At 72.2% G+C, this 56878-nt stretch carries 52 protein-coding genes and 1 pseudogene (1 of these 53 cut by a window edge); 33 read left to right on the top strand and 20 right to left on the bottom strand.

Going from position 1 to position 56878, the window contains the following annotated elements:
- Together folP and QIS99_RS22405 are read right to left on the bottom strand one after the other, a co-directional pair.
- Positions 1-284: the 5' portion of a dihydropteroate synthase gene (gene folP, locus QIS99_RS22410; RefSeq protein WP_282515381.1), read on the bottom strand. It extends 580 nt beyond the left edge of the window; only the first 284 of its 864 coding nucleotides appear in the window; its start codon is at positions 282-284; its stop codon lies beyond the left edge, outside the window.
- Between the two features lie 55 nt (positions 285-339).
- Positions 340-2157, bottom strand: coding sequence for a phosphatidylglycerol lysyltransferase domain-containing protein (locus tag QIS99_RS22405; protein WP_282515380.1), 1818 nt, complete (start codon positions 2155-2157; stop codon positions 340-342).
- A 221-nt stretch (positions 2158-2378) separates the two neighbouring features.
- Here QIS99_RS22405 and QIS99_RS22400 point away from each other — a divergent pair.
- Positions 2379-2498 (top strand): annotated as a pseudogene (locus QIS99_RS22400) (esterase); the annotation flags it as partial.
- 36 nt (positions 2499-2534) lie between these two features.
- On the opposite strand, the gene QIS99_RS22395 reads toward QIS99_RS22400, so the two are convergent.
- The gene (locus tag QIS99_RS22395) at positions 2535-3698 is read right to left on the bottom strand and encodes an ABC transporter ATP-binding protein (protein ID WP_282515379.1); all 1164 of its coding nucleotides are present in this window, start codon (positions 3696-3698) and stop codon (positions 2535-2537) included.
- Positions 3699-3896: 198 nt separating this feature from the next.
- Between QIS99_RS22395 and QIS99_RS22390 the strand changes: the two genes are divergently transcribed.
- From QIS99_RS22390 to QIS99_RS22375, 4 genes are all read left to right on the top strand, one after another.
- Positions 3897-4613, top strand: coding sequence for an ABC transporter permease (locus QIS99_RS22390; RefSeq protein WP_282515378.1), 717 nt, complete (start codon positions 3897-3899; stop codon positions 4611-4613).
- Positions 4610-5284, top strand: coding sequence for an ABC transporter permease (locus QIS99_RS22385; RefSeq protein ID WP_282515377.1), 675 nt, complete (start codon positions 4610-4612; stop codon positions 5282-5284). Before QIS99_RS22390 ends, QIS99_RS22385 begins: the two co-directional genes overlap by 4 nt.
- Before the next feature lie 54 nt (positions 5285-5338).
- Complete coding sequence (locus tag QIS99_RS22380; protein ID WP_282515376.1) at positions 5339-6310, top strand: ABC transporter substrate-binding protein; 972 nt, start codon at positions 5339-5341, stop codon at positions 6308-6310.
- A gap of 190 nt (positions 6311-6500) precedes the next feature.
- Positions 6501-7640 (top strand): coiled-coil domain-containing protein, encoded by a 1140-nt coding sequence (locus QIS99_RS22375; protein WP_282515375.1) that lies wholly within the window; start codon positions 6501-6503, stop codon positions 7638-7640.
- Between the two features lie 76 nt (positions 7641-7716).
- On the opposite strand, the gene QIS99_RS22370 is transcribed toward QIS99_RS22375, so the two are convergent.
- Positions 7717-9057, bottom strand: a complete 1341-nt coding sequence (locus QIS99_RS22370; RefSeq protein WP_282515373.1) for a PH domain-containing protein — start codon at positions 9055-9057, stop codon at positions 7717-7719.
- Complete coding sequence (locus QIS99_RS22365; protein ID WP_282515371.1) at positions 9054-9572, bottom strand: PH domain-containing protein; 519 nt, start codon at positions 9570-9572, stop codon at positions 9054-9056. Before QIS99_RS22365 ends, QIS99_RS22370 begins: the two co-directional genes overlap by 4 nt.
- Positions 9573-9758: 186 nt before the next feature.
- Between QIS99_RS22365 and QIS99_RS22360 the strand changes: the two genes are divergently transcribed.
- Positions 9759-10919: an NADH-quinone oxidoreductase subunit D gene (locus QIS99_RS22360; protein WP_282515370.1), complete on the top strand. Its 1161-nt coding sequence runs from the start codon at positions 9759-9761 to the stop codon at positions 10917-10919.
- On the opposite strand, the gene QIS99_RS22355 is transcribed toward QIS99_RS22360, so the two are convergent.
- The gene (locus tag QIS99_RS22355; RefSeq protein WP_282515369.1) at positions 10884-11933 is read right to left on the bottom strand and encodes an SAM-dependent methyltransferase; all 1050 of its coding nucleotides are present in this window, start codon (positions 11931-11933) and stop codon (positions 10884-10886) included. The genes QIS99_RS22360 and QIS99_RS22355 overlap by 36 nt on opposite strands.
- Positions 11934-12069: 136 nt before the next feature.
- Between QIS99_RS22355 and QIS99_RS22350 the strand changes: the two genes are divergently transcribed.
- Together QIS99_RS22350 and QIS99_RS22345 are read left to right on the top strand one after the other, a co-directional pair.
- The gene (locus tag QIS99_RS22350; protein WP_282515368.1) at positions 12070-13272 is read left to right on the top strand and encodes a sensor histidine kinase; all 1203 of its coding nucleotides are present in this window, start codon (positions 12070-12072) and stop codon (positions 13270-13272) included.
- 70 nt (positions 13273-13342) lie between these two features.
- The gene (locus QIS99_RS22345; protein WP_282515367.1) at positions 13343-14008 is read left to right on the top strand and encodes a response regulator transcription factor; all 666 of its coding nucleotides are present in this window, start codon (positions 13343-13345) and stop codon (positions 14006-14008) included.
- A gap of 93 nt (positions 14009-14101) precedes the next feature.
- Here the strand turns inward: QIS99_RS22345 and QIS99_RS22340 are convergent, their stop codons facing one another.
- The gene (locus QIS99_RS22340; RefSeq protein WP_282515366.1) at positions 14102-15208 is read right to left on the bottom strand and encodes a DUF5937 family protein; all 1107 of its coding nucleotides are present in this window, start codon (positions 15206-15208) and stop codon (positions 14102-14104) included.
- Positions 15209-15399: 191 nt separating this feature from the next.
- On the opposite strand from QIS99_RS22340, the gene QIS99_RS22335 reads away from it, so the two are divergent.
- From QIS99_RS22335 to QIS99_RS22285, 11 genes are all read left to right on the top strand, one after another.
- Positions 15400-15612, top strand: a complete 213-nt coding sequence (locus QIS99_RS22335; RefSeq protein ID WP_282515365.1) for a hypothetical protein — start codon at positions 15400-15402, stop codon at positions 15610-15612.
- Positions 15613-16077: 465 nt separating this feature from the next.
- On the top strand, positions 16078-17094 hold the full coding sequence (locus QIS99_RS22330; RefSeq protein WP_282515363.1) for a Rossmann-like and DUF2520 domain-containing protein: 1017 nt from the start codon (positions 16078-16080) through the stop codon (positions 17092-17094).
- Positions 17095-17129: 35 nt separating this feature from the next.
- Complete coding sequence (gene panC, locus QIS99_RS22325) at positions 17130-18287, top strand: pantoate--beta-alanine ligase (protein ID WP_282515362.1); 1158 nt, start codon at positions 17130-17132, stop codon at positions 18285-18287.
- Positions 18284-20035 carry an L-aspartate oxidase gene (locus QIS99_RS22320; protein ID WP_282515361.1) on the top strand — a complete coding sequence of 584 codons (1752 nt, stop codon included), beginning with the start codon at positions 18284-18286 and terminating at the stop codon, positions 20033-20035. Before panC ends, QIS99_RS22320 begins: the two co-directional genes overlap by 4 nt.
- Positions 20036-20040: 5 nt before the next feature.
- The gene (gene nadC / locus QIS99_RS22315; RefSeq protein WP_282515360.1) at positions 20041-21102 is read left to right on the top strand and encodes a carboxylating nicotinate-nucleotide diphosphorylase; all 1062 of its coding nucleotides are present in this window, start codon (positions 20041-20043) and stop codon (positions 21100-21102) included.
- On the top strand, positions 21102-21899 hold the full coding sequence (locus tag QIS99_RS22310) for a type III pantothenate kinase (protein WP_282515359.1): 798 nt from the start codon (positions 21102-21104) through the stop codon (positions 21897-21899). The genes nadC and QIS99_RS22310 overlap by 1 nt, the downstream gene beginning before the upstream one ends.
- Positions 21900-22187: 288 nt before the next feature.
- Positions 22188-22793, top strand: a complete 606-nt coding sequence (locus tag QIS99_RS22305) for a hypothetical protein (protein ID WP_282515358.1) — start codon at positions 22188-22190, stop codon at positions 22791-22793.
- 14 nt (positions 22794-22807) lie between these two features.
- Positions 22808-22999: a hypothetical protein gene (locus QIS99_RS22300; protein ID WP_282515357.1), complete on the top strand. Its 192-nt coding sequence runs from the start codon at positions 22808-22810 to the stop codon at positions 22997-22999.
- Between the two features lie 100 nt (positions 23000-23099).
- On the top strand, positions 23100-23498 hold the full coding sequence (locus tag QIS99_RS22295) for a BlaI/MecI/CopY family transcriptional regulator (RefSeq protein WP_282515356.1): 399 nt from the start codon (positions 23100-23102) through the stop codon (positions 23496-23498).
- A gap of 9 nt (positions 23499-23507) precedes the next feature.
- Positions 23508-24050 (top strand): amino-acid N-acetyltransferase, encoded by a 543-nt coding sequence (locus QIS99_RS22290; protein ID WP_282515355.1) that lies wholly within the window; start codon positions 23508-23510, stop codon positions 24048-24050.
- 233 nt (positions 24051-24283) lie between these two features.
- Entirely contained in the window at positions 24284-24622 is a 339-nt protein-coding gene (locus tag QIS99_RS22285) for a histone-like nucleoid-structuring protein Lsr2 (protein WP_282515354.1), read from the top strand.
- On the opposite strand, the gene QIS99_RS22280 is transcribed toward QIS99_RS22285, so the two are convergent.
- A complete protein-coding gene (locus QIS99_RS22280; RefSeq protein ID WP_282515353.1) occupies positions 24601-25176 on the bottom strand; it encodes an SCO3374 family protein in 576 nt (191 codons plus the stop codon). The two genes, QIS99_RS22285 and QIS99_RS22280, sit on opposite strands and share 22 nt — an antisense overlap.
- 442 nt (positions 25177-25618) lie before the next feature.
- Here QIS99_RS22280 and QIS99_RS22275 point away from each other — a divergent pair, with 442 nt between their 5' ends.
- Positions 25619-28144: an ATP-dependent Clp protease ATP-binding subunit gene (locus QIS99_RS22275; RefSeq protein ID WP_282515352.1), complete on the top strand. Its 2526-nt coding sequence runs from the start codon at positions 25619-25621 to the stop codon at positions 28142-28144.
- Between the two features lie 585 nt (positions 28145-28729).
- On the top strand, positions 28730-29386 hold the full coding sequence (locus QIS99_RS22270; RefSeq protein ID WP_282515351.1) for a M23 family metallopeptidase: 657 nt from the start codon (positions 28730-28732) through the stop codon (positions 29384-29386).
- A gap of 61 nt (positions 29387-29447) precedes the next feature.
- Here QIS99_RS22270 and QIS99_RS22265 read toward each other — a convergent pair whose 3' ends face one another.
- Positions 29448-30044 (bottom strand): TetR/AcrR family transcriptional regulator, encoded by a 597-nt coding sequence (locus tag QIS99_RS22265; RefSeq protein WP_282515350.1) that lies wholly within the window; start codon positions 30042-30044, stop codon positions 29448-29450.
- 157 nt (positions 30045-30201) lie between these two features.
- On the opposite strand from QIS99_RS22265, the gene QIS99_RS22260 reads away from it, so the two are divergent.
- Positions 30202-31767, top strand: coding sequence for an MDR family MFS transporter (locus tag QIS99_RS22260; protein ID WP_282515349.1), 1566 nt, complete (start codon positions 30202-30204; stop codon positions 31765-31767).
- Between the two features lie 99 nt (positions 31768-31866).
- Here QIS99_RS22260 and cseC read toward each other — a convergent pair whose 3' ends face one another.
- From cseC to QIS99_RS22230, 6 genes are all read right to left on the bottom strand, one after another.
- Positions 31867-33291 (bottom strand): two-component system sensor histidine kinase CseC, encoded by a 1425-nt coding sequence (gene cseC / locus QIS99_RS22255; RefSeq protein ID WP_408909606.1) that lies wholly within the window; start codon positions 33289-33291, stop codon positions 31867-31869.
- Between the two features lie 8 nt (positions 33292-33299).
- On the bottom strand, positions 33300-34040 hold the full coding sequence (cseB, locus tag QIS99_RS22250; RefSeq protein WP_282515348.1) for a two-component system response regulator CseB: 741 nt from the start codon (positions 34038-34040) through the stop codon (positions 33300-33302).
- Positions 34041-34050: 10 nt separating this feature from the next.
- Positions 34051-34812, bottom strand: coding sequence for a hypothetical protein (locus tag QIS99_RS22245; protein ID WP_282515347.1), 762 nt, complete (start codon positions 34810-34812; stop codon positions 34051-34053).
- Positions 34800-35348 (bottom strand): SigE family RNA polymerase sigma factor, encoded by a 549-nt coding sequence (locus QIS99_RS22240; RefSeq protein WP_282515346.1) that lies wholly within the window; start codon positions 35346-35348, stop codon positions 34800-34802. Before QIS99_RS22240 ends, QIS99_RS22245 begins: the two co-directional genes overlap by 13 nt.
- Before the next feature lie 344 nt (positions 35349-35692).
- Entirely contained in the window at positions 35693-36613 is a 921-nt protein-coding gene (locus tag QIS99_RS22235; RefSeq protein WP_282515345.1) for an HhH-GPD family protein, read from the bottom strand.
- A gap of 84 nt (positions 36614-36697) precedes the next feature.
- Complete coding sequence (locus QIS99_RS22230; RefSeq protein WP_408909608.1) at positions 36698-37405, bottom strand: phosphatase PAP2 family protein; 708 nt, start codon at positions 37403-37405, stop codon at positions 36698-36700.
- Between the two features lie 184 nt (positions 37406-37589).
- On the opposite strand from QIS99_RS22230, the gene QIS99_RS22225 reads away from it, so the two are divergent.
- Positions 37590-38378: a hypothetical protein gene (locus tag QIS99_RS22225; RefSeq protein WP_282515343.1), complete on the top strand. Its 789-nt coding sequence runs from the start codon at positions 37590-37592 to the stop codon at positions 38376-38378.
- A gap of 139 nt (positions 38379-38517) precedes the next feature.
- On the opposite strand, the gene disA is transcribed toward QIS99_RS22225, so the two are convergent.
- The gene (disA, locus tag QIS99_RS22220; RefSeq protein ID WP_282515342.1) at positions 38518-39648 is read right to left on the bottom strand and encodes a DNA integrity scanning diadenylate cyclase DisA; all 1131 of its coding nucleotides are present in this window, start codon (positions 39646-39648) and stop codon (positions 38518-38520) included.
- Positions 39649-39842: 194 nt separating this feature from the next.
- Entirely contained in the window at positions 39843-41237 is a 1395-nt protein-coding gene (gene radA, locus QIS99_RS22215; protein ID WP_282515341.1) for a DNA repair protein RadA, read from the bottom strand.
- 221 nt (positions 41238-41458) lie between these two features.
- On the opposite strand from radA, the gene QIS99_RS22210 reads away from it, so the two are divergent.
- On the top strand, positions 41459-43192 hold the full coding sequence (locus QIS99_RS22210) for a BACON domain-containing protein (protein WP_282515340.1): 1734 nt from the start codon (positions 41459-41461) through the stop codon (positions 43190-43192).
- A 181-nt stretch (positions 43193-43373) separates the two neighbouring features.
- On the opposite strand, the gene QIS99_RS22205 is transcribed toward QIS99_RS22210, so the two are convergent.
- Complete coding sequence (locus tag QIS99_RS22205) at positions 43374-44258, bottom strand: hypothetical protein (RefSeq protein WP_282515339.1); 885 nt, start codon at positions 44256-44258, stop codon at positions 43374-43376.
- A 71-nt stretch (positions 44259-44329) separates the two neighbouring features.
- On the opposite strand from QIS99_RS22205, the gene QIS99_RS22200 reads away from it, so the two are divergent.
- The 5 genes from QIS99_RS22200 to QIS99_RS22180 all read left to right on the top strand — a co-directional run bounded on the left by QIS99_RS22200 (position 44330) and on the right by QIS99_RS22180 (position 49426).
- A complete protein-coding gene (locus QIS99_RS22200) occupies positions 44330-45298 on the top strand; it encodes a Ppx/GppA phosphatase family protein (RefSeq protein WP_282515338.1) in 969 nt (322 codons plus the stop codon).
- 52 nt (positions 45299-45350) lie between these two features.
- Positions 45351-46319, top strand: a complete 969-nt coding sequence (locus QIS99_RS22195; RefSeq protein WP_282515337.1) for a sugar phosphate isomerase/epimerase family protein — start codon at positions 45351-45353, stop codon at positions 46317-46319.
- A complete protein-coding gene (locus tag QIS99_RS22190) occupies positions 46316-46999 on the top strand; it encodes a TetR/AcrR family transcriptional regulator (RefSeq protein WP_282515336.1) in 684 nt (227 codons plus the stop codon). The genes QIS99_RS22195 and QIS99_RS22190 overlap by 4 nt, the downstream gene beginning before the upstream one ends.
- A 161-nt stretch (positions 47000-47160) precedes the next feature.
- A complete protein-coding gene (ilvD, locus tag QIS99_RS22185; protein WP_282515335.1) occupies positions 47161-49014 on the top strand; it encodes a dihydroxy-acid dehydratase in 1854 nt (617 codons plus the stop codon).
- Positions 49015-49126: 112 nt separating this feature from the next.
- Entirely contained in the window at positions 49127-49426 is a 300-nt protein-coding gene (locus QIS99_RS22180) for an SH3 domain-containing protein (protein WP_408909605.1), read from the top strand.
- A 186-nt stretch (positions 49427-49612) separates the two neighbouring features.
- Here QIS99_RS22180 and QIS99_RS22175 read toward each other — a convergent pair whose 3' ends face one another.
- Positions 49613-52009 carry a protein kinase domain-containing protein gene (locus QIS99_RS22175; RefSeq protein WP_282515334.1) on the bottom strand — a complete coding sequence of 799 codons (2397 nt, stop codon included), beginning with the start codon at positions 52007-52009 and terminating at the stop codon, positions 49613-49615.
- Between the two features lie 158 nt (positions 52010-52167).
- Between QIS99_RS22175 and QIS99_RS22170 the strand changes: the two genes are divergently transcribed.
- The 4 genes from QIS99_RS22170 (at position 52168) to proC (ending at position 55416) form a co-directional block, all read left to right on the top strand.
- Positions 52168-52695: an EamA/RhaT family transporter gene (locus tag QIS99_RS22170; RefSeq protein WP_282515333.1), complete on the top strand. Its 528-nt coding sequence runs from the start codon at positions 52168-52170 to the stop codon at positions 52693-52695.
- Between the two features lie 134 nt (positions 52696-52829).
- Positions 52830-53648, top strand: coding sequence for an ABC transporter ATP-binding protein (locus QIS99_RS22165; RefSeq protein ID WP_282515421.1), 819 nt, complete (start codon positions 52830-52832; stop codon positions 53646-53648).
- Positions 53645-54445, top strand: coding sequence for an ABC transporter permease (locus tag QIS99_RS22160; RefSeq protein ID WP_282515332.1), 801 nt, complete (start codon positions 53645-53647; stop codon positions 54443-54445). The genes QIS99_RS22165 and QIS99_RS22160 overlap by 4 nt, the downstream gene beginning before the upstream one ends.
- A gap of 161 nt (positions 54446-54606) precedes the next feature.
- The gene (gene proC, locus QIS99_RS22155) at positions 54607-55416 is read left to right on the top strand and encodes a pyrroline-5-carboxylate reductase (RefSeq protein WP_282515331.1); all 810 of its coding nucleotides are present in this window, start codon (positions 54607-54609) and stop codon (positions 55414-55416) included.
- Between the two features lie 43 nt (positions 55417-55459).
- Here the strand turns inward: proC and trpS are convergent, their stop codons facing one another.
- On the bottom strand, positions 55460-56467 hold the full coding sequence (gene trpS / locus QIS99_RS22150; protein WP_282515330.1) for a tryptophan--tRNA ligase: 1008 nt from the start codon (positions 56465-56467) through the stop codon (positions 55460-55462).
- Positions 56468-56878 lie beyond the last annotated feature (411 nt).

Below are 56878 nucleotides of genomic sequence, written 5' to 3'. Positions count from 1 at the left end.
GCGACGCCCTCGGAGGCGAGGCCGCGCACCACGGGCACGACCCGGCGCAGCTCCTCGTCCTCGTCGACCCGGGTGGCGCCGGGCCGCGTCGACTCGCCGCCGACGTCGATCAGATCGGCGCCCTGGGCGACCAGGTCGAGGCCGTGCTTGACGGCGGTCGTGGTGTCGAACCAGCGGCCACCGTCGGAGAAGGAGTCGGGCGTCACGTTGACGACTCCCATCACCGCACAGCGGTCCCACTCCGGAAGGCCTTCGACCGTGCCCCGGCCGCGCAACGTACTCATGCCTCCAGCGTAGGCCCGTACGGGGAGTGAGCCGTACGGCAGTGGTCGGGAGGGCTCAGACGACCTGCACGCCGCGCTCCCGCGGCCGGGCCGCGGAGGTGTGCGGGCAGGGGCGCCGCGGGCCGGGGCGGGGGTGCAGGAAGCGGGGCAGGGCGAGGGTGACGAAGCCCTCGGCCTGCATCGCGGCGACGCCGATGCGCGGCAGGTCGCGGTTGTTGCGGAAGACCACGAAGCGGGGCTCCCAGCGGGGGCGGAATTTGGCGTTGAACTTGTACAGCGACTCGATCTGGAACCAGCGCGACAGGAACACGAGCAGCCCGCGCCAGCCGCGCAGCACCGGCCCCGCGCCGAGCCGTTCACCGCGCGCGAGGGCGGAGCGGAACATCGCGAAGTTGAGGGACACACGCGCGATGGCGAGTTTCGGGGCGGCCTGCAGGGCGGCGACGATGAGGAGTTCGTTCATGCCGGGGTCGGCGGCGCGGTCGCGGCGCATCAGGTCGAGCGAGACTCCGTCCGCGCCCCAGGGCACGAAGTGGAGGATCGCCTTCAAGTCGCCGTGGGGGCCGGGTACTTCGTCCCGCCTGTGCGCGGTGGCGATCAGACAGTCGCCGTCGGTGGGGTCGCCGATGCGGCCGAGGGCCATGGAGAAGCCGCGCTCGGTGTCGGTGCCGCGCCAGTCGTCGGCGGCGCGCCGGACCCGCTCCAACTCGGCCGCGCTCAGGTCACGTACGCGCCGTACCCGGGTCTCGTAGCCACTCCGCTCGATGCGTTTGACCATCTGGCGCACGTTGCGCATGGCGCGCCCGGAGAGGGAGAAATCCCCCACGTCCACCACCGCCTCGTCGCCGAGTTCGAGGGCGTCGAGGCCGGTCTCGCGGGTCCAGACCTCGCCGCCGGTCTCCGAGCAGCCCATGACGGCGGGGGTCCAGGAGTGCTTGCGCGCCTCGTCCATGAACCGCTCGATGGCGCCGGGCCAGGCCTCCACGTCGCCGATCGGGTCGCCGCTCGCGAGCATCACGCCGGAGACGACGCGGTAGGTGACGGCCGCCTTGCCGCTGGGCGAGAACACCACGCCCTTGTCGCGGCGGAGCGCGAAGTGGCCGAGGGAGTCGCGGGCGCCGTGCCGGTCGAGCAGGGCGCGCAGGCGGGTCTCGTCGTCCTCGGTGAGCCGGGCGGCCGGGTGTTCGGGGCGCAGGGCCAGGTAGACCGTGGTGAGCGCGGTGAGCATGCCGAGGGCGCCGAGGGAGTAGCCGACGGTCCAGCCGGTGCGCCCGGTGTACGCGAGGGGCCCCTCGGCGCCGAACAGGCCGTACACGACGTGGGTGAGGTAGTCGGCGAGGCTCGGGTCGCCGACGACCTTGCGCGGGTGGGTGGCGACGATCACCGTGCCGAGGGTGAGCGAGAACGAGCCCATCAGGAAGAAGTTGGCCAGCGCCGGCCGGCGGCTGCGCGGGTCGGGCAGCGCGGAGAACTCGCCCCGGTGGCGCAGCAGCAGGGCGAGCAGCAGGCCGGCGATCAGTACGCCGACGAGCGAGTGCCGGTACGCGAACTGGGCCGCGGCGCCCGCCGGGAGCAGAAACACGGCCGCCCGCCAGGCCCTCCGCTTGCGGCGCCTGAGGCCGTGCGCGAGGAGCAGCAGGAGGACGCCGGCGCTGAGGGCGAGCGCGGAGGCGAAGGGGCCGAGTGCGCCGGGCAGGACCTCGGCCAGGGCGTGCAGGCGGCTGTGCCGGAAGCGCGGGAAGACGCCGGCGGCGATGTCAAGGAGGCCCACGAGCGTGCAGGCGGTGGCGACCAGGTACGGCACCTTCTCGGGGCGGGGGCCGCGCAGCATGCGCCGGACCCGGTGAGAAGCCGCCGCAACCCCACCCGACATTTCCCCATCTGTCCTGACTGACATCGCATCCCGTGGTTCTGCGAGAGAGCTGAAGCCCGGCTTCTGCGGTTACGCCGGACAAATTGCGCCCTCTAGGACGGTGCTTGTGGGAGGCGGGTTCACTCTCCGCCCGGAAAACCGGTGCATGAGGATCGGCGTCCGGGCGCGCGTCCGGCGGAAAGCGCAGGCAGGACGCTCTGGTCGAGGCCGGCGGGGCGCACCGGGCGCCCACCCGGATGTTCTCGATCGTCCTCGACAGCGGCGGCCACAACCTCACCACCTGGCGGCGGGAGATCCCGCAGGCCCTGGCGTGGATGAGCGAGCGGCTTTCGGTCAAGTGACGCTTCCCGTAGGGGAGTCGGTTTTCCCGGTACGGCTCAGCGCACCGTGACTGTCTCCAGGTCGACCTCCGCGCGTGTGATGGACCGGGCGTCCGCGGTCGTCGAGCGGCGCAGCGCCTCGTGCAGGGTCGCCGGGGTCAGGACGCCGAGGAAGCGGCCCGTGGAGTCCTCGTCGATCACCGCGATCCAGCCCGCGTCGTGCTGCAGCATCGTGGCGAACGCCTGCTTCAGGGAGGCGCCGACGGGCAGCCAGGCCTCCATCCGGCGGGCCCGGTCGCGCACCGTGCCCTTGCTGCCGGTGTGCTCGGCGGAGATCCAGCCGTGAAGGTTGCCCTCCGCGTCCAGGACGACGGCCCAGGGGGCGCCCTCGGCGCGCAGCTGCCCGGCGGCGCGGTCCAGGGGGTCGTCGAGCCGTACGACCGGGGGCTGTTGCAGGTCGCCCTCCTCGATCGGCGTGACCGAGAGGCGCTTCAACCCCCGGTCGGCGCCCACGAATTCGGCGACGTACGGCGTGGCGGGGGCGCCGAGGACGGTGGCCGGGGCGTCGTACTGCTCGATGCGGCCGGAGCCGTAGACGGCTATGCGGTCGCCGAGGCGTACGGCCTCCTCGATGTCGTGCGTGACGAACAGGACCGTTTTGCGCACGGCCGCCTGGAGCTTCAGGAACTCGTTCTGCAGGTGCTCGCGGACCACCGGGTCGACCGCGCCGAACGGCTCGTCCATGAGGAGCACGGGCGGGTCGGCGGCGAGCGCGCGGGCCACGCCGACGCGCTGGCGCTGGCCGCCGGAGAGCTGCTCCGGGTAGCGGGCGCCGTGCACGGACGGGTCGAGGCCGACGAGTTCGAGGAGTTCGGCGGCGCGGGCGCGGGCCTCGGCGCGCTTGACGCCGAGGAGGTGCGGGACGGTCGCGGTGTTGTCCAGGACCGTCTTGTGCGGGAACAGGCCGACCTGCTGGATCACGTAGCCGATGCGGCGGCGCAGCTCGACCGGGTCGACGCCGGATATGTCCTCGCCGTCGAGCAGGATCCGGCCCGAGGTGGGCTCGATCAGCCGGTTCACCATCTTCATCGTCGTGGTCTTGCCGCAGCCCGACGGGCCTACGAGGGTGACGAGTTCACCGTCGGCGACCTCGAACGACAGGTCGTCGACGGCCGTGGTGCCGTCGTCGTACCGCTTGGTGACGTGCTCGAACCGGATCACGGCTCCCCCTTGTGGTGGGCGTTTCGTGAACCTCATGTTGCGGCAGGACGACGGCTATCGGCGATTGTCAGTGCTGGGGTTTAGGGTCGCCGACAGACAGGTGTTCGGGGGACATGCGCTCGGGGGACGGGGCCCGGGCCTGGGTCCGGGCGTGGTTCCGGGCTGGTTCCGGTGGCGTTGTGGGGGAGGTGGGGCCGGATGGACGGGCGAAACTGCCTGGTCGACAACGACTGGGTGTGCGCGGAATATGTCCGCACGCGCAGCCAGGAGTTGATCGACGCGACGCTTCAGCATGTGGGCATCACGGCCGCCTCGATCCTCATCGGGCTCGCCGTCGCGCTGCCGCTCGCGCTGCTCGCGCGCCGCAGCAAGGTCTTCGCGGCCCCGGTCCTCGGCCTCACCACGGCGCTCTACTCGGTGCCGTCGCTCGCGATGTTCTCGCTGCTGCTCCCGGTGTTCGGCCTCTCGGCGGCCCTGGTCGTGACGGGCCTGGTGCTGTACTCCCTGACGGTCCTCGTGCGGAACATCCTGGCGGGACTCGAAGCCGTCCCGGAGGAGGCCCGCGAGGCCGCACGCGGGATGGGGTACGGGCCGTTCCGGCAGCTGTGGGAGGTCGAACTCCCACTGGCGCTTCCCGCGTTGCTGGCGGGGGTGCGCATAGCCACGGTCGCCACGGTCGCGCTGACGACGGTCGGCGCCCTCGTGGACTACGGCGGTCTGGGCGGCCTGATCATGTCCGGCCTGCGCAGCGACTTCAAGGCGCAGGTGCTCACCGCCTCGGTGCTCTGTGTGCTGCTCGCGGTCGGCGCGGACCTGCTGCTGCTCGCCCTGCAGCGGTGGCTCACGCCCTGGACGCGCATACGGTCGGGGCGCGCCCCCGGCGTCCGTACGGCAAAGGTGGTCGAGCCCGCATGAACGCACTGCAGGATGCCTTCGCCTGGCTCACCTCGGCCGCCAACTGGCACGGCGAGAAGGGGATAGGGCACCGCCTCGGCGAGCATCTGTACTTCAGCGGTACGTGCCTGGCCGTCGCCTGCCTGATCGCGCTGCCCCTCGCCCTGTGGCTCGGTCACATCGGCAAGGGCGGAGCGCTCGCGGTCAACCTCTCCAACGTGGGCCGCGCGGTGCCGACGCTCGCGGTGCTCGTGCTGCTCACGCTCACCCCGCTCGGGCGGTACGGCGACCTGCCGACGCTGATCGCCCTGGTGCTGTTCGCGGTGCCGCCGCTGCTGACCAACGCGTACATCGGGATGCGCGAGGTCGACCGGGCTGTGGTGGAGGCCGCGCGCGGCATGGGGATGAGCGGGCGTCAGCTGTTCCTGCGGGTGGAACTCCCGCTGGCGTTCCCGCTGATCATGACGGGGCTGCGCTCGGCGGCCGTCCAGGTCGTGGCCACGGCGACGCTCGCCGCGATGGCCGGGGAGGGCGGCCTCGGCCGGATCATCACGGCCGGGTTCAACCTCCAGGACACCGCGCAGGTGGTGGCGGGCGCGGTGCTTGTGGCGGCGCTCGCGCTGCTCGTGGAGGGGGTGCTGGTGGCGCTGGGCAAGGTGCTCGACCCGATGCGGGGCAGGGCGCTCCCGTAGGACAACTGCTTCTCGTACGACAACGGCCGTGACGACATTGATTGGTGATACCCCATGAAGCACTTTGGGCAGGGCATCCGCAGGGCGGCCGCGGCGGTGGCCGTCGTCGGCCTGGCCGCCGGCCTCACCGCCTGCGGCGGCAAGAGCCTGGAGGACAAGGGCGCCGGCAGCGAGGGCGGCGCCGGCAAGAAGGGCACGCTGGTGGTGGGTTCGGCCGGATTCACCGAGTCGAAGGTGCTTGCCGAGCTGTACTCCCAGCTTCTGCGGGACGCCGGATACAACACCTCGATCAAGACGGTGGAGAACCGCGAGCTTTACGAACCGTCGCTGGAGAAGGGCGACATCGACGTCGTACCGGAATACGCGGCGACGCTCGCCGAATTCCTGAACATCGACAAGAACGGCCCGAAGGCGAAGCCCGTCGCGTCGAGCGATGTGGAAGACACCGTGGCCGCGCTGAAGAAGCTCGCCGAACCGCGCGGCCTGAAGGTACTCCCGGCCGGAGCGGCCGTCGACCAGAACGCTTTCGCGGTCAGCAAGGAATACGCGCAGAAGAACAACCTCAAGACGCTTTCCGACCTGGGCCGCTCGAAGTTGAAGGTGAAGATCGCCGCCGGTGACGAATGCGAGGTCCGGCCGTTCTGCGCACCGGGGTTGAAGAAGACGTACGGCATCGACGTGACGGGCGTCGACCCCAAGGGCGTCGGCACGCCGCAGGCCAAGCAGGCCGTCAAGGACGGGGAGGACCAGCTGGTCCTGACCACCACCACGGACGCCACCCTGGAGAACTTCGGCCTGGTCCTGCTCAAGGACGACAAGAACCTGCAGAACGCCGACAACATCCTTCCCGTGGTGAACGCCGAGGACGCGGGCGACAAGGCGATAGCCGACGCGCTCGCGAAGCTCACCGAGACGCTGACGACCGAGGACCTCATGGAACTCAACCGCAAGGTCGACGCGGAGCGCGTGAAGGAGGCCGACGCCGCGAAGGAGTACCTGGAGGCGAAGGGGCTGCTCAAGAAATGATCTTGAGTTCGGGTCGGCATTCCCAGGCGTGCCGGGCCGAAGTCCGGGCCGAAGTGCGGACCCAAGTGGCAAGTAACGGGAGGGGGTTACCGTTGGTTGCCGCTTGAACCGGTTCGGCGTACGTAACCACAAGGGAACACTTTCCCGGGCGGGGGTTCGTCCGTCGTGCACGCGCGGTAAGTTTCTGGCCATGCCACGTGGACGTCACCGCCATTCCCCACCCCTGCACAGGCTGCTTCCCCCCTCGACGGTCGCCGGTGTCTCACTGGTCTGCGCCGCCGCAGCTTGGCTGGTCGCGGAACCCGTGGTGCTCCGCGGCCTGGTCGCCGGTGCCGCAGCAGCGGCCGTCGTCGGCTCGGTCGTCATGCGCCGATGGGACCGGGTCGCCGGCAAGCGCGTCGCGGAACTGACCCGGGCCAGAGCGAGCGACGAGTGGAAGCACGAGGAACGCACAGCCGAGCTGGAGTCCGACCTCGAAGAGTCGCGGGAGCTGCGCGCGAAGCTGGAGGCCAAGCTCCGCGCCAAGCGCACCGAACTCGCCGCCCTGCGCTCCGAACACGCGGCGCTGCTGCGCCGGTACGCGACCGCGGAGACCGAGCGGGCCAGCGCGCTCGAAGGCCGCAGACGCCTCGCGATCGAGGCGTCCGCGCCGGCGAAGGCGCTGCCCGCCGGAGGCGGCACCGGTCACGGAGGCAGCGCCGGTCACGGAGGCAGCGCCGGTCACGGAAACGGCACCGGTCACGGAGGCGCCGCCGGTCATGGACACGGCACCGACCGGGTTAACGGCGCCGGCCGCGTCGACGGCGCCGCCCGCAGTGAGCCCGCCACGTCGGCCCGCGTCCCGAGCCCCGCGCTCTACCGCCGGGCCAACGCCGCGCTGGACCAGCTGACGCGCGACGGCGCGAGGCGTGAGGGGGCGGACGCGGCACAGGGGAAGTCCGAGGCGGCCGGCGCACAGTCGCGTACGGCCGCCCTCACCCCGGCCCCGCGGCACTACCCCGTACCGGCCGCGACCGCGGCGTCGGCCGCGCCGTACACCCCGGCCGCCCGGAGGGCGCCCCGCCCCGTCGGCGGCTTCGACTTCTTCGGCGCGATGAGCCCGGAGGCGGAGCAGGCCGAACCAGCTACTGCACAGCCCGGTCAAGCCGAACAAGCCGTACGGGACCAGGTCAGGGCGATCGAGAACAAGGACCTCGCGGACGTGATCGGCGAGGAGGCACTCGGCGAGGCCGACGCGGAGGACCTTGCCGTCGGCGAGGTCATCGACCTCACCGCCCACGACGACACGGAACAGCTCGACCTGGCGGATCTGCGCAGCGCGATCTCGTAGGGCACGGAGCACGTCACCAGGTACCTGCGAGGGGGCCACGGCCGGAAGGCCGTGGCCCCCTCGCGCGCAGCCGGACCTACGTCGCCATCCACCGATCCGGCCGCGCCGTCCTGCGCCCGGTGCGCGAGCGGTCCGCCTGGGCCTGGAGCAGGAGTTCCGCCTCCGCCGCGTCCCGCAGCCGCGCGGCGACGGACGTGTTCGCACCGGTCTCCACGTGGAGGCCGGCCACACCGTTGCGCCGCTCCCAGGGCCCCTGAGTGAGCCGTACGCTCTGCACCTTCGCGTGCGGGACCAGGCTGAGCGTGCGGCAGAGCAGCCCGCGCCGGGCCGTGAACACCGCGTCCGTCACGGCGAGTCCGTGGCCGCGCCACCACACCGGCAGGCACCACCGCGCGCGTGCGGGCGGCCGGGACAGCTCGTCCGGCTCCGGCACCGTGACGCCCGGCAGGATCCGGGCGATCACCGACACGGCCAGCTCGCGCGGCGCGACCGGCACCAGGACGCTGTTCGACGACCCGGCGACGTCCAGCTCCACCCGCACCCAGCCGCGCCGCCGCCACAGCAGCGGCTCCACGATCCGTACGGTCTGGACGCGGCCGGGCGGCACCGTCTCGTGCTCCTTGTCGAGCAGCCCGTGGTCGAGCCGCAGGCCGTCCGGGGACGCGCCGACCCGCCAGTCGTACTGCTTCACGAACTTCCCCACGCTGCTCGCGCCCGCCGCGCCGAGCAGCGGCAGTCCGGTGCCGATCAGCAGGCCGATGCTGTGCGTGGCCAGCCACAGCAGCGGCGGCACGGCCAGCGCGGCGACGAGCAGCACCCAGGTCGTGCCGGTCAGGAGCAGCGAGAGGGCGAGCTGTTTGGGCGGTACGTGGACGAGGTTCGCGACCGGGGCCTCGCCGACGTCCCGGGCCGTCTCGGGGGCGAACCCGGCCGCGCGGGCGAGGAGTTCGGCCCGCAGCGCGGTGGCGTCCCGCTCGCTCAGGTAGGCCAGCTCGTCCTTGGAGTCCGTGCCGATGACGTCCATCTTCAGCTTGGCGACGCCGGCGACGCGGGCGAGCAGCGGCTGGTTGACGTCGACGGCCTGGAGGCGGTCGAGGCGGATGTGGGCGGTGCGACGGAAGAGCAGTCCGGTGCGGATCCGCAGCTCGGTCCCGGTCACCGCGAAGTGCGTGAACCACCAGCTGAGGAAGCCGTAGAGGGCGGCCGCGAGGACGAGTCCGGCGCCGCCCAGCAGCAGCGTCTCCACGGCCAGGTCCGTGACCCGCCGGTACACGCCGTCCGGATCGTGCACCGCCCAGCCGGCCCCGACCGCGAGGGGCGCCCAGGCGCGGCGCAGGGGCGTGACGGGGTGCAGCCGGCGCTCCTGCACGGCGCCCGCGCCGGGAGCCTCCGCCGGTGGTCCGTCCGTGGGGTTCACAGGCCCGCCGATCGTGCCTCGCCCAGCTCGGTGAGCCGGTCCCGCAGGCGTTCGGCCTCGCGCGGGTCGAGCCCCGGCAGCGTCGCGTCCGTCGCCGCGGCCGCGGTGTGCAGCTGCAGGCTCGCGAGCCCGAACTTCCGCTGCAGCGGCCCCGATTCGACCTCGACGAGCTGCATCCGGCCGTACGGGACCACCGTCTCCTCGCGCCACAGCACGCCGCGCTGGATCAGCAGGTCGTCGGCGCGCTCCGCGTACCGCCAGGACCGCCAGTTGCGGCCGAGCAGCGGCCAGCCCCACAGCAGCAGGCCCGCGGGCAGCGCGGCGAAGGCCGCCCATGCCGGGCCCGCGAGGAGCCCGAGGAGCAGCCCGACGGCCACGGCCAGCGGCACCATCCACAGGACGAGGAGCAGCCGGCGCAGCGTGAGCACGGCCCGCGGCAGCCCCCGCCAGGCGGGCTCCGGCTCCACCGCCGTCCCGCCGGGAACCGGCTCTCCGCCCGCGGACGCCGCACTCATCGAAGTCCCCTTCATCCCTGTCTCCGCCTACTCATCCCTGTTCCCGTCTGCTCATGCCTCTCCCGCCTCCCCATCCCTCCCCGTCTGCTCATGCCTCTCCCCGCCCCCATCCCTGTCCCTGTCCCCGTCTCCTCCATCCCTGTCCCCGTCTCGATCGATGTCAGTGCCGTACGACACACTGTGCGTATGAGTACCAAGACGGATCCGAAGATCAGGACCGTAGGCGTCGGCGGAGCCGCGGAGAGCACGGACATGGTGCTCAACATCGGCCCCCAGCACCCGTCCACCCACGGCGTGCTGCGCCTGCGCCTGGTGCTCGACGGCGAGCGCATCCAGCACGTCGAGCCGGTGATCGGCTATATGCACCGCGGCGCGGAGAAGCTCTTCGAGGCGCGGGACTACCGGCAGATCGTGATGCTGGCCAACCGCCACGACTGGCTCTCCGCCTTCTCCAACGAGCTGGGCGTGGTCCTCGCCGTCGAGCGGATGCTCGGCATGGAGGTGCCCGAACGCGCGGTGTGGACGCGCACGCTGCTCGCCGAGCTGAACCGCGTCCTCAACCATCTGATGTTCCTTGGTTCGTACCCGCTCGAACTGGGCGGAATCACCCCCGTCTTCCATGCCTTCCGGGAGCGGGAGGAGCTCCAGAACGTCATGGAGGAGGTCTCCGGCGGCCGCATGCACTACATGTTCAACCGCGTCGGCGGCCTCAAGGAGGACCTTCCGCTCGGTTGGACGTCGCGCGCCCGCCACGGGGTTGCCTCGGTCCGCTCGCGGATGGACGTGTACGACCGCCTGGTCCTCGGCAACGAGATCTTCCGCGGCCGCACACGCGGAGTGGGCGTCCTCACCCCCGAGGCGGTGCACGCGTACGGGGTGAGCGGACCGATCGCCCGTGCCTCCGGCGTCGACTTCGACCTGCGCAGGGACGAGCCGTACCTCGCGTACGGAGAGCTGCAGCAGGAGCTGAAGGTCGTGACGCGGCAGGAGGGCGACTGCCTGGCCCGCTTCGAGTGCCTCCTGGAGCAGACGCACAACGCCCTGGACCTCGCCGACGCCTGCCTGGACCGGATCGCGGAGCTGGAGCCGGGCCCCATCAACCAGCGCCTGCCGAAGGTCCTCAAGGCCCCCGAGGGGCACACGTACGCCTGGACGGAGAACCCCCTCGGCATCAACGGCTACTACCTGGTGTCCAAGGGCGAGAAGACCCCGTACCGCCTCAAGCTGCGCTCCGCCTCGTACAACAACATCCAGGCGCTGACCGAGCTGCTGCCCGGGACGCTGGTCGCCGACATGGTGGCGATTCTGGGGTCACTGTTCTTCGTCGTCGGTGACATCGACAAGTAGCGCCCGCAGGGGTACGTCCACGGGCTGGAGCAGCCAGCCGAAGTCGCCGAGTCCGCCCTGCGCGGTGAGCTCGGCGGCCTCGCCCGCGTGCGTGAGGGCATGGACGTACGCGGTCGGGTCGGTGCTCGCCAGGGCCAGCGGGGGCCGGGCGCCCGAGACGCCGAGTGCGGTGAGCGCGGTGCGCTGGTCGGTCAGCTTCGCGCCGGGCAGTGCGCAGGCGTCGAGCGCCACATGGGCGGTCAGGTCGCAGGAGCCGTCGGGCACGGGCCGGCACTCGTGGCCGTCCCGGAACCCGGTCAGGGTGCCGAATCCGGGTCGTGCCCCGCGCGTGTGGTGGTAGTCCACGGCCACCGCGAGGCCCCGCTCCAGACAGCCGACGGCCGCCGCCCAGGCCGCGTCGCGCGGACCGCCCGGCTCCGCGCGCAGCCCGGGTTCCCACGCCTTGAGCGGCCACCAGCGCTCCAGCCACTCCGCGTCCGCGCCGGACGGCTCGGGCCCGAGGGATTCGGCGCCGCCCCGGTCGACCAGCACCAGGCGCGGCACGCCCTCGCCGTCGACCTCGACCACGTCCACCGGCACGTTGTCCAGCCACTCGTTGGCGAACAGCAACCCGCTCACGCCGTGCGGCACTTGGGCCGTCCACACGATGCCCGGGTCGTCCAGGGCCTCCGGCCGGGGCGCGCGCTCCACCGCGTACGCCCGCACGCGCGCCGCCACCTCGGCGGGCAGCGCGCGCAGCACCCCGGCCGTCAGCTCGCCCCGCCCGGCGCCGACGTCGACGAAGGCCAGCTCCGCCGGGGCGCCGAGCGCGGCGTCGACCCGGCACAGCAGCCCGGCCACGGCCTCGGCGAAGAGCGGCGAGGCGTGCACGGATGTACGGAAGTGGCCCGCGGGGCCCTCGGGCCGCAGATAGAAGCCGTCCGGGCGGCCGTAGAGCGCCTCCTCGGCGGCCTCGCGCCAGCCCCGCGGCCACCCCGCACTCGTACCGGCCGTCTCGGCCGCACCACCCGTCACGCCGCACCTCGCCCTGCTCACGTCTGCCGTCCCACGGGAAAGGCTATGCGCCTCCACCTTGGGGAGTACGAGCTGTCGTACGGGATCGACCCTGCGGCTGACCCTGCACGAGTGGCGCGTACCTACGCTGGGTTATGTGCAGCGCCTCTATGAATTCCTCCGCAGACACCCCACGGGCGTCGACAGCTTCTGGGCTGTCGTGCTGCTCATGGTGTCCGTCGTGGGGCTGGCGTCGCAGGGCAACAGTCAGGGGCGCGAGCCGGGCGTCGCCGAGGTCGTGTTCTCCGTCGTCGCGTGCCTCGCCGTCGCGCTGCGCCGCAAGTGGCCGGAGCAGATGCTCCTGCTGGTGGCCGCGATGGGGGTCGGGCAGCTGATCGCGGATGTGAGCGTGCTGCCCGCGGACTTCGCGATGCTGGTGCTGATCTACACCGTGGCGGCCGAAGGGGCTGACTGGGCACGGCGGTTCGCGCTCGTCGGCGGCCTGTGCGCGGCGCCGATCTCGCAGATCGCCTGGCCGAACGAGCACAGCGGCGTCTGGGGCAACATTCTCATCGCGGGCTTCACGATGGTGCCGTTCGCCCTCGCCTGGGTGCTCGGCGACTCGATCCGCACCCGTCGCGCGTACTTCGCCCAGCTGGAAGAGCGCGCGGCCCGGCTTGAGCAGGAGCGCGAGGCGCAGGCCAAGGTCGCGGTCGCCGCCGAGCGCGCCCGGATCGCCCGCGAGCTGCACGACGTGGTCGCGCACAACGTCTCGGTGATGGTGGTCCAGGCCGACGGCGCCGCGTATGTCATGGACACCGCGCCCGACCAGGCCAGGAAGGCCCTGGAGACGATCTCCGGCACGGGCCGGCAGGCGCTCGCCGAGATGCGCCGGCTGCTCGGCGTGCTGCGCACCGGGGAGCAACAGGAGAGCGGCGAGTACGTGCCGCAGCCGGACGTCCAGCAGATCGACGAGCTGGTCGAGCAGGTCCGCCACTCCGGCCTGACCGTCGACTTCCGCATCGAGGGCACCCCGCGCCCGCTGCCCAGCGGCGTCGAGCTGACCGCGTACCGGATCGTGCAGGAGGCGCTCACCAACACGCGCAAGCACGGCGGCGACAACGCGGGGGCCAGCGTCCGGATCGTCTACTTCGACGACGGGCTCGGCCTGCTCGTCGAGGACGACGGCAAGGGCGCCCCGCATGAGCTGTACGAGGACGGGGGCGCGGACGGCCGTGGCCACGGACTCATCGGGATGCGGGAGCGCGTCGGCATGGTCGGCGGCACCCTGGACGCGGGGCCGCGGCCCGGCGGCGGGTTCCGGATCAGTGCCCTGCTGCCGCTCAAGCCCGCCCATTGACGCCCAATGACGCCCATTGACGCCCGCTGACACCTGTCAGCCCCTGCTCCTCCCGGAGGTCGAACCGGAAATGCCGATCCGCGTGATGCTCGTCGACGACCAGGTGCTGCTGCGCACCGGGTTCCGCATGGTGCTCGCCGCACAGCCGGACATGGAGGTCGTCGCGGAGGCCGGCGACGGTGCCGAGGCCCTGGAGGTGCTGCGCGCCACCGCGGTCGACGTGGTGCTGATGGACGTACGGATGCCGCGCCTGGACGGCGTGGAGGCCACGGCCCGCATCTGCTCGGGCCCGAACCCGCCGAAGGTGCTGATCCTGACCACGTTCGACCTGGACGAGTACGCCTTCTCCGGGCTGAAGGCGGGCGCCTCCGGGTTCATGCTCAAGGACGTGCCGCCCGGCGAACTCCTCGGTGCGATCCGCTCGGTGCACAGCGGCGACGCGGTCGTCGCGCCCTCGACGACGCGGCGCCTGCTCGACCGCTTCGCGCCGATGCTGCCGCAGACCGGCCGCGAACCGCAGCACAAGGAGCTGGAACGTCTCACCGACCGCGAGCGCGAGGTGATGATCCTGGTCGCCCAGGGCCTCTCGAACGGCGAGATCGCCGCCCGCCTGGTCCTCTCCGAGGCCACGGTGAAGACCCACGTCGGCCGCATCCTCACCAAGCTGTCCCTGCGCGACCGCGTCCAGGTGGTGGTCCTCGCGTACGAGACGGGGCTGGTGCGGGCGGGAGGCTGAAGCTGCGGCCAAATGCAGCCCCTCCGGCGTTGAGACGGGGGCCCTGGTCGAGCGAAGCCGAGAACCTGGCCGAGCGAGCCGAGAGTTTGGCACCTACCGCAGCACCCCCTCGATGAAATCGCTGCCGAGCCGCGCGACCGCCGTCAGGTCCAGCTGATGCAGGACGTAGCGGCCGCGGCGGCGCGCCGTGAGCAGCCCGGCCTTCTTCAGGACCGTGAGGTGCCGGGAGATCTCCGGCGCCGTCATGCCGTGCGCGTCCACCAGCTCGCTGGTGGTGTACGCGCCGCGCGCCAGGTGCCGGCAGAGCCGCATCCGCACCGGGTGGGCCAGCGCCTCCATACGGCGCGTCAGCTCCTCGACGGAGGCCGGCGCGGTGGGACGCGGGGCGCTCACGGGGTACGTGATGGCGGGCTGCCAGCCGTACCGGTGCAGCACGAACAGGTGCGGCCGGCCCAGGCTGGTGGGCACCAGGACCAGGCCGCCGTCCCCCGTCGCCGTGCGACCCTCGGACAGCTTGTCCACCGTGATGCGCTCGGCCCGCTCGTCGAGCGCGACCGCCGCCGACACCGCGCCCAACGTCTCCCTGAGGCCCTTGTGGCGCAGCAGTTCCGTCTTGTGCCGGGCGTCCGCCGCCAGTTGGTGTTCGAGGCGTCCCCAGATGTCCGCGAAGAACGCCTCCTCGCAGTCCTCCATCAGCTGCCGGAACCAGGTCCGTATGTGCGGCGGGTCGTCCAGCAGGCGCTTGGTGAAACGGACTTGGGGCGCGCCGCGCGCCGCCGCGAGGTCAAGGGCCCGCTTGCGCGCCGCAGCGTCGTTCAACGGGTCCGGCGCCACCGTGTCGTACGTCAGCTGGCAGGTGAACTCCAGGGCGATGTCGACGAACGTCTCGTCGCTCAGCGTGTCGAGCAGGTCCAGCTCGGCGGCGAGCGTGCCGCCGGGCAGCGCCCTGGCGCCCGGTATCCCGGCGAAGGGCGCGAAGACGTCCGAGAACGTCGTACGCCACAGGAAGTCCGCCTCGCACAGCCGGTCGGCGAGGCATGCGTCGAGGCCCGCCGAGACGGCGGTGACCCAGCCCTGCAGGCCCGGGTGGTGACCCGGTTCGCTCAGCGCGTGCAGCGCCATGCCCAGCTCCGCGAGGGGAGAGGGCACGACGGAGATCCGCTCCGGCGGGAGGCCCGCGATGTCGATGGTCACGCTCATGTCCCCATGGTGCACGGCGGGTCCGACAACGCCCCGGTCGATTGACGGCTCCCGTCAATCGACGCGACAGCCCCGCCCGGGCCCGCCCACTCTGGAGACGTCGACGCGACCGGGGCTTTCCGCGGGGCCCTCTCAGCACCTGAACTCTGCGCGGCACCTCTGTGTGCGGCATTCCCGAGAGGCGACCTGTCATGAGCATCACCCAGCAGTACCTGCTCGACTCCTACCGCGCGGCCCAGCGCGGCACCCCGCAGCCGCCCGCTCCGGGCAGCCACGACTGGCGCGCGGTGCGCGAGCTGCGCGACCACCGCCGCTTCGAGGCCGTGGTGCACGAACGCCCGGCCCGCGGCCGCCTCCGCCTGGCCCTGGCCCGGCTGTTGGGGGCGGGCGGGGCGGCGCACTGAGGGGTGCCGGGCGGGCGGCGCACTGAGGGGTGCCGGGAGGGCGGTGCATGGAGGGGCGGGCGGTACGGCGCACTGAACCGAGGGTCTGTGCGCGGTGGGGCTCGCAGCCGCCGTACGAAATCCCTCACCGCCGCCCGCACCTGGAACCACGGCACGCCCGCCTCCCGCAGCGCATCGGCCACCACGCGCATCGGCCACCACGCGCATCGGCCACCACGCGCATCGGCCACCGGGCGCATCGTCCACCACGTGCGCGTCCACCACGCGCGCGTCCCGCTGGTCCGCGGATTCCCACATCCTGTGGACAACCGGCGGTGTCACCCGCCCTGTGGACGACGCCCGCCCCACCGGTCGTACAAACCGCACAGCCTGTGGACAGCCGGGACACCCCCGGACCCCCTCGCGTTAGCATGACGAGAAATCGTCCGGTACCCCGAGCGGACTGGAACGGAAGGCGCTCGTCGAGTGAACACACCGCATACGGAACCCCAGAATCCAGCGGATCGACCGGCCCGGCTCGCGGTCGGCGTGGTCGGGGCCGGCCGCGTGGGACCCGCCCTCGCGGCCTCGCTGCAGCTCGCCGGACACCGCCCGGTGGCCGTGTCCGGAGTCTCCGACGCCTCGGTGCGCCGGGCCGCGGCCCTGCTGCCGGACGTGCCGATCGTGTCGCCCGCGGATGTCCTCGCCCGCTCCGAGCTGGTGCTGCTGACCGTTCCGGACGACGCCCTGCCCGGACTGGTCGAGGGGCTCGCCGAGACCGGCGCCGTCCGCCCCGGCCAGCTGATCGTGCACACCTCGGGGCGGTACGGCGTGGGCGTGCTCGAACCCGCACTGCGCGCCGGTGGTCTGCCGCTCGCCCTGCACCCCGCCATGACGTTCACCGGCACGCCCGTGGACGTGCAGCGGCTCGCCGGGTGCTCGTTCGGGGTGACGGCGCCCGAGGAGCTGCGGCTCGCCGCCGAGGCCCTGGTCATCGAGATGGGCGGCGAGCCCGAGTGGATCGAGGAGTCGGCCCGCCCGCTCTACCACGCGGCGCTCGCCCTCGGGGCGAACCATCTGGTCACCCTGGTCGCCGAGGCCATGGAGCTGCTGGGCCGGGCGGGCGTCGGCGCCCCCGACCGGATGCTCGGCCCGCTGCTCGGCGCGGCCCTCGACAATGCCCTGCGGTCCGGGGACGCCGCGCTCACCGGTCCGGTCGCGCGCGGTGACGCGGGCACGGTCGCGGCGCATGTCGCCGAGCTCCGCAAGCACGCGCCCGGCGCGGTCGCCGGGTACCTGGCGATGGCCCGCGCCACCGCCGACCGGGCCCTGGCCCACGGCCTGCTCAAGCCGGAGCTCGCGGAGGACCTGCTCGGCGTCCTCGCGGGCGGGACGGCCCCCGCGGGCGGCGGCGGACGTACGGGCGGCGAAGGACGTACGGACGGCCCGGACGGCACGGACGGCCCGGACGGCACGGACGGCCCGGACGGGGACGCTCGATGACCCCGGGACGCGCGACGAACGGACAGGGAAGCGCGATGACACGACCGACGCGACTGCTGCACACCGCGCGCGAGCTCCGTGCGCTCACCCACGAGGGCCGTCGCGCCGTCGTCATGACCATGGGCGCCCTGCACGACGGCCACGCCACGCTCGTCCGGCACGCGCGCGAAGTGGCGGGCCCGGACGGCCAGGTCGTCGTCACGGTCTTCGTGAACCCGCTCCAGTTCGGCGCGGGCGAGGACCTAGACCGCTATCCGCGCACGCTCGATGCCGACCTCAAGGTGGCCGAACAGGCAGGCGCGGACGCGGTGTTCGCCCCCGGCGTCGACGAGGTCTACCCGGGCGGCGAACCGCAGGTGCGGATCAGCGCGGGTCCGATGGGGGAGCGTCTCGAAGGCGCCGCGCGCCCCGGCCACTTCGACGGCATGCTCACCGTCGTCGCCAAACTCCTGCACCTCACCGCGCCCGACCTCGCGCTCTACGGCGAGAAGGACGCGCAGCAGCTCGCCCTGATCCGGCGCATGGTGCGCGACCTGAACTTCCCGGTCGAGATCGTCGGCGTGCCCACGGTGCGCGAGTCCGACGGCCTGGCCCTGTCCAGCCGTAACCGCTACCTGGCACCGGATGAGCGGCGCACCGCACTCGCCCTGTCCACCGCCCTGTTCGCCGGCCGGGAACGGCTCGCCGCGCAGCAGGCGCTGTCCGCGCGCGCCCAGGCGTCGCCCGCCTCACGCGCGCGTGCCGACGCCCTGACCGCGCTCGGCGAGGCCCGCGCCGCCGCCGACGCGCACGCCGTCTCCCAGGCAGCCCTCGGCCGCCCGAGCGCCGTCCGCAACGCCGCCCGCGCGGTGCTCGACGACGCGGCGCGGCTGCGGCCCCCGCTGTCCCTGGACTATCTGGCCCTGGTCGACCCGGCCGACTTCACCGAAGTGCCGGACGGGTTCACCGGAGAGGCCGTCCTCGCGGTCGCCGCGCGCGTGGGCACGACCCGCCTGATCGACAACCTGCCCCTCACGTTTGCGGCAGAGGAGCCGTCCGACGGCACCCTCCCGCAGCCCCTGGAAGGCGCCCTCCCGCAGCCCCCGGAAGGCACCCTCACACAGCCCCTGGAAGGCACCCCCGCGCCCGCCCCCACCCCCGCAGGCGCCGCCGCCCCCGCAGGAACCGACGAGGCCCCCGGAGCCGCCGTATGACCGCCCCCGCAACCACCGGCATACGGCTGCACGCGCCGGCCCCCGGGTGGGCCCGCGCGGCCGACGTGATCGTGGTCGGCTCCGGCGTCGCCGGGCTCACGGCCGCGCTGCGCTGCGCGGCGAGCGGTCTGCGTACGGTCGTGGTGACCAAGGCCCGCCTGGACGACGGCTCCACGCGCTGGGCCCAGGGCGGCATCGCGGCCGCGCTCGGCGACGGCGACACCCCCGCGCAGCACCTGGACGACACCCTGGTGGCGGGCGCGGGCCTGTGCGACGAGGAGGCCGTGCGCACACTCGTGACCGAAGGGCCGGACGCGGTGCGGCGGCTGATCGAGACGGGCGCCGAGTTCGACAAGGCCGACGGCGGCGGGATCGCCCTCACGCGCGAGGGCGGCCACCACCGCCGCCGCATCGCGCACGCGGGCGGCGACGCCACCGGCGCGGAGATCTCCCGTGCCCTGGTCGAGGCGGTCCGCGCGCGGGGCATCGAGACCATCGAGAACGCCCTCGTACTGGACCTGTTGACGGACGCCGAGGGCCACGCGGCCGGCGTCACCCTGCACGTCATGGGCGAGGGCCAGCACGACGGCGTGGGCGCGGTGCACGCGCGCGCGGTGGTGCTCGCGACCGGCGGCATGGGGCAGGTCTTCTCGGCGACCACCAACCCGGCGGTGTCCACCGGCGACGGTGTCGCACTCGCCCTCCGCGCGGGCGCCGAGATCAGCGACCTGGAGTTCGTCCAGTTCCACCCCTCGGTGCTGTTCCTCGGCCCGGACGCGGAGGGCCAACAGCCCCTGGTGTCGGAGGCGGTGCGCGGCGAGGGCGCCCACCTCGTGGACGCGGACGGCGTGCGCTTCATGGTGGGGCAGCACGAACTGGCCGAGCTGGCGCCGCGGGACATCGTGGCCAAGGGCATCACGCACCGCATGCTGGAAACGGGCGCCGAGCACATGTACCTGGACGCCAGGCACTTCGGTGCCGAGATGTGGGCGAGCCGCTTCCCGACGATCCTCGCCGCCTGCCGCGCCCACGGCATCGACCCGGTCACGCAGCCCATCCCGGTCGCCCCGGCCGCGCACTACGCCTCCGGCGGCGTCCGCACCGACCGGCACGGCCGTACGACGGTCCCTGGCCTGTACGCGTGCGGGGAGGTCGCCTGCACCGGTGTGCACGGCGCGAACCGGCTCGCGTCCAACTCCCTTCTGGAAGGTCTGGTCTACGCCGAGCGGATCGCCGAGCACATCGTCCACGACACCCCGGCGAGCCGCGTCCCGGCGCCCGTGGAGCAGGCCGAGACGCCCGCGCACCCGCTGCTGCCGCCGGAGGCCCGCTTCGCGCTTCAGCGGATCATGACCCAGGGCGCCGGAGTGCTGCGTTCCGCCGACTCGCTCAAGGAGGCCGCCGAGCAGCTGGACGCGATCCACGCCGCCGCGCGGGACGCCCTCGCCGAGCACGGCAAGACCGCCGAGCCCGGCACCGACACCTGGGAGGCCACCAACCTCCTGTGCGTCGCGCGCGTGCTCGTCGCCGCCGCCCTGCGCCGCGAGGAGACCCGCGGCTGCCACTGGCGCGAGGACCACGCCGACAGCGACGACACCGACTGGCGCCGCCACCTCGTCGTACGCCTCCGCCCCGACCGCACCCTCGCCGTGCACCGCACCGAGACCGCGGACTTCCCGCCGACCCGGCCGCACCCGACCCGGCCGCACCCGCACCGGCCGCAGACAACCCCTCTCCAGGAGCAGTGACCGAAGTGAGCACCCCCGACCTCCCCCTCGCCGAGACCAGCGGCTGCGGCGACGCCTGCGGCTGTTCCGCCGACGCCGACGAGGCCGTCATGGAGTGCGGCCTCGACCCCGCGCTCGCCGCCCTCATCGTCCAGGACGGCCTCGACCCCGCCCTCGTCGAGGACATCGCCCACATGGCGCTCGCCGAGGACCTCGACGGCGGCGTGGACGTCACCTCGGTCGCCACCATCCCCGAGGACGCCGTCGCCACCGGCGACTTCACCGCGCGTGAGGACGGCGTCGTGGCGGGCCTCAGGGTCGCCGAGGCGGTCCTCTCGGTGGTCTGCACGGAGGCCTTCGAGGTCGAGCGGCACGTCGAGGACGGCGCCCGCGTGCCGGCCGGCCAGAAGCTCCTCAGCGTCACCACCCGCACCCGCGACCTGCTCACCGGCGAGCGCAGCGCCCTGAACATCCTGTGCCGCCTCTCCGGCATCGCCACCGCCACGCGCGCGTGGGCGGACGTTCTGGACGGTACGAAGGCCAAGGTGCGCGACACCCGCAAGACCACCCCCGGCCTGCGCGCCCTGGAGAAGTTCGCGGTGCGCTGCGGCGGCGGCGTCAACCACCGCATGTCCCTCTCCGACGCCGCGCTCGTCAAGGACAACCACGTGGTCGCGGCCGGCGGCGTGGCCGAGGCCTTCACCGCAGTACGCGAGCGCTTCCCGGACCTGCCGATCGAGGTCGAGGTCGACACCCTGCACCAGCTGCGCGAGGTCCTGGACGCCGGCGCGGACCTGATCCTCCTGGACAACTTCACGCCCGCCGAGACCGAGGAGGCCGTGGCCCTGGTGGACGGCCGCGCGCTCCTGGAGTCCTCCGGCCGCCTGGCCCTGGACAACGCCCGCGCGTACGCGGAGACGGGCGTCGACTACCTGGCGGTGGGCGCCCTCACGCACTCCTCCCGCATCCTCGACATCGGCCTGGACCTGCGCGAGGCCGACAGCGAGCGCGAGGCCGACAGCGAGGCGGACGCGGCGGCGGGCAGCGAGGCGGACGCAGCGGCGGGCAGCGCGGGGGAGACCGCCTGATGCTGCTGACCATTGACGTGGGCAACACCCACACCGTCCTCGGCCTCTTCGACGGCGAGGAGATCGTCGAGCACTGGCGCATCTCCACCGACGCCCGACGCACCGCCGACGAACTCGCGGTCCTGCTCAACGGCCTGATGGGCATGCACCCGCTGCTCGGCGAGGAGCTCGGCGACGGCATCGACGGCATCGCGATCTGCGCCACCGTGCCCTCGGTCCTGCACGAGCTGCGCGAGGTCACCCGCCGCTACTACGGCGACGTCCCGGCCGTCCTCGTAGAGCCCGGTATCAAGACCGGCGTGCCGATCCTGATGGACAACCCCAAGGAGGTCGGCGCGGACCGCATCATCAACGCGGCCGCCGCCGTCGATCTCTACGGCGGCCCGGCGATCGTCGTCGACTTCGGCACGGCGACGACCTTCGACGCGGTCTCCGCGCGCGGGGAGTACGTCGGCGGCGTGATCGCCCCCGGCATCGAGATCTCCGTGGACGCCCTCGGGGTGCGCGGCGCCCAGCTCCGCAAGATCGAGCTGGCCCGCCCGCGCAGCGTGATCGGCAAGAACACCGTCGAGGCCATGCAGTCCGGCATCCTCTACGGCTTCGCGGGCCAGGTCGACGGCGTGGTCGGCCGCATGGCCCGCGAGCTCGCCGACGACCCCCAGGACGTCACGGTGATCGCCACCGGCGGCCTCGCCCCGATGGTCCTCGGCGAGTCCACGGCCATCGACGAACACGAGCCCTGGCTGACGCTGATCGGCCTCCGCCTGGTCCACGAACGCAACGTGTCGCGCAGCTAGCGGTTCTCGCCGCAGCACGTTCCGCACCGCAGCACGTTCGCACCGCAGCACGTTCCGCACCGCAGCACGTTCCGCACCGTCGACTCGTCACCGCCGGTCGCCGTGCGGGCTGGCCCTCAGACGCCGGACGGGCTGAAGTATCGCCCCTCCGGCGCTTGCGGACGCCTCGCACGTCCGAGCGGCACACATGCGCAGCGCCCGGCGCGCCACCCCTTCACATTTAGTCGATTTTGTCCGATTAGCGCGTACTGTCGGCCCATGCCCACGCCATACGGATCCCGCGGCGGCATGGCGTTCAGCGCAGACGAGCTGCGTGTGCTCCGACGCGCCCTCGCCGTCGCCCTCCATCCCAGCAAGGCCGCCTCCGTCGCCGACGTCCAGGACTGCCTGGACCTCTCCGACGGCATCAACGAGGCGATCGACGAAGGAGCCCGCCTGTGCGCCTTCCTCGTCGCCGACCTCGGCCGCTACCGCGCCGCACTCCCCGGCACCGCCGCCGGTTACCTCCAGCTCCTCGCCGACGCCCTCGCCGCAGGGCACCGCCCGGAGGTGGACGACCTGGCCGCCCTGCGCGCCCTGCGCGGCAACCCGCTCGCGGCGGCCCTCCTCGACCGCTGCCGCGCCCTCGCCGAGCACGACGTACGCAACCGGCCGGCGGCGACCCCGCGGGTGCCGGCCTCCCGCACCCGGCTGCTCGCCCTGCCCGGCGGGCGCGCCGAGGGCGACAAGCCGGCCCCGGACCCGAAGAAACCGGCGCCGCAGCGCACCGGCCCGGACCGTCCCGTGCCCACCCCGGCCGAGGTCTTCCCGCCCAAGCGCCGCCCCGCCGCGCCCGCAGGCCCCGCCGAGACGGACGAACCGGCCGCCCCGTCGCAGAAGCTCGCCGCCGGATAGCTACGCTGGGGGGCATGGACTACGTCTCCGCGCTCCTGCCCCCCGTAGTGATGGCGGTCTTCTTCAGCGCCCTCATCGTCACCATCGTCAAGACGCAGGGCGGCGCCAACAAGGCCAAGGAAGACGCGGCCGTCGACGCCGCGGTCGCCCGCGCCGAGAGCGTCCGGCAGCCGCAGCAGAACAGCCCGGAGGCCGGCGGCGCCTGACCGCCCCCGCAGTACCACCCAGCGCGTACGGCTCAGTTATTTTCGAGCCGTACGCCATTTTTGCGCCCAAAATCGGGACAACTCCCACTATTCTTCAGGTGTGCCTCGCCCCTTGGGAGAACTCGAAGACGTCGTGATGACGCGGGTTTGGAAGTGGAACCGCCCGGTCACGGTTCGGGAAGTCCTGGAAGACCTTCAGCAGGAACGGTCCATCGCCTACACCACGGTCATGACCGTTTTGGACAATCTCCATCAGAAGGGCTGGGTGCGGCGAGAAGCGGAAGGCCGCGCCTATCGATATGAGGCGGTCTCCACGCGTGCCGCCTACGCCGCCGCGCTCATGAACGACGCCTGGTCGCAGAGCGACAACCCCGCGGCCGCACTCGTCGCCTTCTTCGGCATGATGTCGCCGGAACAACGCGAAGCCCTCAACGACGCCGTTCGCATGGTGCAGGGGCCGGAGAACCCCGGCGCGGCAGAGGGCGGCACAGGGCGATAGCGTCCGGACATGCCAGCAGAGATCCCCGCGTATCCCGATGCACCCGCAAAACCCGTCACCATCCGCAGGGCGCGAACCAGTGACGTACCCGCGGTACGCGACCTCATCGACTCCTACGCGGGCGACGGCATCCTCCTCGACAAAGCCACGGTGACGCTTTACGAGGACATCCAGGAGTTCTGGGTCGCGGAACGCGACGACAACGCACAGGTCGTCGGCTGCGGTGCGCTGCACGTGATGTGGGAAGACCTCGCCGAAGTACGCACACTCGCCGTGAACTCCGATGTCAAGGGTTCCGGAGTAGGTCATCAACTGATCGGCAAGTTGCTGCAGACCGCGCGCTGGCTCGGTGTGCGCAAGGTTTTCTGCCTCACCTTCGAAGTGGACTTCTTCGTCAAGCACGGCTTCGTGGAGATCGGTGAGACTCCGGTCGACACAGATGTCTACAGCGAGCTGCTCCGGTCCTATGACGAAGGCGTCGCGGAGTTCCTCGGTCTCGAACGAGTGAAACCGAACACCTTGGGGAACAGCCGCATGCTTCTGCACCTCTGACCGTACGCCTCGGTTTATACCGGCTGTGCGCATCACCGTCGGCGGCGGGCGGTGCTATGTCCGAAACGCGCATGTTTCAAGGGCTCTTGAGGTCGCGGTCTCTACCTGGGGTTTGTGTTTTTCCGGCAAAAGCGGTTTGCTTTCCGACGTACTCCATATAACCGGGGCCCGGGAAAGTGCGGCGGACGCGCCGCCGGTAGCGGGACCTGAAGTTATCGATGAAAGGAAATCCGGTGGCACAGAAGGTTCAGGTCCTTCTTGTCGACGACCTCGACGGCGGCGAGGCGGACGAGACCGTGACGTTTGCTCTGGACGGCAAGCAGTACGAGATTGACCTCACCACCGCCAACGCGGACAAGCTCCGGGGTCTCCTGGGGCCCTACGTGAAGGGTGGTCGTCGTACCGGAGGCCGCAGCGCGGGCGGCCGCGGCAAGGCGCGCGCCGCCGCTTCCGGTGGCAGTGAGAACACGGCGCAGATCCGCGCCTGGGCGAAGGAGAACGGCTACGAGGTCAACGACCGCGGCCGTGTCCCCGCCTCGATCCGCGAGGCCTACGAGAAGGCCAACGGCTGAGCGCTCGCGCGCAGCAACCGGAGCCGGTGGCACTGAGTCGCCGCCGTATCCACGAGCCGTACGAGATCGGGAGCGGCCCCGTGCCCCCTGGGGCCGGTGAGAGCCGACAGCGTCGGCAGGGCCGGCTCCACCCCGCGCCCCGGACCGGGGGGCCGCAGCCACACGGCGGCTTCCCGGGGGCCGGGCCGGCCGGGCGGCAGCGGTGCGGGAATCAGACCGCCCGCTCCCACGGCCCGCAGGTCCCGTACGAGCCCGCCCCACTCAAGCCATTCGAGCAGCCCCGGCAACTCGTCCGCGCCGCCCGCGGCGACCAGGAACCGCACCGTGTTCCCGGCGAGCGCCGCCGGGCCCGTCGCGGCCGCGGAGCCGAGCCGCCGCAGGACGGCGAAGCCCGCGTCGGCGGGGACCTCCAGGACGTCGAAGCGCAGCCCCGCCACCAGCTGGACGGGCGGCCCCGCGGCCGTCGCCCAGCCGAGCTCGTTCTCGTACCACTGCTGCACCGGATCACCGGGAGCGGCGGCCGGTTTGCGCGGGAGCGGGATCGCGGGTGACATGTCTGGAGCAACTTCTCGCGACCGTCAGGGGTTACGCAGCGTGCGTGACCGGATGCGCATCGTGCCCGAAAGCGGGGCCGCACAGGGCTCGGGGGGCGCAAGGGTGTTCGCCCGTAGCGGAGGGAACCGGTGCGCGCCGCATGGAGTGTCAGTCCCTACGGGTAAGACATTCCTAGTGGAGAGGGGCGACACGCAGCGCTCGGACGCCTCCCGTTCGCCATCGGCGTACTGGCGATAGGGGTAACTGCCTGGCCTGCGGGAACATCGTCTCGCACCATCGAGTTGGAGCAGATGTCGGCGTTCGTGGCAGGAGATCCCCCGGGAAGCAGGGCCGGGTGTCGGCAGTTGGAATGAGCGGTCCCCGCTTGCGGGACTAAGCTGCGGAAGGACAGGGAGGGGACCGACCCCTTTACTGCCTGACCGCTCTGAGGAGCGATTAACGATGTTCGAGAGGTTCACCGACCGCGCGCGGCGGGTTGTCGTCCTGGCTCAGGAAGAAGCCCGGATGCTCAACCACAATTACATCGGCACCGAGCACATCCTCCTGGGCCTGATCCACGAGGGTGAGGGTGTCGCCGCTAAGGCCCTGGAGAGCCTCGGGATTTCGCTCGAGGCGGTCCGCCAGCAGGTGGAGGAGATCATCGGCCAGGGCCAGCAGGCCCCGTCCGGGCACATCCCCTTCACCCCTCGCGCCAAGAAGGTCCTGGAGCTGTCGCTCCGCGAGGCCCTTCAGCTGGGCCACAACTACATCGGCACGGAGCACATCCTGCTCGGCCTGATCCGCGAGGGCGAGGGCGTCGCCGCCCAGGTTCTCGTGAAGCTGGGCGCCGATCTCAACCGGGTGCGGCAGCAGGTCATCCAGCTGCTCTCCGGCTACCAGGGCAAGGAGACCGCCGCCGCCGGCGGTCCTGCCGAGGGCACGCCCTCCACGTCCCTGGTCCTCGACCAGTTCGGCCGGAACCTCACCCAGGCCGCTCGTGAGTCCAAGCTCGACCCGGTCATCGGGCGCGAGAAGGAGATCGAGCGGGTCATGCAGGTGCTGTCCCGCCGTACGAAGAACAACCCGGTCCTGATCGGTGAGCCCGGCGTCGGCAAGACCGCCGTCGTCGAGGGCCTCGCTCAGGCCATCGTCAAGGGCGAGGTGCCCGAGACCCTCAAGGACAAGCACCTCTACACCCTGGACCTCGGCGCGCTCGTCGCCGGCTCCCGCTACCGCGGTGACTTCGAGGAGCGCCTGAAGAAGGTCCTCAAGGAGATCCGCACCCGCGGCGACATCATCCTGTTCATCGACGAGCTGCACACGCTCGTGGGCGCGGGTGCCGCCGAGGGCGCCATCGACGCCGCTTCGATCCTGAAGCCGATGCTGGCCCGCGGTGAGCTCCAGACCATTGGTGCCACCACGCTCGACGAGTACCGCAAGTACCTGGAGAAGGACGCCGCCCTTGAGCGCCGCTTCCAGCCCATCCAGGTCGCGGAGCCGTCGCTGCCGCACACGATCGAGATCCTCAAGGGCCTGCGCGACCGGTACGAGGCGCACCACCGTGTGTCCATCACCGACGAGGCTCTTGTCCAGGCCGCCACCCTGGCCGACCGGTACATCTCGGACCGCTTCCTGCCGGACAAGGCGATCGACCTGATCGACGAGGCCGGATCGAGGATGCGCATCCGCCGGATGACCGCGCCGCCGGACCTCCGCGAGTTCGACGAGAAGATCGCCGGTGTCCGCCGCGACAAGGAGTCCGCGATCGACTCGCAGGACTTCGAGAAGGCCGCCTCCCTGCGGGACAAGGAGAAGCAGCTCCTGTCCGCGAAGGCCAAGCGGGAGAAGGAGTGGAAGGCCGGCGACATGGACGTCGTCGCCGAGGTCGACGGCGATCTGATCGCCGAGGTCCTCGCGACCGCCACCGGCATCCCGGTCTTCAAGCTGACCGAGGAGGAGTCCTCGCGCCTGCTGCGCATGGAGGACGAGCTGCACAAGCGCGTCATCGGCCAGGACGACGCCGTCAAGGCGCTGTCGAAGGCCATCCGGCGTACGCGTGCGGGCCTCAAGGACCCGAAGCGTCCCGGCGGTTCGTTCATCTTCGCCGGCCCGTCCGGTGTCGGTAAGACCGAGCTGTCCAAGGCGCTCGCCGAGTTCCTCTTCGGCGACGAGGAAGCGATGATCTCCCTCGACATGTCGGAGTTCAGCGAGAAGCACACGGTCTCGCGGCTCTTCGGCTCGCCCCCCGGCTACGTCGGGTACGAAGAGGGCGGTCAGCTCACCGAGAAGGTGCGCCGCAAGCCGTTCTCCGTGGTCCTCTTCGACGAGGTCGAGAAGGCCCACCCGGACATCTTCAACTCGCTCCTGCAGATCCTGGAGGACGGTCGTCTGACCGACTCCCAGGGCCGGGTCGTCGACTTCAAGAACACGGTCATCATCATGACGACCAACCTCGGCACCCGGGACATCTCGAAGGGCTTCAACCTGGGCTTCGCGGCGCAGGGCGACACGAAGACCAACTACGAGCGGATGAAGAACAAGGTCTCGGACGAGCTCAAGCAGCACTTCCGCCCCGAGTTCCTCAACCGTGTCGACGACGTCGTCGTCTTCCCGCAGCTCAGCCAGGCCGACATCCTGCGGATCGTCGACCTGATGATCGACAAGGTGGACGAGCGCCTGAAGGACCGGGACATGGGCATCGAGCTCTCCCAGTCCGCCAAGGAGCTCCTCGCCAAGAAGGGCTACGACCCGGTGCTCGGCGCGCGGCCGCTGCGTCGCACGATCCAGCGCGAGGTCGAGGACAGCCTGTCGGAGAAGATCCTCTTCGGCGAGCTGCGCCCCGGTCACATCGTGGTCGTGGACACGGAGGGCGAGGGCGAGCAGCAGACCTTCACCTTCCGCGGCGAGGAGAAGTCGACGCTGCCGGACGTGCCGCCGGTGGACGCCGCCGCGGGCGGCGGCTCCGGCCCGGACCTGACCAAGGGCTGAGGCGTCACGCCGTAGCGAAGCAGCAAGGGGCCGGCCCCGAACCGAGACATCGGTTCGGGGCCGGCCCCTTTGCGCGCTCCGGAAGCGGGCGGCGAGCGCGGCGGCACGTACCCCTTGGAACCCGCGGTCCGAGTAGCCCCGATCACATCCCGGCAGGGTTCGATCTTGGTGCCCGGTGACATGACGCACAGGCGTTTCGAGGGGTACTAGCCGGAATAGTGGAGGTTGGTCCCAGGGGGTGGGGGACCTTCGGCAGGCGACCCTCGGGACTAAAGTCCCGAATCGGGTGAGTTGGGGGCAAGAGGGGCGTTCATGTCCCTCAATAACCTCCTGAAGTGGGGCTAAACACCACTTCCGCGATCATTTCCCAAGGTCTCCGAAAGGGGGCTCAAAGGGCGTCAAGGGGTCATCATTCCCCCGGCTCCGTACGAGCTTTGGTAGTAGATGGGTGGTTTGAGCGGGGTGGCGGGGGCGGGTTACCAAGGTGGGGCAGCCCGGTCGCAGAGTTCGTCGGCCGGGTCCGTTCATGTCTTTGCTCCGGACGCCGATGTCCGGACCGCCCCCACCCCCTGGAGGTCATCCGTGATGTCGAAGCGCGCCGAGTCCCACCTTTCCAAGTCGTCGCTGTTCCGTACCCGGGCGGCCGTTCTCGCCGCTGGTGTCGGCATGGCGGCGACGCTCGGCGCGGGCGTCTCGATGGCCGCCGACAAGGGCAACGGCGGCCTCACCGGTGCCGCCGCCTCCATCGAGGCGCAGGCCAAGGCTCAGGCCGCGGCCGCCACGAAGAAGGCCGAGGCCAAGGCCGCCGCGGCGAAGAAGGCGTCGGGCTGGGGCAACCCGGTCAAGAACTACACGCTGAGCGCGAGCTACGCCCAGGCCGGCGGCATGTGGTCGAGCAAGCACTCCGGCCAGGACTTCGCCGTGCCGGTCGGCACCAAGGTCTCCGCCGTGCACAGCGGCACCGTCGTCAAGGCCGGCCCGAACGGCGCCGGTGACGGTCCCGCGTACGGCAACGCCGTGGTGATCAAGCACGACAACGGCCGCTACTCGCAGTACGCGCACCTGTCCAAGGTCGGCGTCAAGGTCGGCCAGAAGGTGAAGACCGGCCAGGAGATCGCCCGCTCCGGCAACACCGGCAACTCCAGCGGTCCGCACCTGCACTTCGAGATCCGTACGTCCCCGAACTACGGCTCGGCGATCAACCCGGCCAACTTCATGAGCTCGCTCGGCGTGAAGTTCTGACGGACCGGTTCCGTGACGTTCTGACGGACCGGTTCCGTGAAGTGCTGACGGACCGGTGCTCTTACTGAGCGTCCGTCTCCCGGCCCGCGTGGGCCTGGGTGACCAGATCGGTGGCGACCTCAAGGATGGCCCTGCGCTTCTCCTCGGGGTCGCCTTCGACGTCCTTGAGGGCGAAGAGCCCGGCGTGCATGGAGAACAGGGCGCTGAAGCAGCGGACCTGGTCGGTCAGCGGGGCGTCCGGTTCGCGCAGGACGTCGAGCAGGCGCAGCATCCGGGCCTTGAAGTCCTCGCCGGTGCGCAGCTCCCGCATCGTCGCCTGGTTCTCCTGCATGAACCGGAAGAGGCGTTCCGCCCCGGCGAGGGCTTCGCTGTAGCGGCGCAGGATCTCCTTCTTGGTCTCAAGCGTGCGCGGCTGCTCGCCCGCCCACTCGATCAGCTCGTCGATGGGCAGCGTCAGGTCCTCGAAGAGGCTGTCGAGGATGTCTTCCTTGGTCTTGAAGTGGTAGTAGAGCGCGGCCTTGGTGACCTCAAGGCGTTCCGCGATCTCCCGCAGCGAGGTCTTCTCGTACCCGCGCTCGGCGAAGAGCTCCAGGGCGACGTCCTGGATCCGCTGCCGCGTGTTGCCCCGGCGGGGGCGGGCGCCTGCGTTGCTGCTCATCGTGGTCTCCTGCGGCTGCGCTCGGCCGTCGTCGTACGGGACATGAACGGGTGCGTACGGGGACATGCACTTACTTGACGCCCGGCTAGTTTACGGTCTACCTTCCCTTATGGTAACCAACTTGCCGGGCGGCAAGTAAGTACGGGGAGTGATCTCGATGGCGATATCCGAGGCCGCGGTGGCGGCCGAACCGGGGGAACGGGCGGACGAACCGCCCAAGCGCAGCGTGCGGGTGGTGCTGCTCGCGCTGATGATCGCGATGCTGCTCGCGATGCTGGACAACATGATCATCGGCACCGCGATGCCGACGATCGTCGGCGAGCTCGGCGGTCTGGAGCACCTGTCCTGGGTGGTCACCGCCTATACGCTCGCCACCGCCGCGTCGACCCCGATCTGGGGCAAGCTCGGCGACATGTACGGGCGGAAGGGTACCTTCCTCACCTCGATCGTGATCTTCCTGATCGGTTCCGCGCTCTCCGGAATGGCCCAGGACATGGGCCAGCTGATCGGCTTCCGCGCGGTCCAGGGCCTCGGCGCCGGCGGTCTCATGGTCGGCGTCATGGCGATCATCGGCGACCTGATCCCGCCCCGTGAGCGCGGGCGCTACCAGGGCATGATGGCCGGCGTGATGGCGCTCGCCATGATCGGCGGGCCGCTCGTCGGCGGCACCATCACCGACAACTGGGGCTGGCGCTGGTCCTTCTACATCAATCTGCCGCTCGGCGTGATCGCCCTCGCCGCGGTCTCCATCGTCCTGCACCTGCCGAAGAAGCGCTCGCAGGCCCGGATCGACTACGTCGGCGCGGCCCTCCTGACCGTCGGCATCACCGCGATCGTCCTGGTCACGACCTGGGGCGGTACGGAGTACGCCTGGGGCTCGACCATGATCGTCGGGCTGTCCGTGCTCGGCGTGGCGTCGCTCGGCGCGTTCCTCTACTCGCAGACGCGGGCGGCCGACCCGATCGTGCCGCTGCACATCTTCCGGAGCCGCAACTTCACGCTGATGTCCGTGATCGGCTTCATCACCGGCTTCGTGATGTTCGGAGCGGTGCTGTTCCTGCCGCTGTACCAGCAGTCCGTGCAGGGCGCCTCGGCGACCAACTCCGGCCTGCTGCTGCTGCCGATGCTGCTGTCGATGATGGTGGTCTCGCTGATCGCGGGGCGGGTCACGACCACCAGCGGCAAGTACAAGATGTTCCCGATCGCCGGCGGCGCGCTGATGGTGGCCGGGCTGTTCCTGCTCGCGCAGATGGACACCGGCACGTCCCGGCTGACCTCCGGGCTCTACATGGCGGTGCTCGGCGCGGGCATGGGCTTCCTGATGCAGATCACCATGCTGGTCGCGCAGAACAGCGTCGAGATGAAGGACATGGGCGTCGCGTCCTCGTCCACCACGCTGTTCCGTACGCTCGGCAGCTCCTTCGGGGTCGCCCTCATGGGTGCGCTGTTCAACGACCGGGTCGCCCACGAGATGGCGGAGCGGGTGCCCGGTGGCGGGGGCGCGCTGCCCAACGCCCAGCTGGACGCGGCGAGCCTGGCGAAGCTGCCGGAGGCGATGCGGGAGGCGTACCAGTTCGCGGTGTCGTCCGGTACGCACGGGGCGTTCCTGCTCGGCTCGGCGATCGCGGTGCTTGCGTTCCTCGCGGCGCTGTTCGTCAAGGAGGTGCCGCTCAAGGGGGCGGGGCCGGAGAAGAAGGCCGAGCCGGCGGCCGAGTCCGCCTGAGAGTCCGGTCGCCCGGCGGTACGTCGAGGCCCCTGGAGCCAAGGTCCGAGGAGTGGGGCCGCAGGAGACGTCCGCCGGGCCGGGCGCGAGCCGATCGGCTCAGCTCACCCCGAGGCTCCCCAGCTCCGGCATCGGATAGCTTCCCGTGCTGGTCGGGGCGTGTTCCGGGAGCCACAGGACGGCCACCGCGCCCTCCGCCGGACCGGCGCCGTGTTCCGCGCCCACGTTGCGGAACGTCAGGCGGGCGCCGAGGACGCGGGCCTGGCCTGCGGCGATGGTCAGGCCCAAGCCGTGGCCGTGGCCCGCGCGGTCCGTGGAGCCGGTGCGGAACCGGCTCGGGCCGTCGGCGAGGAGGTCCCCGGGGAAGCCGGTGCCGTGGTCGCGTACGCGGATGACCCGGCCCTCGACGGAGATCTCGATCGGGGCGCCGCCGTGCTTCGTGGCGTTGGCCAGGAGGTTGCCGACGATCCGCTCCAGGCGGCGCGGGTCGGTCGTCACCTCGGACTCGTGCACCACCCGCACCTCCACGTCCGGGTACATGGCCCGCACGCGCCGCGTGATGAACTCGCCGAGCGTGATGTCCTGCAGCTCGGCCCGCTCGGACGCGCCGTCCAGGCGGGCGACTTCGAGCACGTCCTCGACCAGCGTGCGCAGCGCCTGCGCGCGGTCCTTGACCAGTTCGCTGGGCCGCCCGTCCGGCAGCAGCTCGGCCGCCGTGAGCAGTCCGGTGACCGGGGTGCGCAACTCGTGCGCGATATCGGCGGTGACCCGGCGCTCCGCCTCGTACCGCTGCTTCAGGGCGTCGGCCATGGCGTCCACGGCGCGCGCCAGATCGTCGGTCTCGTCACGTAGGACACCGCCGATGGCGTCCCGTACCCGGACCTCGGTCTCGCCCTGGGCGACCATGTGCGCGGCCGCCGCGGCCTCGCGCAGGCGGCGGGAGAGCTGGCCGCCGATCAGCACGCCGAGGGCGCAGCCGCCGAAGACGACCGCGATCGAGCCGATGATCAGGGCCTGGTCGAGGTCCTTCATGATCGTGGCGCTGCGGTCGGTGAAGCGGGAGTGCAGGGAGAGGATGTGGCCGCCGCTGACCGGCGTCGCGGCCCAGATCTCCGGGGCGCCGTCGGTCTCCTCGACATGCGTGGCGCGGCGGCCGGCCTCGGCCTTGGCGCGCAGCTCGGGCGGCAGCTCCGGGTCGTCGATCTTGGTCTGCAGGCGCGGGCTCTTCGAGGACTCGTAGAGCCGCTGCGCCATCTGCAGCTGGGTGTCCTGCAGGTCGCGGGCGTTGTCCAGCATCGAGACCCGCGCGGCGTTGTGCACGACGAGGCTGAGCGCGATCGCCACCAGGGCGCCGACCAGCGCGATCGCCGCGCTGAGCTTCCAGCGGATGCCGGTGCGCAGCCCTTTCGGCAACTTCTCGGGCAGCCTCGCACGCAGTCCCCTGGGAAGCCCCGTACGCAGCCCCGTACGCAGCCCCGTACGCAGGTCGGTACGCAGGTCGGTACGCAGGTCGGTCAGCCTCATTCCGGGAGCTATCCCTGTCCCTTGAGCTTGTAGCCGAAGCCGCGGACGGTCTCGATCCGGTCCTGGCCGATCTTGGTGCGCAGCCGCTGCACATGGACGTCCACGACGCGGGTGTCCCCGCCCCAGCCGTAGTCCCACACCCGCTCCAGGAGCTTGTCGCGGGAGAGGACCGTGCCGGGGGCCGCCGAGAACTCCAGGAGCAGCCGCATCTCGGTGGGCGTCAGGGCGACGTGCGCGCCGCCGCGCCGCACCTCCATGCCCTCGGTGTCCACCTCCAGGTCGCCGAAGACAAGCACGCCCCCGTTCACCTGTCCGGCACCTTCGTCCGCCGCGCCGCCCCCCGAGCCGTGCCCCGAGCCGTGCCCCGGCCCGCCCGCGTGCCCGAAACGGCGCAGCACGGCCCGGATACGGGCGACGAGCACGGCACCGTCGAACGGCTTTGTCACGTAGTCGTCGGCGCCGGCCTCCAGGCCGAGGACCACGTCGATGGAGTCGGCCCGTGCCGAGAGCATGATCACCGGCACCGTTGACTCGTCCCGGATGCGCCGGCACAGCGAGACCCCGTCGAGCCCCGGCACCATCACGTCGAGCAGCGCGATGTCCGGCCGGTCCGACCGGAACGCATCGAGCCCCGACAGGCCGTCCGGCATGGCGGTGACCACGAAGCCGTCGCGCTCCAGGGCGAGCTGCGTCGCTTCGCGGATGACGTCGTCGTCCTCGACGAACAGGACATGGGTCTGCTCGGCCATCCGCTCGCTCTCAGTTCTCCTCGGGCGCGGGCCTGACGTCGCTGCCCGCGCTGCCGTATCGGTTGGTCCAGTGGCCGGTCTGCACGAAGGCGCCGTCCCGCCACTCGTAGAGGGTGATGTCCTCGCCGGAGGGCAAGGCCACCGAGTCGTCCTTCGTGTACGTCTGCCGCGTGACGGTCAGCCCGTCCGCGTTGATCTCGGCGTACGAGGCGGGCTCCTCGGTGCGGAACACATTCTCGTACGCACCGCCCTTGGCGCGATAGACGTACGACCCGATGCCGATGGCGTCTGAGCAGGTCAGGACGTTGACCACGACATCGTTGCGGGATCCTCCGGTCAAGTTCCCGTAACTCACGTCCACCGGATAGGAGTCGCCCGCGCACGGCTTCAGGTCGGCCTTGACCGCCTTGCTGACCTTGGGGTCCTCGCGCACCAGCCGCACCGGGTCGACCGTGTGCTCCTTGCCGGGCTTCGCGGACGGGGCGGGCGAGCCCTGGGCGACCTGGTCGCTGCGGGCGGGGCCCTCGTCGCGCGTGCCGGTGCCGCCCGTGCTGCACGAGACGAGGCTGCACACGGAAAGGGCGAGGGCGGCGAGCGCCGCCGCAGCCGCACTCCCCGCCTTGGATCCACCCCTGGGCCTGCTCCCGGGTTCGCCCTTGGGCCCGCTTCCGGGTTCGCCCTTGGGCCTGCTCCCGGGTTCGCCCTTGGGCCTGCTCCCGGGTTCGCCCTTGGGGCTGTCCTCGGGGCCGCCGAGGCGTTTCAGGCCGTGCAACGCTCCCGCTCCTTAACTCCGAGCACGCCGTCGGCGCCGGTCTCGGCGTTGCGGCTCTCCAGCTCCTGGCGGAGTCGGGCGAGCGCCCGGTGCAGCGTGCTCTTGACCGTACCGGCCGACATTCCGAGGGCGGCAGCCGTCTCCTCGGTGGACATCTGTTCCCAGTGTCGCAGGACGACCACGCTGCGCTGCTTGGGTGCGAGGACCTTGAGGACGTCCATCAGGAGGGCGCGGTCCGCGTGCTGCTCCGTGGAGTCGTCGACGCCGGCGTCCGGCAGCTGCTCGGTGGGCACCTCCTCCAGGCGCCGGGCCCGCCACCACTCGGTACGCGTATTGATCATCACGCGGCGGAGGTAGGCGTCCGCGAGCCGCTTGTCGGCGATCCCGTCCCAGCGGTGGTACGTCCGCACCAGCGCGGTCTGCAGCAGGTCCTGGGCGTCGGCCGGGTCGGGCACGAGGCGGCGGGCGCTGCGCATCAGGGCGTCCTGCCGGGTACGGACGTACTCCTCGAATTCGAGCACCTCGCCGTGCGCCATCGTCAACCGCCTCCATCCCTCACACCTGCCGTGGAACCGGACGTCTCTCCGGTCCGTCTCTCCGGTCCGTCTCTCCGGTCCGTCTCTCCGGTACATCTCCGAAGCTACGGAGGCGGTGTAACGGCGCTTCGCGAAGCAGCCTGCGGCGGGCGCACGGCTACCCCTCGGTTGTGTAACAGGGGTAAGCGGCGCCTAAAAATGCCCGGTGCTATGCCTGATCGGCCCGGATTCGCGCGGTGTAGGGGCGGCGTAGGGAAAGGATTTCCGGGCGTACGCGCCCAGACGCAAGGCGAAGGCCCGCGCGACCGGAGCCGTGCGGGCCTCGAAGACAAGTGCGTACGGGATCAGCTCAGCGGCAGCCGGTAAAGACCGCCCGGCAGCGGCTCGACGAGACCGTCCGCCACCAGGCCGTCCAGCGCGCGGGCCCGCTGCACCGGCTCGTCCCACACCCGGTCGAGCGCGGCCTGCGGCACCGGCGCGACGGCCTCCCGCAGCACGGCGAGCAGCTTGCCGCGCACCTGCCGGTCGGTGCCCGCGTACGTCTGGCCGCGCCGGGCGGGGCCTTCGTGCGCGGGCTTCCCGGCGAGCCGCCAGGCGCACTGGGCGGCGATCGGGCAGCGCGCGCAGTCCTCGTTCTTCGCGGTGCAGACAAGCGCGCCGAGCTCCATCGAGGCGGCGGCCCAGCGCGCGGCCGTGGCGTCCTCCTCGGGCAGCAGCGCGCGGGCCAGCTTGCGCTCGGCGGCGGTGGTGGCGTTCGGCGGGTACTGCACGCCGGTCGCCGCCCGCGCGAACACCCGGCGCACGTTCGTGTCGAGCACCGCATGGCGCTGCCCGTACGCGAACGAGGCCACGGCCGCCGCCGTGTACTCCCCGATGCCGGGCAGCGCGAGCAGCTGCGCGTGCCTGCGCGGTACGTCGCCGCCGTGCCGTTCCGTTATCGCCACGGCCGCGCCGTGCAGCCGCAGCGCGCGGCGCGGGTAGCCGAGCCGGCCCCAGGCACGGACCGCCTCGCCGGGCGGTTCCTTGGCCAGGTCGGCGGGGCGCGGCCAGCGCGCGAGCCACTGCTCGTACACCGGCAGGACCCGGCTGACCGGGGTCTGCTGCAGCATGAACTCGCTGACCATCACGCCCCACGGGCCCGCGTCGGGGCGGCGCCAGGGCAGGTCGCGTGCGTGCGCCTCGAACCACGCGATGACGGGCGCGTGGAGCGAGTGCGACGCGTCGGGAGCGTCGGGTGCTTGGGGTGTGGAAGCGGTCGCAGTCATGGCACGGCGAGTGTCCCACGGGCGAGTTGGGGGCGGGGACATTGCCGTGCCGTACGCGGTCCGCCGCCCCGTCGCCCCGTCGCCTCAGCGGGTCCGCTCGTCCTGGTACGGGCCGGGCTGCGGGGGCGCGGCCGCGTACCCGCCGGGCGCCGCACCCCGTACGGCGTCGTCACCGGGACCGGCGAACCAGCGGACCGCGCCCGTTGACGAGCCGCGCATCGCCCCGACGACCCGCGCGCCGGGCCGGGCCCCGATCCGTACGACGAGGAACGCGACGAGCGCGCCGAGCAGCAGGCCCACCGCCACGTCGTGCGGGTAATGCACGCCGACGAAGACCCGCGAGAACGCCATCAGGACCGCCATCGGCAGCGTCAGCCAGGCGAGCGAGCGCCGGGCGAGCAGCAGGGCGACGGCGGCGGCGCCCGCGATCGTGGAGTGGTTGCTGGGGAAGGACCAGTCGCCCACCGGCGGGCACTCCACCAGGGACGCCGCCGCACCCGCGACCGCCCGGCACGGCCGGTCCTCGTCCACCACCGACTTGAACAACTCGCTGACCACATAGGCGAAAGCGGTGCCGAGCGGCGCGAGCACCGATATCGCCAGGGCGCGCGGATCGCCGCGCCGCGCACGCCACCAGGCCACCGTGAAGAGCACGCCGAAGAGCAACAGCCCGAGCTCGGTCCACACTTCGGCCACGGTCTGCAGCCAGGCCGGGGTGTCGTGCGCGAAGCCGGTGATGTCGCGGTAGAGGTCGGAGGTGTCGACCGGAGTGTTGCTGTCCATGCCCTCCATGGTCCTGGACGCCACGGGCCGACGAGACCAGCCCGCCTCCCGCGCACGGCCGGGAGCATGCCGTACGCAGGTCGTGTTCCGGTGCCCGCAGGGTCGGGCTGCGGGCTGATGATCCGTAAAAGTCCGGGGCCAGGGCGGCGGGTGGGGGCGGGAGTTGGGGCCGATCTCTCGTAAGGTTCGGTCCGTGGGATCTCTGCGTAATCCGATCGGGCCGCTTCCCTCGTCCATCTACTGGCGCCGGAGGGCGGTTCTGCTGTCCGTGGTCGCGGTGCTCGCGCTGCTCGCCGCCTGGGCCGTCACCGGCGGTGGCGGCAGCGTCACCCGGGGATCGGGCACGCCGGACGGCAAGGGGCCCGCGCCCTCCATCACTCCCGGACCCTCCGGTTCCGGCCCCGCGATCAGCGAACAGCCGGGCGGACGGGATGAGTCGGGCGACGGCGGGGGGTCGGGCGGTGGTTCCGGTTCGGGCTCGGGCGGCGGCGCGGGGGGCGCCGGCGGTACCAAGGGTGACGTGGGCGAGAACGGCGTAGCCGACGGCTCCGGTACGCGCGTGCCCGCGGGCGCGGCGCTCGCCAACTGCACGCCGTCCCAGGTGATGTGGACCCTGCGCAGCGTCCGCAACGAGTACGAGCCGGACGAGAAGCCGAAGTTCGAGCTGATCGCCGAGAACACCTCGGCCGGCCCTTGCAAGATCGACGTCGGCCCCGAGGGCACGGTCCTGACGATCACTCAGGCCGACGGCGGCGACGTCCTGTGGGCCTCGGACGACTGCCCGGCCGGACCCGGCCATGTGTTCCTGAAGGTGGCCCAGGGCGGGAAGTTCACGCACACCGTCGACTGGGACCGCAAGCCGAGCGAGAAGCAGTGCGCCACCCCACGGCCCGGCTCGGCCGAGCCCGGTACGTACTTGGTCGAGGCGAAGACGCCGGGGCTGCCGACGGCACGGACGTCGTTCGTGCTCAAGGAGGCGTAACCATCAGCCCGTCCGGCGTTCGAGGTGGAGGCCGGAAAGGGAGCGGGGCGGGGTCCGGGGCGGCAGCCGCCAGCAGACCTGCCCCGGAAGACCTGCCCCGGACGACGGCGAGGGGCGGTCGACGTAAGACCCGCCCCAGCTACACGTACCGCTCCAGAATCGACGACTCCGCCAGCCGGGACAGCCCCTCGCGGACGCTGCGCGCACGCGCCTCGCCGACGCCGTCCACCGTCTGCAGGTCGTCCACGCTCGCGGCGAGCAGCTTCTGCAGGCCGCCGAAGTGCTCCACCAGGCGGTCGATGATCGCGCCGGGCAGCCGCGGCACCTTGGCGAGCAGCCGGAAGCCGCGCGGCGAGACCGCCGAGTCCAGCGTCTCGGGCGAACCCGTGTACCCCAACGCCCTTGCCACTATGGGCAGTTCGAGCAGTTCGGGGTGGGTGAGGTCGTTGAGTTCGTGGAGCGCTTCCTCGACGGTGCGGGAGCGCCTGGCGGTCGGCGCCGGCACGTAGTCCCGTACGACGAGTTCGCGCTCCGGCTCGACGCCCGCGATCAACTCGTCCAGCTGCAGGGCGAGAAGGCGGCCGTCGGTGCCGAGCTCCACCACGTACTCGGCGATCTCCGTGGCGATGCGGCGGACCATCTCCAGGCGCTGGGCGACCGCCGTCACGTCCCGGACCGTCACCAGGTCTTCGATCTCCAGGGCGGAGAGCGTGCCCGCGACCTCGTCCAGGCGGAGCTTGTACCGCTCAAGGGTGGCCAGGGCCTGGTTGGCGCGGGACAGGATCGCGGCGGAGTCCTCAAGGACGCGGCGCTGCCCGTCGACGTACAGCGCGATCAGGCGCATCGACTGGGAGACCGAGACCACGGGGAAGTCGACCTGCTTGCTGACCCGGTCCGCGGTGCGGTGCCGGGTGCCGGTCTCCTCGGTGGGGATCGTCGGGTCCGGCACGAGCTGGACGCCGGCCCGCAGGATCTTCGAGAGGTCCGACGAGACCACGATGCCACCGTCGAGCTTGCAGAGCTCGCGCAGTCGCGTCGCGGTGAACTCCACGTCGAGCACGAAGCCGCCGGTGCACATCACCTCGACGGTCTTGTCCGAGCCGAGCACGATGAGCCCGCCGGTGTTGCCGCGCAGGATGCGCTCCAGGCCGTCGCGCAGTGCCGTACCGGGCGCGACCGCGCTCAGCGAGGAGCGCATCAACCCCGTCGAACCGTCGCCGGAGCTCCCACCCGACTTGCCGGGAGCTGCCGCCCGGTCATTGGCTGCCACTGCACTCCTCCGGTCGCGGTTTCCTCGCCCTCGGTGTGTACGGAACGCCTGGTGCGCGGTGCCGTACGGCCCTTGCTCGTACGGCCCCTGGTTCGTACGGATGGGCGAGACCGGGGCAAAGTCTACCGGCGGTCCCCGGCAGTGTCCGCAGAGTCCCGCCTGCTCCCCAAGGTGCGGTGCTCCGAAGGCAGGGCCTACCCCTCGCGGGGCTCTCTGCGGCGGGATCTCGGCAGCACGCGCAGGGCGTCGCCCATGTCGGCGACCTCGGTCACCTTCATGCCGGCCGGGACCTTGCCCGGGTCGCCGGGCACGAGTGCGTGCGTGAAGCCCAGGCGGTGGGCCTCGGCCAGTCTGCGCTGGACGCCGGTGACCCTTCTGACCTCGCCCGCGAGGCCGACCTCGCCGATCGCGACCAGGTTCTTCGGCAGCGGGGTGTCGCTGGCCGCGCTGGCCAGGGCGAGGGCGACCGCCAGGTCGGCGGCGGGCTCGGAGAGCTTCACGCCGCCGACCGTCGCGCTGTAGATGTCCCGTTTGCCCAGGGCGCTGATGCGGCCGCGCTGTTCGAGGACGGCGAGCATCATCGAGACGCGGGAGGTCTCCAGACCGGAGGTCGTACGCCTGGGGGAGGGGATCTGGGAGTCGACCGTGAGCGCCTGGACCTCGGCGACCAGGGGGCGGCGCCCTTCGAGGGTGACGGTCAGGCAGGTGCCGGGGACGGGCTCCGCGCGGCGGGTGAGGAAGAGGCCGCTGGGGTCGGCGAGTCCGGTGATGCCCTCGTCGTGCAGCTCGAAGCAGCCGACCTCGTCCGTCGCCCCGTAACGGTTCTTGACGCCGCGGACCAGGCGCAGGCGCGCGTGCCGGTCGCCCTCGAAGTGCAGCACCACGTCCACCAGGTGCTCCAGGAGGCGGGGGCCCGCGATGGCGCCGTCCTTCGTGACGTGGCCGACGAGGAGCGTGGACATGCCGCGTTCCTTGGAGGCGCGGATCAGGGCGCCCGCGACCTCGCGCACCTGGGCCATGCCGCCGGGGGCGCCGTCGATCTCCGGCGAGGCGACCGTCTGCACCGAGTCGAGGACCAGGAGCGAGGGCTTGACCGCGTCCAAGTGGCCCAGAACGGCGGAGAGATCGGTCTCGGCGGCCAGATACAGGTGGTCGTTCAGAGCGTCGATGCGGTCGGCGCGCAGGCGGACCTGGCTCGCGGACTCCTCGCCCGTGACATAGAGCGTGCGGTGCTCGTCGCTCGCCGCCTTCGCCGCCACGTCGAGCAGCAGCGTGGACTTGCCGACGCCGGGCTCGCCCGCGAGCAGCGCCACGGCGCCGGGCACGAGGCCGCCGCCGAGCACCCGGTCCAGCTCGTCCACACCGGTGGAGCGGGCGGTGGCCTGGCGGCCGTCGACCTGGCCGATGGGAAGCGCGGAGTTGGTGACGCGGCCGGGGGCGGTGGTGCGGACCGCGGGCGCGCCGTACTCCTCGACCGTGCCCCAGGCCTGGCACTCGGGGCAGCGGCCGAGCCACTTGGCCGTCTGCCAGCCGCACTCCGTGCAGCGGTACGACGGACGGTCCTTGGTGGATTTCGTACGGGCAGCCATGTGCGAAACCGTAGCGGGGGCCACTGACAATCCGGCCCGGGGGCGGTCGTGACCGCCCTCCCGGCACCTGTGCACCGGGGCGTGCTCCTTTGCGCCCCCGCCCGGCCACCGCGACGGAATGCGGCGTTCCTGTCCCCTTTCGAGGGATCTGTTCACCCGTAAGGATTAAAGGTGCGGAAGCGGGCGGACCGCCGCAGGGCCCGGCCCATACCGTCGCACGCGTGACGACCAGTAGCCCGGAGCATCCCACGAAGACCACCGGCGCACACCGGGCGCACCGTCGTGCGCCCAGGACCGTCCCGCAGGAACCGTCGGCGCGCCACGAGCCCTATCTGGACGGCCTGTTCACGTACTGCCTGTCCGTGCTGTGCGACCACGACGCCGCCACCGCCGCGCTCGGCGACGTCCTCGCGCTCGCCGAACGGCGCTCGTCACGCGCCCCCGAGAAGCCGGACGCCCGCCGCGCGTGGCTGTACGCGCTCGCGCGCTGGTCCTGTCTGCGCCGGCTCGCCGAGGCCAGGCGCAAGCGGCAGGGCGGCGCCCATGTGGCGGGCCGGCCCGCGCAGAGCGGCGGCGGGGCGGCGTCCGTCCCGGACGCGGTCGACGGGGAGCGGCGGCGCCAACTCGCCCTGCTGGCCTGGCCGGAGGCCGCAGGCACCACCCCCGAGCAGCGCGAGGCCCTGGAGCTCGCGGTCCGGCACGGCCTGTCGGCCGGCGAGGTCGCGGCCGTGCTCGGCCTCGACGGGGACGCCGCGCGTGAGCTGCTCGCCGCCGCGGCCTGCGAGGTGGAGCGCACCCGGGCCGCGCTCGCCGTCGTCGAGAAGGGCGCCTGCCCGGGAATCGTCCGGCTCACCGGCGACCAGCAGGTGTTCCTGGGTGCGGCGCTCCGCCGCGAGCTGGTCCGGCACGTCGACGACTGCCCACGCTGCCGCCGTACCGCCGAGCGCGCGGGGGCCGTCGCCTGGCCGGGCACCGCGGCCGCGCCCGCCGCGCTGCCGGTGGTCCCGGCGCCGCGGGCCGCCGTGCACGGCGCGATGGCGCGCGCGCCACGCGCGCGTGGGCAGGCGCCGCGGTTCGACCGGCGGGGCTTCCCCATGGACCCCAAGGACCACGCGGCCCGCCGGGACCGGATGCGCGCACGCGCGGTGACGACGACGGTCGTGGCCACCGTCGTCGCGGCCCCGGTGCTCGCCCTGTGGGCGGCCTACCGGGGCGCACCGCTGACCGGCGAGGCGATGGACGGCCGCTCGGTCACCGCCAGCGAGGACAGCGGCGAGGGCCTGGAGGGCGGCCGCGCGGACCACTACGAGAACGCGGGCAACGCGCGCAGCGAGCCCGACCCCGGATTCACGGACGACGGCCGCGCCTCGGACGTCTCGGTCGAGGTGATCAGCCCCGGCGCCGCCCCTTCGCGTACGGGGGTGGGGCCCGGGCGGCTGACCGTGGACGCCCAGCCCGGCGGGGGTTCGACGCTCATCACGCTGACCGCGTCCGGAGGCGCCCCGGTGCACTGGTCGGCGTACGAGGGCGCGTCCTGGCTGCGGCTGAGCCGGACCACGGGGGTGCTCGAACCGGGGCAGTCCACGACGGTCCGGGTGTACGTCGACGAGAGCCGGGAGCCCGCGGGCACGTGGCACGCGCGCGTGCGGATCGGTCCGGGGAACTCGGTGGTGGTGATCGACGGGCGCGGCGCGGGCTCCCCCTCGCCCAGCGACCCGGGCCGCCCCACCTCGCCGCCCGACCCGACCCCCACGGACCCCACGCCCACCGACCCGACGCCGACCGACCCGAGCCCCACGGACCCCACGCCGACGGACCCCACTCCGACCGACCCGAGCCCCACCGACCCCTCGCCGACGGACCCGACGCCGACCGAGCCGAGCCCCACCGGCCCCTCGCCCACGGACCCGACGACAAGCCCTTCGGGTTCGGGCTCACCGAGCCCGTACCGCTGAGCAGTGACGGTTCAGCAGCCCTGAGCAGTGACGGTTCAGCAGCCCTGAGCAGTGACGGTTCAGCAACGCCGAGCAGTGACGGTGCATCGCCGGGCAGTGACGGTTCAGCAACGCCGAGCAGTGACGGTGCAACGCCGAGCAGTGACGGTTCAGCAGCCCGGCCCGAGGCGCCGCGCAGGGCTCAGGCGGGGTCCGCCGGATGCGGGGCCAGCAGCGGGAGCTGGGACGCCAGCCGCTCCTCGCACAGCTCGGCCAGCCGCTCGTACCCCTCCTTGCCCATCAGCTCGATCAGCTCCGGGCGGTACGAGACGTACACCGGCTCGCCCGCGCCGTGCGCCGAGGTCGCCGAGGTGCACCACCAGTGCAGGTCGTGGCCGCCCGGGCCCCAGCCCCTGCGGTCGTACTCGCCGATGGAGATCTGCAGCACCCGGGTGTCGTCGGGCCGGTCGATCCACTCGTACGTCCTGCGGACCGGGAGCTGCCAGCAGACGTCCGGCTTGGTCTCCAGGGGCTCGCGGCCCTCGCGCAGCGCCAGGATGTGCAGCGAGCAGCCCGCGCCGCCCGCGAAACCCGGGCGGTTCTGGAAGATGCAGGAACCCTCGAAGCGGCGGGTCTGGCGCTCGCCGTCCTCGTCCTCCTGGATCCAGCCGGTCTCCATGCCCACGTCGTGGTGCTGCCAGATCTCCGGCGTGAGCTTGGCCACATGCCCTGCGACGCGCTTCTCGTCGTCCTCGTCGGAGAAGTGCGCCCCGAGCGTGCAGCAGCCGTCGTCGGCGCGCCCCGCCTGGATGCCCTGGCAGCCGCTGCCGAAGATGCAGGTCCAGCGCGAGGTGAGCCAGGTCAGGTCGCAGCGGAAGACCTGCTCGTCGTCGGCAGGGTCGGGAAACTCGACCCACGCGCGGGCGAAGTCCAGGCCCTGCTCGTCCGGCACGGCGGCCCCGGCCTTCTTGCCGTGCTTGCCGTCGTGCTTGCCGTTCGTCCCGCTCTGCCCGTTCTTCCCGCTCTTCCCGTTCTTCTTGGGTGCCGTGGAAGATTTGTCGGTCTTCGCCTTTTTCGTCTTGGCCACAGATCCAGGGTATGCGTGCGGACCTGGTGGAGTGGACCGGTGGGCCTGCGGAGGGCGCTAGCGTTTTCCGTATGAGACTCGGTGTCCTCGACGTGGGTTCGAACACGGTGCATCTGCTGGTGGTGGACGCCCACCCCGGCGCGCGACCGCTGCCCGCGCACTCGCACAAGGCGGAGCTGCGGCTCGCCCAACTCCTCGACCCCGCGGGCGCGATCGGCCCCGAGGGCGTCGACCGGCTGATCACGACCGTCCTTGAGGCCCTGGAGGCCGCCGAGGACAAGGGCTGCGAGGAGGTACTCTCCTTCGCCACCTCCGCCGTGCGCGAGGCGAGCAACGCCGACGCGGTGCTGCGCGCGGTCAAGGAGGCCACCGGGGTCGAGCTGCAGGTGCTCAGCGGCGAGGACGAGGCGCGGCTCACGTTCCTCGCGGCCCGCCGCTGGTTCGGCTGGTCCGCGGGCAAGCTGCTCGTCCTCGACATCGGCGGCGGCTCCCTGGAGATCGCGTACGGCATCGACGAGGACCCCGACGCGGCCGTCTCGCTGCCGCTCGGCGCCGGCCGGCTCACCTCCGCCTGGCTGCCCGCCGACCCCGCCGACCCGCAGGACGTCAAGGCGCTGCGCCGGCACGTACGGGCCCAGATCGCCCGAACCGTCGGCGAGTTCAGCCGCTTCGGCTCGCCGAACCACGTGGTCGCCACATCGAAGACCTTCAAGCAGCTGGCCAGGCTCGCCGGAGCCGCGCGTTCCGCCGAGGGGCTCTACATCCAGCGGGAGCTGAAGCGGAAGACCCTGGAGGACTGGGTTCCGCAGCTGGCCGCGATGACCGTGGCCGAGCGCGGCGAGCTGCCCGGGGTGTCCGAGGGGCGCGCGGCCCAGCTGCTCGCGGGCGCGCTCGTCGCCGAGGGGGCCATGGACCTGTTCGGCGTCGAGACCCTGGAGATCTGCCCCTGGGCGCTGCGCGAGGGCGTCATCCTGCGCCGCCTCGACCACCTTCCGGAGGGCGTCCAGCTGGACGAGAGCATGACCACCCCTGCTCCGTGAGTGCCGGACGTCACCGTCCGGGCGGGGCCCCGTGGCCCGTACCCTGTCCTTCGTGGCAGAACCAGTGGTGCGCGTCCCGGATGCGAAGGTCGCCCTGTCGACCGCCTCGGTCTATCCGGAGTCGACGGCGACGGCCTTCGAGATCGCCGCGCGCCTCGGGTACGACGGCGTCGAGGTCATGGTCTGGACCGACCCCGTCAGCCAGGACATCGAGGCCCTGCGCCGCCTCTCCGACTACCACGGCATCCCGGTCCTCGCCGTGCACGCGCCCTGCCTGCTGATCACGCAGCGCGTCTGGACCACCGACCCGTGGGTGAAGCTCCAGCGCGCCCAGGCCGCCGCCGAGAAGCTCGGCGCGTCCACGGTCGTCGTGCACCCGCCGTTCCGCTGGCAGCGGCAGTACGCGCGTGACTTCGTCACCGGCCTGTGGCGGATGGCCGACGAGACGGACGTGCGGTTCGCGGTGGAGAACATGTACCCGTGGCGCTACCGCGACCGCGAGATGCTCGCGTACGCACCCGAGTGGGACGTCACCAAGGACGACTACCGGCACTTCACCGTCGACCTCTCGCACACGGCGACCGCCCGCACCGAGGCCCTGGAGATGGTGGACCGCATGGGCGACCGGCTCGCCCACATCCACCTCGCCGACGGCAACGGCTCCGCCAAGGACGAGCACCTGGTCCCGGGGCGCGGCACCCAGCCCTGCGCCGAACTCCTCGAACGGCTCGCGCTCGGCGGCTTCGACGGCCATGTCGTGATCGAGGTCAACACCCGCCGCGCCATGTCCAGCGCCGAGCGCGAGGCCGACCTCGCCGAGGCCCTGGCCTTCACCCGGCTCCACCTCGCGTCCGCCCTGAGCGGGGCTGCTTCCGGCGGGGCGCCCTCCGGCCGGGCGCCCGCGGGCGGGGCTTCGTCCGGCGGGGCTTCGTCCGGCAGGGCTTCGTCCGGCGGGGCTTCGTCCGGTGGCGCTTCGTCTGGCCGGGCGTCCTCCGGCCGGGCCGCTTCGGAGCGCGCGTGAACGGCGGGCCCGCCGAGCCCGACCGGCCCGCCGAGCCCGACCAGCCCGACCGGCCCGCCGAGCCCGACCGGCCCGCCGAGCCCCCGCGCCGCCGCGGGCGGCCCTCGCGCACCGAGCAGGACCAGGGCCCCGCGGCCCGCGAGCGGATCCTGACGGCGGCCCGCTCCGAGTTCGCCGCGCGCGGCTACGACAAGACGTCCGTACGCGGCATCGCCAAGGTCGCGGGCGTCGACCCGGCGCTCGTGCACCACTACTTCGGCAGCAAGGACGAGGTCTTCGCCGCCGCGATCGAGGTCAGCTTCGAGCCCGCCCTGATCCTCCCCGCCGTCATGGCCGAAGGCCCCGAGCAGGTCGGCGAGCGGCTCGCCCGGTTCTTCTTCTCAATCTGGGAGAACCCGGCCACGCGCGCCCCGCTCCTCGCCGTGATCCGCTCCGCGGTGACGCACGAGGCGGCGGCCAAGGCGCTGCGTTCGTTCGTACTGCGCCGGCTCCTGGAGCGGGTCGCGGGCGACCTGGACGTGCCGGAGCCGAAGTTCCGCGCGGAGCTCGCCGCCTCGCACATGATCGGGATCGCCTTCGTGCGGTACGTGATCAAGGTGGAGCCGCTGGCGTCGGTGGACCAGGAGGAGATCATCGCGCAGGTCGCGCCGACGCTGCAGCGGTACCTGACGCAGCCTTGAGCGCCGTACGCCGGGCCGCGGTGCCCGGTACGTGAGCGCGGCGTCCCGCATTTCGGACAGGGTGTCCGGATCTTGGATCTTGGGCGTACTCTCGAAGGCAGTCTGACCCGTAGTAGGCCCCGCCGACCCGTCGCAGGGCCTGGAGTAGGAAGCGAGCGGCGATGCCCGAGCTGAGGTCGCGCACAGTCACCCACGGCCGCAACATGGCGGGCGCCCGCGCCCTTATGCGGGCCTCCGGTGTACCCGGCGCGGACATCGGCCGGAAGCCCGTCATCGCCGTCGCCAACTCCTTCACGGAGTTCGTGCCCGGCCACACGCATCTGCAGCCGGTCGGCCGGATCGTCTCCGAGGCGATCAAGGAAGCGGGCGGCATCCCGCGCGAGTTCAACACCATCGCCGTGGACGACGGCATCGCGATGGGCCACGGCGGCATGCTCTACTCCCTGCCGTCCCGCGACCTGATCGCGGACAGCGTGGAGTACATGGTCGAGGCGCACTGCGCGGACGCCCTGATCTGCATCTCCAACTGCGACAAGATCACGCCGGGCATGCTGAACGCCGCCCTGCGCCTGAACATCCCGACGGTCTTCGTCTCCGGCGGCCCGATGGAGTCCGGCCGCGCCACCCTCGTCGACGGCACGGTCCGCACGCTCGACCTGGTCGACGCGATGTCGGACGCGGTCAACGACAAGATCTCCGACGAGGACATGCTCCGCATCGAGGAGAACGCCTGCCCGACCTGCGGCTCCTGTTCCGGCATGTTCACGGCCAACTCCATGAACTGCCTGACCGAGGCCATCGGCCTGTCCCTGCCGGGCAACGGCTCCGTCCTCGCCACGCACACGGCCCGCAAGAGCCTGTACGAGCGCGCGGGCCGCACGGTCGTCGAGCTCACCGAGCGGTACTACGGCCAGGACGACGCGTCCGTGCTGCCGCGCAACATCGCCACGTTCAACGCCTTCGAGAACGCCATGGCCCTCGACATCGCCATGGGCGGCTCCACCAACACGATCCTGCACCTGCTCGCCGCCGCGCAGGAGGCGGGCGTTCCGTTCGGGCTCGACGCCATCGACGCGGTCTCGCGCCGGGTGCCGTGCCTGTCGAAGGTCGCCCCGAACGTCGCGGGCAGCAAGACGTACTACATGGAGGACGTGCACCGCGCGGGCGGCATCCCGGCCCTGCTCGGCGAGCTGCACCGCGGCGGCCTGCTCAACAAGGACGTGCACTCCGTGCACTCCGCCGACCTCGACAGCTGGCTGGCCGAGTGGGATGTGCGCAGTGGTGCCGTCTCCGCCGAGGCCGAGGAGCTGTGGCACGCGGCGCCCGGCTGCAAGCGCACCGCCGAGGCCTTCTCGCAGTCCGAGCGCTGGGACACCCTGGACACGGACGCCGAGGGCGGCTGCATCCGCTCCGTCGCCCACGCCTACTCCAAGGACGGCGGCCTCGCGGTCCTCAAGGGCAACCTGGCGGTGGACGGCTGCGTCGTGAAGACGGCGGGCGTCGACGAGTCGATCTGGACGTTCGAGGGCCCGGCGGTCGTCTGCGAGTCGCAGGAGCAGGCGGTCGAGAAGATCCTCACGCAGCAGGTCAAGGAGGGCGATGTCGTCGTCATCCGGTACGAGGGCCCGAAGGGCGGCCCCGGCATGCAGGAGATGCTCTACCCGACCTCGTACCTGAAGGGCCGCGGCCTCGGCAAGGCCTGCGCGCTGATCACCGACGGCCGCTTCTCCGGCGGCACTTCGGGCCTGTCCATCGGCCACGCCTCGCCCGAGGCGGCCTCCGGCGGCACGATCGCCCTGGTCGAGGACGGCGACCGCATCCGCATCGACATCCCGAACCGCCAGATCGAACTCCTCGTCGACGAGGACGAGTTGGCGCGTCGCGAGACGACGCTCGGCGGCACGTACGCCCCGAAGGGCCGCGAGCGCAAGGTCTCCGCCGCGCTGCGGGCGTACGCGGCGATGGCGACCAGCGCGGACAAGGGCGCGGTGCGGGACGTCTCCAAGCTCGGCTGAGTCACTTTGCGTTGCGGTGGGCCCCCGTCCAGGGAACTGGCGGGGGCCCTCCGTTCGTCCTCATGGGGGACGGCACGCACAGCGGCGTGCCGCTGACACGGGGGAGTGCAGCATGAGTGAGCAGGTCACGATCAGAGACACGGCCTCGGCGATGCAGACCGCGGCGGCCAGCACGCGTACGTACACGGTGGTGGCGGATGTCAACGTCCGCTCGGGCCCCGGCACTTCGTACGCCAAGGTCGGCCGCCTCGACGCGGGCAGCCGCGTCACCCTGCAGTGCCAGACCCCGGGCCAGACGATCACGGGCCCGCTGGGGACGACCCGCATCTGGAGCCGAATAGGCACGGGCCGGTACGTCTCGGACGCGTACATCCGCACGGGCAGCGACGGGTACGTGGCACCGCGCTGCTGAGCGTTTCGTACGGCGGCGGGCCGGGGCGCCCCGATGAGGGGCGCGGGGCTGTGACATATGCGGCTCCGCCGCGTGGGCGCGACCAGCCACGATGGACGGTCAGTCGCTGATGAGGCGGACACACCACGGCGGGTACGCGCGGAAGCTCGGGCCCGGCCCACCGGAAGGCCAGGGGAGGGACAGCCCTCACCCTTCCGACGGCGGCCGCTCCGCATCGAACCCGAACACCGTGTTCCCGCCCGCGGAAGCAATCACCGCCCGACCGGCCACCACCACTCGGGCCGTCGCCCCCATCTCGCTCCCAGGACTCTCGACCCGAGGCGGCGAGGACCACCGCAGCTCGCCCTCGCGCGCGCCGAGCGCGGCGACGCGCCCGCTGGCCGAGCCGAAGTACAGCACCCCGTCGGAGGCGACCGGCGCCGAGGCCCACTCGACGCCGGTCTGCCGCGACCACCGCACCCGCCCGCTCGCCGGGTCCACGCAGTACACCTGTCCGCTCCGCTCCACGAAGTGCAGCGCGCCCGCGACGACCGTGGGATCCGCGCCCTCGTCGACCGTGACCGCGCCCCCGTCCGCCCCGCGCAGCGGATGCTCGGCGACCTTCCCGGTCCGCGGGTCGAACAGCGCCACCGCCGAGTACCCGGCGAAGTCCAGCCCCTCCATCCGCTCCTCGGCGAGGACGAGCTTGCCGTCCGCCTCACCGACGGGCCGCCACCGCCCCGTCAGCTGGACCGGCTCGCCGAGCCGCCCGTCCGCCGGGTCGAGTACGCGCAACGTCGGCCGGGTGACCTGCACGGACTCCACCTCCGCCGCCGACGCGCAGAGCGCGTAGAGCCGGGCCGCGCGCGGATTCGGGGCGTACGGCACGCACTGCGTACCGGGCGGGAAGGGCCGGGACCAGCGCACGCTGCCGTCACCGCCCGCCCGCCGCGCCTCGATCCGCGTACCCGCCGGGTCGACGGACAGCACGTCCCCGCGGTAGAGCACAGCGCTCTGCGTACGGCCCGTGAGCAGCGTCGACTCCCCGCCCAGCGGCGCGGACCAGCGCTCCTTGCCGGCCTCGGTCAGCGCGACGACCTGTTCCGGCGCGGACTCGGCGGGGATGCGGTACCCGACGACGGTCACGCCCCCGGCCGCAGCGGCACCCGGGCCCTCGCCCCCCGACGCAGCGGCACGCGGGCCCTCGCCCCTCGATGCCGCCGCCCCGGACACCGGCTCCCCGCCCGTGCCTGTGCCCCCGCCCGTGCTCATGCCTGTGCCCGTCCCCGTCACCCCGACGAAGTGCATCCCGTTCGCCGGCACCCCAGGGCTCCGTACCGTCCACAAACGCTTGCCGTCGGCGGCCCGCAGGCGGGTGGCGACTACGCCGCCGCCCCCGCAGTACAGGTCGGCGCCGCGCGGCACGCAGCGCAGCTCGTCGGGGATGCCCTTCCCGCCCCGCACCGACGTCTCCCAGGGCGCGAAGCCCTCGGGCAGCGGCTTCCCGGTGGACGGGGACGCGGGTCCGCCGCCCTGCGCCGTGTTCTGCGTGCCCGCGCCGCGGTCCGGGCCGAGCCAGGCGACGCCGCCCGCGACGGCAGCCACCGCCAGGGCCGCCGCGAGCACGGACCGCCAACGCCTGCGCAGGCCGGGCCCGATGCCGGTGAGCGTGCGCGAGCCGGTACGGGGCCCCACCTGGTCCGGCTGCGAACGGGACAGATCACCCGCGCCGCCGCCGAGCACCTGCGTCGCGGAGTCCACGGCACCTCCGGCCGCGCCACCCGCCCCCGCCCCGAAGTCCTCCGGCAGCGCGAGGAGCTGGGCGAGCAGCTCGTCCGTGGACGGCCGCGCGCCCGGGTCCTTCGCGAGGCACGGCTCGACCACCGCCCGCAGCTCCGCCGGCACGGCGCTCAACCGCGGCTCCTCGTGCACCACTTGGTACGCCGTGAGGTACGGGCTGTCCGCGTCGAACGGCCCCTGCCCCGTCGCCGCGAACACGAGCAGCGTGGCGAGCGAGAACACGTCCGACTCCGGGCCCACGTCCCTCGGCGCCTGCAACTGCTCGGGCGACATGAACGGCGGCGTGCCGATGACCCGCCCCGTCATCGTCAGCGTCTGGTGGTCGGCGGCGCGCGAGATGCCGAAGTCGATCACGCGCGGGCCCTCCGCCGAGAGCACCACGTTGGACGGCTTGAGGTCGCGGTGCACCACGCCGACCCGGTGGATGTCGCGCAGCGCCTCGGCCAGGCCGACGGCGAGGGTGCGCAGCTCGGCGCCGCCCAACGGCCCGCCCGAGGTGATCCGTTCGGAGAGCGTGGCGCCCTCGATGTACGCCGTGGCCATCCACGGGTGCGCGCCCTCGGGGTCGGCGTCGACCACGGCCGCCGTGAACGCCCCGCTGACCCGCCGGGCCGCCGAGACCTCCTGCCGGAACCGGGTCCTGAACTCCTCGTCGTCCGCGAACTGTTGATGGATCAGCTTGATCGCGACCCGCCGCCCCGACGCCGTACGCGCCAGATAGACGGTGCCCATGCCGCCCGCGCCGAGCCGCCCCTCCAGCGGGTAGCCGCCGATCGTCTCCGGATCCCCTGATCGCAGCCGCACTGCGCCGACCTCCCCCAGTCACCTCGCCGCCGGCCGCCCAGCCCGGCCACCCGACCAAACTAGCGCGCCCCACCGACAACGGGCGGCCTCGGGGGCGGTAGCGCGCACTCCGTATCGCGCACTCCGTACAGCGCCCGCCGCGCGCGATAATCGGCACCGTGAGCGACGCATCCGAATCGGCACCCCGTACCCCCGAAGGCCCGGCCGGCCAGGACGGCCCGGGCGGCCCCGAGCCCGAGCCCATTCGCTTCTTCGGCACGCACTGGCTCGACCACTCCGGCAAGTACGGGCTGCGCCGCGCCGCCGTCGCCCTCGGCTCGATCTCGGCCGCGTTCGGCGGCTGCCTGCTGCTGCGGTTCGCGTACGAGGGACTGGAGATCGCCCAGGTCGGCTCCTTCGTCGACCTGCTCGTCGTGGCCGTCTTCGCGGTGTGCAGCGCGCTCGCGTTCCGCCGCACCTGGGACGCGTACAACCGGCGCCCGGACCCGCGGACCCAGCAGGCGCTGCGCTCCATGACGGCGATCGGTTTCGTCGGCGTGCTGCTCGCGTACTTCCTGCGCTCCCTCACCGAGGCCCCCGGCGAAAAGCTCCGCCGCGCGGAGTACGAAGCCGCCGTCAAGCAGTACGAACGCCGTACGTCCCGCCGCGCGGGCAACCCGGCGAACCGCAGGAAGAAGCGGAAGTAGCGGGAGTAGCGGGAGTAGCGGAAGTAGCCACAGCCCGGCGGCCGGCCCCGGTCCGCCGACGCCCGCCCTGCACCTTGACGCCAAGCCCTACCAGTTGACGCCAAGCCCTACCCAGGAGGATTATTCATCACGTGATGAATTATTCGTCCGGAAGGAGCGCAGCCGTGCACACCGCGATCCACGCCACCGGCCTCTCCGTCGTACGCGGCGGCCGCCCCGTCCTCCGCGACCTCGGCTTCGACGTGCCGCGCGGCCAGGTCACCGGACTCCTCGGCCCCTCCGGCTGCGGCAAGACCACGCTGATGCGCGCGATCGTCGGCACCCAGGCCAAGGTCACCGGCACCCTCCAGGTCCTCGGCCGCCCGGCCGGCGCCCCCGAACTCCGCTCCCGCATCGGGTACGTCACCCAGGACCCGTCCGTCTACGACGACCTGACGGTCCGCCAGAACCTCGACTACTTCGCCGCGATCCTCGACCCGGGCCGCGCGGCCGCCGCCCGCCGCCACGCCGACGTCACGCGCGTCATCGACGACGTCGACCTCGCCTCGCACGCCGACGCCCTGGCCGGCACCCTCTCAGGCGGCCAGCGCAGCCGCGCCTCGCTCGCCGTGGCCCTGCTCGGCAGCCCCGAACTCCTCGTACTCGACGAACCCACCGTCGGCCTCGACCCGGTCCTCCGCCGCGACCTGTGGAACCTCTTCCACACCATCGCCACGCGCGGCACCACCCTGCTCGTCTCCTCGCACGTCATGGACGAAGCCGAGCGCTGCCACCGCCTCCTCCTCATGCGCGAGGGCGCGATCCTCGCCGACGACACCCCGGACGCCCTGCGCGGCACCTCGGGCAGCGTCGAGTCCGCCTTCCTCCACCTGGTCGACGAGGCCAACGCCCGCGCGCACGCCGACCGTGCCACCACCACCACCGACGACGACCGACAGGAGCCGGCGCGATGACCACCCCCGCAACCGACACCGCCCCGGCCCAGGCCCCCACCCCGCCCCGCGCCCCCGCCCTCTCCGCGCCCCGCACCTTCGCCACCACCGCGCGCGTGCTGCGCCAACTCCGCCACGACCCGCGCTCGATCGCCCTGATGCTGTTCGTCCCGTGCGTGATGCTGCTCCTGCTGCGCTACGTCTTCGACGGCAACCCGCGCGTGTTCGACACCATCGGCGCCTCCCTGCTCGGCATCTTCCCGCTCATCACGATGTTCCTGGTGACGTCCATCGCCACCCTCCGCGAGCGCACCTCCGGCACCCTGGAACGCCTCCTCGCCCTGCCCCTGGGCAAGGCCGACCTGATCCTCGGGTACGCCCTCGCCTTCGGCCTGCTCGCCGTCGTCCAGTCCGCCCTCGCCACCGGCCTCGCCCTGTGGGTCCTCGGCCTCGACGTGACCGGATCGCCCTGGCTGCTCCTCCTGGTGGCTCTCCTTGACGCCCTCCTCGGCACGGCCCTCGGCCTCTTCGTCTCCGCCTTCGCGGCCACCGAGTTCCAGGCCGTCCAGTTCATGCCGGCCGTGATCTTCCCCCAGATCCTCCTCTGCGGCCTCTTCGCCCAGCGCGACACCATGCACCCCGTACTGGAGGGGATCTCCGACGTCCTCCCCATGTCGTACGCGGTCGACGGCATGAACGAAGTCCTCCGGAACACCGACGTCACCGCCGACTTCATCCGCGACATCCTGGTCGTCGCCGCCTGCGCCCTCCTGGTCCTGGCCCTCGGCGCCGCCACCCTCCGCCGCCGGACGCCCTGAGCGCGCACTGCCGCACGAGCGCGCACTGCCGCACGAGCGCGCATTCCCGTACGAGCGCGCATTCCCGTACGAGGAAGCCGTACCGCCCATCGGACACCCGGTCGCGCCACCGCCGCCCGATGCGAGGATGACCGCGGACGACTCACCGGAAGGCACCGCTCATGACCCAGAAAGTCGCAGTCCTCGGCACCGGCAAGATCGGCGAGGCCCTGCTCAGCGGAATGATCCGGGCCGGCTGGGCCCCCGCCGACCTCCTGGTCACCACCCGCCGCGCCGAACGAGCCGAGGAACTCCGCACCCGCTACGGCGTCGACCCGGTCACCAACGCCGAAGCCGCCAAGCACGCCGACACCCTGATCCTCGCCTGCAAGCCGCAGGACATGGGCGCACTCCTCGACGAACTCGCCCCGCACGTCACCGTCGACCGCCTGGTCATCAGCGCGGCCGCGGGCATCACCACGGCCTTCATCGAGGAACGCCTCCCCGGCAGCACCCCGGTCGTCCGCGTCATGCCGAACACCCCGGTCCTCGTCGACGAGGGCATGTCGGTCATCTCCGCCGGCTCCCACGCCAGCGCGGCCGACCTCAGCCACGCCGAGGACATCTTCGGCGCCGTCGGCAAGACGCTGCGCGTCCCCGAGGCCCAGCAGGACGCCTGCACGGCCCTCTCCGGCTCGGGTCCGGCGTACTTCTACTTCCTCGTAGAGGCCATGACCGACGCCGGCATCCTCCTCGGCCTGCCCCGCGACAAGGCCCACGACCTGATCGTCCAGGCCGCCATCGGCGCCGCCGTGATGCTCCGCGACAGCGGCGAACACCCGGTCAAGCTCCGCGAGAACGTCACGTCCCCCGCGGGCACCACCATCAACGCCATCCGCGAGCTGGAGAACCACGGCGTACGCGCGGCCCTCATCGCCGCCCTCGAAGCCGCCCGCGACCGCAGCCGCGCACTCGCCTCCGGCAACGGCTGAGACACCTGCGGCGCCGTTCCCTTCGAACGGCGCCGCACGCTCCTCAGGCCCCGCCACCGGCAGGCATCAGCCCCATCGCCCGGTACGCGGCATCGACCGTCGGCCGCGCCGTTCCCCGCGCCTTCGCGGCCCCGGCCCGCAGCACCGCGTCGACCCGCCCCGGCTCGGCACACAACTCCCGGTGCCGCTCCCGCACCGGCCGCAGCAACTCGACCACGGCCTCGGCGACGGCCTTCTTCAACTCCCCGTACGAGTCGAAGCCGCCGCTCAGCTCCTCCGGCCGGCACCCCTCGCACGCCGCCAGAATCTCCAGCAGATTCGACACCCCGGGCTTGCCCTCACGGTCGTACACGACCTCCCGCCCACCGTCGGTCACCGCCCGCAGAACCTTCTTCCGTACGACATCCGGCTCGTCCAGCAGATAGACGATCCCGGCAGCCGACTCATGGGACTTCCCCATCTTCGACGACGGGTCCTGCAGATCCATCACACGCGCGGCGGTCTTCGGCGGCGTAGCCCGCGGCACCACAAAGGTGTGCCCGTACCGCTGGTTGAACCGCACCGCCAGATCCCGCGTGAGCTCCACATGCTGCGTCTGGTCCTCACCCACCGGAACCTCGTCCGCCCCATGGGCCAGGATGTCCGCCGCCATCAGCACGGGATACGTCAGCAGCGACAGCCGCACACTCCCGCCCCGCTCCCGCTCGCGCACGGACTTCTCCTTGTACTGGATCATCCGCCGCATCTCCCCGTCAGTGGCGACGCACTCCAGGAGATACGACAGCCGCGCGTGCTCGTCGACATGGCTCTGCACGAACACCGCACACCGCTCCGGATCGAGCCCGGCCGCCAGCATCAGCGTCGCCGCCTGCCGGCTGAGCCTGCGCACACGCGCGGGATCGTGTTCCACGGTCAGGGCGTGCAGATCCACCACACAGAACAACGCCTCCGCGCGGTGCTGGTCCACCTCGACCCACTGGCGCAGCGCGCCCAGGTAGTTCCCCAAGGTGAGGTGGCCGGTCGGCTTGATGCCACTGAAGATCCGCGTCACTGCTGCTTCCTCCTGAGTCAGGGCCACCGCCGGTCCGCCGGCCGAGCCGCGGTCCTCAGGAAGGGGATACGCAAACGGCCGCCGAGGCGGCGGCCGTTGATGCACACGTGAGTCCGGCCGCCGTCAGGCGGCCCACCACTGATTGCTGCACGCGTGCGTAGTCATGCAGCCACCCTAGCCACCCGACCCCGAGGTTGACAGGGCCATTCGGCCTACGTAGAGTCCTTCGAGTTGTCCGACGTGAGCGCCGACTCCGGTTGGTCCCCGGACAGCCATTCAGCAAGAACCCAACGAACGAACCGCGCATCGTCGCGGTCTTCTTTTCGTGTGCTTTTGCGGAATGTGGAATCCGCGTTCGAAAGGACGCGGCCCCGATTAGGTTCGGGGCCGGGATTCCGCTAAAGTCTCACT

This window comes from Streptomyces solicavernae, from assembly GCF_029968095.1.
Lineage (GTDB): Bacteria > Actinomycetota > Actinomycetes > Streptomycetales > Streptomycetaceae > Streptomyces > Streptomyces solicavernae.
Note: the sequence above shows the minus strand (reverse complement) of the source record. Positions and strands in the feature narration are given on the sequence as shown.

Coding starts and splice junctions, on each gene's coding strand:
- QIS99_RS22200 (WP_282515338.1), top strand. CDS start 44,330: ATGAGACTCGGTGTCCTCGACGTGGGTTCGAACACGGTGCATCTGCTG.
- QIS99_RS22230 (WP_408909608.1), bottom strand. CDS start 37,405: ATGGAGGGCATGGACAGCAACACTCCGGTCGACACCTCCGACCTCTAC.
- cseC (WP_408909606.1), bottom strand. CDS start 33,291: ATGAGGCTGACCGACCTGCGTACCGACCTGCGTACCGACCTGCGTACG.
- QIS99_RS22335 (WP_282515365.1), top strand. CDS start 15,400: ATGAGCATCACCCAGCAGTACCTGCTCGACTCCTACCGCGCGGCCCAG.
- QIS99_RS22305 (WP_282515358.1), top strand. CDS start 22,188: ATGGCGTTCAGCGCAGACGAGCTGCGTGTGCTCCGACGCGCCCTCGCC.
- QIS99_RS22180 (WP_408909605.1), top strand. CDS start 49,127: ATGAGTGAGCAGGTCACGATCAGAGACACGGCCTCGGCGATGCAGACC.
- QIS99_RS22365 (WP_282515371.1), bottom strand. CDS start 9,572: ATGAGTGCGGCGTCCGCGGGCGGAGAGCCGGTTCCCGGCGGGACGGCG.
- QIS99_RS22375 (WP_282515375.1), top strand. CDS start 6,501: ATGCCACGTGGACGTCACCGCCATTCCCCACCCCTGCACAGGCTGCTT.
- QIS99_RS22345 (WP_282515367.1), top strand. CDS start 13,343: ATGCCGATCCGCGTGATGCTCGTCGACGACCAGGTGCTGCTGCGCACC.
- QIS99_RS22240 (WP_282515346.1), bottom strand. CDS start 35,348: ATGGCGCACGGCGAGGTGCTCGAATTCGAGGAGTACGTCCGTACCCGG.
- ilvD (WP_282515335.1), top strand. CDS start 47,161: ATGCCCGAGCTGAGGTCGCGCACAGTCACCCACGGCCGCAACATGGCG.
- QIS99_RS22260 (WP_282515349.1), top strand. CDS start 30,202: ATGGCGATATCCGAGGCCGCGGTGGCGGCCGAACCGGGGGAACGGGCG.
- QIS99_RS22310 (WP_282515359.1), top strand. CDS start 21,102: ATGCTGCTGACCATTGACGTGGGCAACACCCACACCGTCCTCGGCCTC.
- QIS99_RS22405 (WP_282515380.1), bottom strand. CDS start 2,157: ATGTCGGGTGGGGTTGCGGCGGCTTCTCACCGGGTCCGGCGCATGCTG.
- QIS99_RS22160 (WP_282515332.1), top strand. CDS start 53,645: ATGACCACCCCCGCAACCGACACCGCCCCGGCCCAGGCCCCCACCCCG.
- QIS99_RS22360 (WP_282515370.1), top strand. CDS start 9,759: ATGAGTACCAAGACGGATCCGAAGATCAGGACCGTAGGCGTCGGCGGA.
- QIS99_RS22235 (WP_282515345.1), bottom strand. CDS start 36,613: ATGACTGCGACCGCTTCCACACCCCAAGCACCCGACGCTCCCGACGCG.
- QIS99_RS22340 (WP_282515366.1), bottom strand. CDS start 15,208: ATGAGCGTGACCATCGACATCGCGGGCCTCCCGCCGGAGCGGATCTCC.
- radA (WP_282515341.1), bottom strand. CDS start 41,237: ATGGCTGCCCGTACGAAATCCACCAAGGACCGTCCGTCGTACCGCTGC.
- QIS99_RS22280 (WP_282515353.1), bottom strand. CDS start 25,176: ATGTCACCCGCGATCCCGCTCCCGCGCAAACCGGCCGCCGCTCCCGGT.
- QIS99_RS22390 (WP_282515378.1), top strand. CDS start 3,897: ATGGACGGGCGAAACTGCCTGGTCGACAACGACTGGGTGTGCGCGGAA.
- QIS99_RS22270 (WP_282515351.1), top strand. CDS start 28,730: ATGTCGAAGCGCGCCGAGTCCCACCTTTCCAAGTCGTCGCTGTTCCGT.
- QIS99_RS22320 (WP_282515361.1), top strand. CDS start 18,284: ATGACCGCCCCCGCAACCACCGGCATACGGCTGCACGCGCCGGCCCCC.
- QIS99_RS22275 (WP_282515352.1), top strand. CDS start 25,619: ATGTTCGAGAGGTTCACCGACCGCGCGCGGCGGGTTGTCGTCCTGGCT.
- proC (WP_282515331.1), top strand. CDS start 54,607: ATGACCCAGAAAGTCGCAGTCCTCGGCACCGGCAAGATCGGCGAGGCC.
- QIS99_RS22385 (WP_282515377.1), top strand. CDS start 4,610: ATGAACGCACTGCAGGATGCCTTCGCCTGGCTCACCTCGGCCGCCAAC.
- QIS99_RS22300 (WP_282515357.1), top strand. CDS start 22,808: ATGGACTACGTCTCCGCGCTCCTGCCCCCCGTAGTGATGGCGGTCTTC.
- QIS99_RS22165 (WP_282515421.1), top strand. CDS start 52,830: ATGAATTATTCGTCCGGAAGGAGCGCAGCCGTGCACACCGCGATCCAC.
- QIS99_RS22265 (WP_282515350.1), bottom strand. CDS start 30,044: ATGAGCAGCAACGCAGGCGCCCGCCCCCGCCGGGGCAACACGCGGCAG.
- QIS99_RS22290 (WP_282515355.1), top strand. CDS start 23,508: ATGCCAGCAGAGATCCCCGCGTATCCCGATGCACCCGCAAAACCCGTC.
- cseB (WP_282515348.1), bottom strand. CDS start 34,040: ATGGCCGAGCAGACCCATGTCCTGTTCGTCGAGGACGACGACGTCATC.
- QIS99_RS22380 (WP_282515376.1), top strand. CDS start 5,339: ATGAAGCACTTTGGGCAGGGCATCCGCAGGGCGGCCGCGGCGGTGGCC.
- panC (WP_282515362.1), top strand. CDS start 17,130: ATGACACGACCGACGCGACTGCTGCACACCGCGCGCGAGCTCCGTGCG.